This window comes from Amycolatopsis sp. NPDC003865 (genome assembly GCF_053605345.1).
Genome location: NZ_JBSGJA010000004.1, coordinates 410529 through 465705 on the forward strand (window position 1 = coordinate 410529; position 55177 = coordinate 465705).

Annotated in this window: 60 protein-coding genes (2 of these 60 only partly in view); 30 read left to right on the plus strand and 30 right to left on the minus strand. The window is 71.4% G+C overall.

All coding sequences use genetic code 11. The features are described 5' to 3' along the window. On the plus strand, positions 1-220 hold the final stretch of the coding sequence (locus ACWEVP_RS13500) for a winged helix-turn-helix transcriptional regulator (RefSeq protein WP_452062826.1). The gene continues 413 nt to the left of window position 1, outside the view; 220 of the gene's 633 nt are visible here — the last part of the coding sequence; the start codon falls outside the window, past its left edge; the stop codon is at positions 218-220. On the opposite strand, the gene ACWEVP_RS13505 is transcribed toward ACWEVP_RS13500, so the two are convergent. Beyond that, entirely contained in the window at positions 210-1061 is an 852-nt protein-coding gene (locus ACWEVP_RS13505) for an SDR family oxidoreductase (RefSeq protein WP_452062827.1), read from the minus strand. The two genes, ACWEVP_RS13500 and ACWEVP_RS13505, sit on opposite strands and share 11 nt — an antisense overlap. Positions 1062-1139: 78 nt before the next feature. On the opposite strand from ACWEVP_RS13505, the gene ACWEVP_RS13510 reads away from it, so the two are divergent. After that, positions 1140-1934, plus strand: a complete 795-nt coding sequence (locus tag ACWEVP_RS13510) for a helix-turn-helix transcriptional regulator (RefSeq protein WP_452062828.1) — start codon at positions 1140-1142, stop codon at positions 1932-1934. Here the strand turns inward: ACWEVP_RS13510 and ACWEVP_RS13515 are convergent. Continuing rightward, the gene (locus tag ACWEVP_RS13515; RefSeq protein WP_452062829.1) at positions 1924-3075 is read right to left on the minus strand and encodes an MFS transporter; all 1152 of its coding nucleotides are present in this window, start codon (positions 3073-3075) and stop codon (positions 1924-1926) included. The two genes, ACWEVP_RS13510 and ACWEVP_RS13515, sit on opposite strands and share 11 nt — an antisense overlap. 111 nt (positions 3076-3186) lie before the next feature. On the opposite strand from ACWEVP_RS13515, the gene ACWEVP_RS13520 reads away from it, so the two are divergent. The 6 genes from ACWEVP_RS13520 to ACWEVP_RS13545 are packed head-to-tail and all read left to right on the plus strand — an operon-like array spanning position 3187 to position 7871. Further along, positions 3187-3582: a YciI family protein gene (locus ACWEVP_RS13520; RefSeq protein WP_452062830.1), complete on the plus strand. Its 396-nt coding sequence runs from the start codon at positions 3187-3189 to the stop codon at positions 3580-3582. Beyond that, entirely contained in the window at positions 3582-4790 is a 1209-nt protein-coding gene (locus ACWEVP_RS13525) for an RNA polymerase sigma factor (RefSeq protein ID WP_452062831.1), read from the plus strand. The genes ACWEVP_RS13520 and ACWEVP_RS13525 overlap by 1 nt, the downstream gene beginning before the upstream one ends. A gap of 39 nt (positions 4791-4829) precedes the next feature. Further along, the gene (locus ACWEVP_RS13530) at positions 4830-5258 is read left to right on the plus strand and encodes a MarR family winged helix-turn-helix transcriptional regulator (protein WP_452062832.1); all 429 of its coding nucleotides are present in this window, start codon (positions 4830-4832) and stop codon (positions 5256-5258) included. 41 nt (positions 5259-5299) lie between these two features. Continuing rightward, positions 5300-5875 (plus strand): PadR family transcriptional regulator, encoded by a 576-nt coding sequence (locus ACWEVP_RS13535; RefSeq protein WP_452062833.1) that lies wholly within the window; start codon positions 5300-5302, stop codon positions 5873-5875. Positions 5876-5886: 11 nt separating this feature from the next. Further along, on the plus strand, positions 5887-7326 hold the full coding sequence (locus ACWEVP_RS13540; protein WP_452062834.1) for an FAD-dependent monooxygenase: 1440 nt from the start codon (positions 5887-5889) through the stop codon (positions 7324-7326). A gap of 50 nt (positions 7327-7376) precedes the next feature. Then, positions 7377-7871, plus strand: a complete 495-nt coding sequence (locus ACWEVP_RS13545; protein ID WP_452062835.1) for a hypothetical protein — start codon at positions 7377-7379, stop codon at positions 7869-7871. A gap of 6 nt (positions 7872-7877) precedes the next feature. Here ACWEVP_RS13545 and ACWEVP_RS13550 read toward each other — a convergent pair whose 3' ends face one another. Next, the gene (locus ACWEVP_RS13550) at positions 7878-8396 is read right to left on the minus strand and encodes a GNAT family N-acetyltransferase (RefSeq protein ID WP_452062836.1); all 519 of its coding nucleotides are present in this window, start codon (positions 8394-8396) and stop codon (positions 7878-7880) included. 10 nt (positions 8397-8406) lie between these two features. Next, positions 8407-9348: an SDR family NAD(P)-dependent oxidoreductase gene (locus tag ACWEVP_RS13555; RefSeq protein WP_452062837.1), complete on the minus strand. Its 942-nt coding sequence runs from the start codon at positions 9346-9348 to the stop codon at positions 8407-8409. A 164-nt stretch (positions 9349-9512) separates the two neighbouring features. On the opposite strand from ACWEVP_RS13555, the gene ACWEVP_RS13560 reads away from it, so the two are divergent. Continuing rightward, on the plus strand, positions 9513-10478 hold the full coding sequence (locus ACWEVP_RS13560; protein ID WP_452062838.1) for a chitinase: 966 nt from the start codon (positions 9513-9515) through the stop codon (positions 10476-10478). Between the two features lie 69 nt (positions 10479-10547). On the opposite strand, the gene ACWEVP_RS13565 is transcribed toward ACWEVP_RS13560, so the two are convergent. Further along, the gene (locus ACWEVP_RS13565; protein WP_452062839.1) at positions 10548-10823 is read right to left on the minus strand and encodes an AMED_5909 family protein; all 276 of its coding nucleotides are present in this window, start codon (positions 10821-10823) and stop codon (positions 10548-10550) included. Positions 10824-11167: 344 nt separating this feature from the next. Between ACWEVP_RS13565 and ACWEVP_RS13570 the strand changes: the two genes are divergently transcribed. After that, positions 11168-12004, plus strand: a complete 837-nt coding sequence (locus tag ACWEVP_RS13570; RefSeq protein ID WP_452062840.1) for a GntR family transcriptional regulator — start codon at positions 11168-11170, stop codon at positions 12002-12004. A gap of 10 nt (positions 12005-12014) precedes the next feature. Then, positions 12015-12677 carry a YdcF family protein gene (locus ACWEVP_RS13575; protein WP_452062841.1) on the plus strand — a complete coding sequence of 221 codons (663 nt, stop codon included), beginning with the start codon at positions 12015-12017 and terminating at the stop codon, positions 12675-12677. A 1-nt stretch (position 12678) separates the two neighbouring features. On the opposite strand, the gene ACWEVP_RS13580 is transcribed toward ACWEVP_RS13575, so the two are convergent. The 7 genes from ACWEVP_RS13580 to ACWEVP_RS13610 all read right to left on the minus strand — a co-directional run bounded on the left by ACWEVP_RS13580 (position 12679) and on the right by ACWEVP_RS13610 (position 18603). Then, entirely contained in the window at positions 12679-13524 is an 846-nt protein-coding gene (locus ACWEVP_RS13580) for a LysR family transcriptional regulator (protein WP_452062945.1), read from the minus strand. A gap of 1 nt (position 13525) precedes the next feature. Continuing rightward, on the minus strand, positions 13526-13906 hold the full coding sequence (locus ACWEVP_RS13585) for a DUF427 domain-containing protein (protein WP_452062842.1): 381 nt from the start codon (positions 13904-13906) through the stop codon (positions 13526-13528). A gap of 62 nt (positions 13907-13968) precedes the next feature. Beyond that, a complete protein-coding gene (locus ACWEVP_RS13590) occupies positions 13969-14733 on the minus strand; it encodes an HAD family acid phosphatase (protein WP_452062843.1) in 765 nt (254 codons plus the stop codon). A gap of 81 nt (positions 14734-14814) precedes the next feature. Beyond that, a complete protein-coding gene (locus ACWEVP_RS13595) occupies positions 14815-15975 on the minus strand; it encodes a THUMP-like domain-containing protein (protein WP_452062844.1) in 1161 nt (386 codons plus the stop codon). 1 nt (position 15976) lies between these two features. After that, positions 15977-16942: a methyltransferase domain-containing protein gene (locus ACWEVP_RS13600; protein ID WP_436389047.1), complete on the minus strand. Its 966-nt coding sequence runs from the start codon at positions 16940-16942 to the stop codon at positions 15977-15979. A 4-nt stretch (positions 16943-16946) separates the two neighbouring features. After that, on the minus strand, positions 16947-17726 hold the full coding sequence (locus ACWEVP_RS13605; RefSeq protein ID WP_452062845.1) for an enoyl-CoA hydratase/isomerase family protein: 780 nt from the start codon (positions 17724-17726) through the stop codon (positions 16947-16949). A gap of 55 nt (positions 17727-17781) precedes the next feature. Beyond that, positions 17782-18603 carry an ABC transporter ATP-binding protein gene (locus tag ACWEVP_RS13610; RefSeq protein WP_452062846.1) on the minus strand — a complete coding sequence of 274 codons (822 nt, stop codon included), beginning with the start codon at positions 18601-18603 and terminating at the stop codon, positions 17782-17784. A 311-nt stretch (positions 18604-18914) separates the two neighbouring features. On the opposite strand from ACWEVP_RS13610, the gene ACWEVP_RS13615 reads away from it, so the two are divergent. Continuing rightward, a complete protein-coding gene (locus ACWEVP_RS13615) occupies positions 18915-19460 on the plus strand; it encodes a cysteine dioxygenase (protein ID WP_452062847.1) in 546 nt (181 codons plus the stop codon). Further along, a complete protein-coding gene (locus tag ACWEVP_RS13620; RefSeq protein ID WP_452062848.1) occupies positions 19457-19852 on the plus strand; it encodes a rhodanese-like domain-containing protein in 396 nt (131 codons plus the stop codon). Before ACWEVP_RS13615 ends, ACWEVP_RS13620 begins: the two co-directional genes overlap by 4 nt. Here ACWEVP_RS13620 and ACWEVP_RS13625 read toward each other — a convergent pair. Continuing rightward, the gene (locus tag ACWEVP_RS13625) at positions 19849-20835 is read right to left on the minus strand and encodes an LLM class F420-dependent oxidoreductase (protein WP_452062849.1); all 987 of its coding nucleotides are present in this window, start codon (positions 20833-20835) and stop codon (positions 19849-19851) included. The two genes, ACWEVP_RS13620 and ACWEVP_RS13625, sit on opposite strands and share 4 nt — an antisense overlap. 175 nt (positions 20836-21010) lie before the next feature. On the opposite strand from ACWEVP_RS13625, the gene ACWEVP_RS13630 reads away from it, so the two are divergent. Further along, complete coding sequence (locus ACWEVP_RS13630; RefSeq protein ID WP_452062850.1) at positions 21011-21205, plus strand: hypothetical protein; 195 nt, start codon at positions 21011-21013, stop codon at positions 21203-21205. Between the two features lie 10 nt (positions 21206-21215). On the opposite strand, the gene glgP is transcribed toward ACWEVP_RS13630, so the two are convergent. Next, entirely contained in the window at positions 21216-23744 is a 2529-nt protein-coding gene (glgP, locus tag ACWEVP_RS13635; RefSeq protein ID WP_452062851.1) for an alpha-glucan family phosphorylase, read from the minus strand. A gap of 128 nt (positions 23745-23872) precedes the next feature. On the opposite strand from glgP, the gene ACWEVP_RS13640 reads away from it, so the two are divergent. Next, positions 23873-25306, plus strand: coding sequence for a neutral zinc metallopeptidase (locus ACWEVP_RS13640; protein ID WP_452062852.1), 1434 nt, complete (start codon positions 23873-23875; stop codon positions 25304-25306). 50 nt (positions 25307-25356) lie between these two features. Here the strand turns inward: ACWEVP_RS13640 and ACWEVP_RS13645 are convergent, their stop codons facing one another. Further along, the gene (locus ACWEVP_RS13645) at positions 25357-26331 is read right to left on the minus strand and encodes a tetratricopeptide repeat protein (RefSeq protein ID WP_452062853.1); all 975 of its coding nucleotides are present in this window, start codon (positions 26329-26331) and stop codon (positions 25357-25359) included. Between the two features lie 95 nt (positions 26332-26426). Between ACWEVP_RS13645 and ACWEVP_RS13650 the strand changes: the two genes are divergently transcribed. Next, on the plus strand, positions 26427-26834 hold the full coding sequence (locus tag ACWEVP_RS13650; protein WP_452062854.1) for a hypothetical protein: 408 nt from the start codon (positions 26427-26429) through the stop codon (positions 26832-26834). Here the strand turns inward: ACWEVP_RS13650 and ACWEVP_RS13655 are convergent, their stop codons facing one another. Then, complete coding sequence (locus ACWEVP_RS13655) at positions 26835-27137, minus strand: thiamine-binding protein (RefSeq protein WP_452062855.1); 303 nt, start codon at positions 27135-27137, stop codon at positions 26835-26837. Between the two features lie 78 nt (positions 27138-27215). On the opposite strand from ACWEVP_RS13655, the gene ACWEVP_RS13660 reads away from it, so the two are divergent. Beyond that, positions 27216-27716: a MarR family winged helix-turn-helix transcriptional regulator gene (locus tag ACWEVP_RS13660; protein ID WP_452062856.1), complete on the plus strand. Its 501-nt coding sequence runs from the start codon at positions 27216-27218 to the stop codon at positions 27714-27716. 45 nt (positions 27717-27761) lie between these two features. Here the strand turns inward: ACWEVP_RS13660 and ACWEVP_RS13665 are convergent, their stop codons facing one another. The 12 genes from ACWEVP_RS13665 to ACWEVP_RS13720 all read right to left on the minus strand — a co-directional run bounded on the left by ACWEVP_RS13665 (position 27762) and on the right by ACWEVP_RS13720 (position 40662). Next, positions 27762-28127, minus strand: a complete 366-nt coding sequence (locus ACWEVP_RS13665; RefSeq protein WP_103350428.1) for a DUF3817 domain-containing protein — start codon at positions 28125-28127, stop codon at positions 27762-27764. A 215-nt stretch (positions 28128-28342) separates the two neighbouring features. Then, entirely contained in the window at positions 28343-30730 is a 2388-nt protein-coding gene (locus ACWEVP_RS13670) for a GH92 family glycosyl hydrolase (RefSeq protein ID WP_452062857.1), read from the minus strand. 103 nt (positions 30731-30833) lie between these two features. Next, entirely contained in the window at positions 30834-31265 is a 432-nt protein-coding gene (locus ACWEVP_RS13675) for a hypothetical protein (protein ID WP_452062858.1), read from the minus strand. Beyond that, the gene (locus ACWEVP_RS13680) at positions 31262-32374 is read right to left on the minus strand and encodes a hypothetical protein (RefSeq protein ID WP_452062859.1); all 1113 of its coding nucleotides are present in this window, start codon (positions 32372-32374) and stop codon (positions 31262-31264) included. Before ACWEVP_RS13680 ends, ACWEVP_RS13675 begins: the two co-directional genes overlap by 4 nt. A gap of 9 nt (positions 32375-32383) precedes the next feature. Beyond that, on the minus strand, positions 32384-33328 hold the full coding sequence (locus ACWEVP_RS13685; protein WP_452062860.1) for a hypothetical protein: 945 nt from the start codon (positions 33326-33328) through the stop codon (positions 32384-32386). 22 nt (positions 33329-33350) lie between these two features. Then, positions 33351-34220, minus strand: a complete 870-nt coding sequence (locus ACWEVP_RS13690) for a phage distal tail protein (protein WP_452062861.1) — start codon at positions 34218-34220, stop codon at positions 33351-33353. Beyond that, entirely contained in the window at positions 34202-35542 is a 1341-nt protein-coding gene (locus tag ACWEVP_RS13695; protein ID WP_452062862.1) for a phage tail protein, read from the minus strand. The genes ACWEVP_RS13690 and ACWEVP_RS13695 overlap by 19 nt, the downstream gene beginning before the upstream one ends. Next, entirely contained in the window at positions 35542-35865 is a 324-nt protein-coding gene (locus ACWEVP_RS13700; RefSeq protein ID WP_452062863.1) for a hypothetical protein, read from the minus strand. Before ACWEVP_RS13700 ends, ACWEVP_RS13695 begins: the two co-directional genes overlap by 1 nt. 47 nt (positions 35866-35912) lie before the next feature. Further along, positions 35913-36221 carry a hypothetical protein gene (locus tag ACWEVP_RS13705; RefSeq protein ID WP_155544985.1) on the minus strand — a complete coding sequence of 103 codons (309 nt, stop codon included), beginning with the start codon at positions 36219-36221 and terminating at the stop codon, positions 35913-35915. A 22-nt stretch (positions 36222-36243) separates the two neighbouring features. After that, on the minus strand, positions 36244-36822 hold the full coding sequence (locus ACWEVP_RS13710; protein ID WP_452062864.1) for a phage tail tube protein: 579 nt from the start codon (positions 36820-36822) through the stop codon (positions 36244-36246). 32 nt (positions 36823-36854) lie between these two features. After that, positions 36855-37274, minus strand: a complete 420-nt coding sequence (locus ACWEVP_RS13715) for a hypothetical protein (protein WP_452062865.1) — start codon at positions 37272-37274, stop codon at positions 36855-36857. 163 nt (positions 37275-37437) lie between these two features. Continuing rightward, entirely contained in the window at positions 37438-40662 is a 3225-nt protein-coding gene (locus ACWEVP_RS13720; protein ID WP_452062946.1) for a GH92 family glycosyl hydrolase, read from the minus strand. A 314-nt stretch (positions 40663-40976) separates the two neighbouring features. Here ACWEVP_RS13720 and ACWEVP_RS13725 point away from each other — a divergent pair, with 314 nt between their 5' ends. The 12 genes from ACWEVP_RS13725 (at position 40977) to ACWEVP_RS13780 (ending at position 52670) form a co-directional block, all read left to right on the plus strand. Then, complete coding sequence (locus ACWEVP_RS13725; RefSeq protein ID WP_452062866.1) at positions 40977-41960, plus strand: LacI family DNA-binding transcriptional regulator; 984 nt, start codon at positions 40977-40979, stop codon at positions 41958-41960. Continuing rightward, positions 41957-42994, plus strand: coding sequence for a class I mannose-6-phosphate isomerase (locus ACWEVP_RS13730; RefSeq protein WP_452062867.1), 1038 nt, complete (start codon positions 41957-41959; stop codon positions 42992-42994). The genes ACWEVP_RS13725 and ACWEVP_RS13730 overlap by 4 nt, the downstream gene beginning before the upstream one ends. Further along, positions 42991-43755, plus strand: a complete 765-nt coding sequence (locus ACWEVP_RS13735) for an ATP-binding cassette domain-containing protein (RefSeq protein ID WP_452062868.1) — start codon at positions 42991-42993, stop codon at positions 43753-43755. Before ACWEVP_RS13730 ends, ACWEVP_RS13735 begins: the two co-directional genes overlap by 4 nt. After that, a complete protein-coding gene (locus tag ACWEVP_RS13740) occupies positions 43752-44795 on the plus strand; it encodes an ABC transporter permease (RefSeq protein ID WP_452062869.1) in 1044 nt (347 codons plus the stop codon). Before ACWEVP_RS13735 ends, ACWEVP_RS13740 begins: the two co-directional genes overlap by 4 nt. Positions 44796-44823: 28 nt before the next feature. Beyond that, the gene (locus ACWEVP_RS13745) at positions 44824-45822 is read left to right on the plus strand and encodes an ABC transporter substrate-binding protein (protein WP_452062870.1); all 999 of its coding nucleotides are present in this window, start codon (positions 44824-44826) and stop codon (positions 45820-45822) included. 200 nt (positions 45823-46022) lie between these two features. Then, entirely contained in the window at positions 46023-46718 is a 696-nt protein-coding gene (locus ACWEVP_RS13750; RefSeq protein ID WP_452062871.1) for a hypothetical protein, read from the plus strand. Positions 46719-46769: 51 nt separating this feature from the next. Next, a complete protein-coding gene (locus ACWEVP_RS13755; protein ID WP_452062947.1) occupies positions 46770-47816 on the plus strand; it encodes a sensor histidine kinase in 1047 nt (348 codons plus the stop codon). Continuing rightward, on the plus strand, positions 47813-48565 hold the full coding sequence (locus ACWEVP_RS13760; protein ID WP_452062872.1) for a LytR/AlgR family response regulator transcription factor: 753 nt from the start codon (positions 47813-47815) through the stop codon (positions 48563-48565). Before ACWEVP_RS13755 ends, ACWEVP_RS13760 begins: the two co-directional genes overlap by 4 nt. Beyond that, on the plus strand, positions 48562-48909 hold the full coding sequence (locus ACWEVP_RS13765; protein WP_452062873.1) for a hypothetical protein: 348 nt from the start codon (positions 48562-48564) through the stop codon (positions 48907-48909). Before ACWEVP_RS13760 ends, ACWEVP_RS13765 begins: the two co-directional genes overlap by 4 nt. After that, a complete protein-coding gene (locus tag ACWEVP_RS13770; RefSeq protein WP_452062874.1) occupies positions 48909-50633 on the plus strand; it encodes a sodium/solute symporter in 1725 nt (574 codons plus the stop codon). Before ACWEVP_RS13765 ends, ACWEVP_RS13770 begins: the two co-directional genes overlap by 1 nt. 70 nt (positions 50634-50703) lie before the next feature. After that, on the plus strand, positions 50704-51063 hold the full coding sequence (locus ACWEVP_RS13775) for a DUF485 domain-containing protein (RefSeq protein WP_452062875.1): 360 nt from the start codon (positions 50704-50706) through the stop codon (positions 51061-51063). After that, positions 51060-52670: a solute symporter family protein gene (locus ACWEVP_RS13780; protein WP_452062876.1), complete on the plus strand. Its 1611-nt coding sequence runs from the start codon at positions 51060-51062 to the stop codon at positions 52668-52670. Before ACWEVP_RS13775 ends, ACWEVP_RS13780 begins: the two co-directional genes overlap by 4 nt. A 63-nt stretch (positions 52671-52733) precedes the next feature. On the opposite strand, the gene ACWEVP_RS13785 is transcribed toward ACWEVP_RS13780, so the two are convergent. Both ACWEVP_RS13785 and ACWEVP_RS13790 read right to left on the minus strand, forming a co-directional pair. Further along, positions 52734-53471: an isocitrate lyase/PEP mutase family protein gene (locus ACWEVP_RS13785; protein WP_452062877.1), complete on the minus strand. Its 738-nt coding sequence runs from the start codon at positions 53469-53471 to the stop codon at positions 52734-52736. Beyond that, on the minus strand, positions 53468-53929 hold the full coding sequence (locus ACWEVP_RS13790) for a carboxymuconolactone decarboxylase family protein (protein WP_452062878.1): 462 nt from the start codon (positions 53927-53929) through the stop codon (positions 53468-53470). The genes ACWEVP_RS13785 and ACWEVP_RS13790 overlap by 4 nt, the downstream gene beginning before the upstream one ends. Positions 53930-53975: 46 nt before the next feature. Between ACWEVP_RS13790 and pdxR the strand changes: the two genes are divergently transcribed. Beyond that, positions 53976-55177 carry the 5' portion of a MocR-like pyridoxine biosynthesis transcription factor PdxR gene (pdxR, locus tag ACWEVP_RS13795; RefSeq protein WP_452062879.1) on the plus strand. 169 nt of this gene lie beyond the right edge of the window, so only the first 1202 of its 1371 coding nucleotides appear in the window; its start codon is at positions 53976-53978; its stop codon lies off the right edge, out of view.

The following is a 55177-nucleotide window of genomic DNA, read 5'->3' on the forward strand; positions in this document are numbered from 1 at the left end:
CAGTCGCGTGTGGACGGTCCGCACCGAACCGGGCCTGCTGACGGTCGAGCCGGGCGAGCCCGCCGCGCCGGACGCGACGATCCGGACCGACCCGCCGACGTTGAACGCGCTGCTCGAAGTCCCCTCCGACCTGGACGCGGCGATCGCCGACGGCCGGGTGACGATCGACGGCGACCACAAAGCGGTCCGGCGGCTGCTGCGCGAAACGCTCAGCGCGTGAACGCGGCGGCGTGGTCGGCGGCCCACTCGGCGAAGCTCCGCGCCGGCCTGCCGGTGACCTCCCGGACCGTCTCCGTCGTCGTCTGCGGCCGGTCCACCAGCGCGGCCAGCCGCCGGATCCGGGCCTCGACCACCTCGGCCGAGCCGACCCGGCCGAGCCCGCGGGCCTCGAACGTCGCGGAAAGCTCCCGGCGGTAGTCGTCGAGGTCCTGGACTTCGACGCGGACCGGCTCTCCGGTCACCCGGCCGAGCACGGCTGCCTGCTGCCGCACGGTGAGCGATTCGGGCCCGGTCAGCGAGTACACCGCCCCGAGGTGCCCGGCCGACGTCAGCGCGCGAGCGGCGACCGCGGCGATGTCGGCTTCGTGGACCAACGCCGAATGCGACTCCGGGAACGGGTCGCGCACGACGCCGGCGCGGACGGAGTCCGCCCACAGCAGCCGGTTGGCCGCGAACCCGCCGGGGCGCAGGAACGTCCACGGCAGCCCCGAATCCCGCACGGCCTGCTCGGCTTCGCCGTGGGCGCGGGTGATGGCGTCCGCCGAGCCGGGGTCCGCGCCCAGCGCGGACAGCAGCACGACCTGCGTCAGGCCCGTCGCCCGGGAGAGGAACCCGCCGAGGCCGGCCGTGCCCGCGTAGAGGAACGCCTTCGTGACGCCGGCCAGCGCCACGTCCCAGCCCGCCGGCCGTGCGAGGTCGGCCGCGACCACCTCGACCCCGGCGGGCAGCCCCGCCCGGCCCGGGTCGCGGCCGGCCGCGCGGACGTCGTGTCCGGCTTCGAGCAGTTTTCCCACCAGCGCACGCGCGACGTTCCCGCGGGCGCCGGTCACCAGAATCGTCATGGCGCAAGGCTCGTCCCGCGCGCCCGGACCGGGGTAGGCACTGGCGGTACCACCCCGCGCCGGGGTGATGATGGAGTCGTGGACAGGGTGGAGCTGAGCGGGTTCCTGCGCAGTCGCCGCGCCCGGCTGCAACCGGCCGACGTCGGCCTGGCGCCCGGCCCGCGGCGGCAGACGCCGGGGTTGCGACGCACGGAGGTCGCACTGCTGGCCGGTATTTCCGTCGACTACTACGTGCGGCTCGAACAGGGCCGCGGGCCCCGGCCGTCCGAGCAGGTCCTCGCCGCGCTCGGGCGCGCGCTGCGGCTGACCGGCGACGAGCACGCGTACCTGCTGCGGCTGGCGCGTCCCGCTCCCGCGTCCGCGCCGCGGCCGGTGCCCGGGAACGTGCTGCGGCTGCTCGACCGCCTCGGCGACGTGCCGGCGATGGTGATCGACGCAGGCTACGACCTGGTGGCGTGGAACCGGATGCTGGTCGCGCTGATCGGCGACCCGGCCACGTGGCCGCCGCGGCGGCGCAACCGGCTGCGCCGGCTGTTCGACACCGGCGACGCGATCACCGGCAACCGCCTCGAACTGGCCCGGCTGTGCGTCGCGGACCTGCGGGCGAGCGGGCGCTACCCGGCCGATCCCGCTGTCCGCGCGCTCGTCGACGACCTTCTGGCCGAGAGCCCGGAGTTCGCCTCGCTGTGGGCGGCACGGGAAGTCGTCGTGCAGCGGACGCTGACCAAGCGGACCGTGCACCCGGTGGCCGGCCCGCTGGAACTCGACTGCGAGATCCTCGCGGTGCCCGGCCACGAGCACCGGCTCCTCGTCTACACCGCGGCGCCCGGCACTCCGTCCGCCGACGGGCTGAAGCGGCTGCTCAGCGCGTGAGCGCCGCCTCGCGCACCCGCAGCGACGGCGCCAGGACCAGGATCCCGGACGTCACCACGACCGCCGACGACAACGCCCAGTGCAGCCCGATCCGGGTCGCCAGCGCGCCCACCAGCACCGGCTCCACCAGGAACCCCAGGTAGCCGCACGCGGCGACCGCCGCCACCGCGCGGCCCGGCGCGTCCGCCTGTTTGCGGCTCGCCACGCTCCACGCGATCGGCACGATCCCGGCCACGCCGAGCCCGACCACCGCGAAGCCGAACACCCCCGCCACCGGCCACGGCGCCGCCAGGACCACGGCGAACCCCAGCACCGCGACCGTGGTCGCGCTCCGGACGAACCGCACCGCGCCCACGCGGCCCACGATCCGGTCGGCGACCAGGCGGACCGCGATCATCGTCCCGGAGAACGCGAAGTAGCCCAGGGAGGCGAGCGCGGGCGTGGCGCCCGTGACGTCCGCCAGGTACACCGCGCTCCAGCTGTTGACCGCGCCTTCGGCGACGAACCCGCAGAACGCGATCACGCCCAGCGGCACCAGCGCCCGGCTCGGCCACGCGAACGCCGTGTCGCCTTGGCCGCGGTCGGCCCCGGTCAGAAAGAGCGCTCGGCCCCACAGCGCGAGGGCGAGCAGCGCCGCGCCGGCCACCGGGAAGTGCACCGAGACCGGGACGTGCAGGGCCTCCATCAGCGCGTCGACGCCGGAGCCCGCGAGGCCGCCGATGTTCCAGAACGCGTGGAAGCCCGCGAAGATCGGCCGCCCGTAGCCCTCCTCGACGCGGGCCGCGTGCGCGTTCATCGCGACGTCGAGCAGGCTGTTGCCCACGCCGAGCACGACCAGCGCGGCCACGAACACCGGCGCCGACCAGGCGAACGCCACCAGCGGCAGCCCGCCGCACAGCACGGTCGCGCCGAGCGCGACCGCCGCGCGACTGCCGATCCGGGTGAGCAGCGCTCCCGCACCGAGCAACGCGACCACCGCGCCGAAGGCGAGGCCGAACAGGCCCGCGGCCAGCTGTCCCGTGGTCAGCCCGAGCTGCTCCTGCACCGCCGGCACCCGCGCCAGCCAGGTGGCGAACGCCGCCCCGCACACGGCGAAGACGACCGAAACTCCCCGGCGCGCGCGTTTCAGTTCCCCCGTCACGTCCCGCGATTATCCTGATCTCCCGAAAAACCGGCGAACCATGTAGAGACCGCGGGCCGGGCTCCGTCCTTTCCCGTGAACGCGCCGCCGGGGCGCGGGAAGGAGCCGATCATGGCGAAGTACATGCTGCTGATGAGCTACACCGCGGGCGAGGGCTGCGACCTGCCGATGGGCGAATGGCCGCCGGAGGACATCCGGGCGCACATCGACTTCCAGCACGCGCTCGACGCCGAGCTGCGCGACAAGGGCGAGCTCGTCGACGCCCAGGGCCTGGCCGGTCCCGACCTGGCGAAGACGGTCGTCGCGGACGGCCGGACCAGCCCCGTGGTCACCGACGGGCCTTACCCGGAGGGCAAGGAGCTGCTGGCCGGCTACTGGATCGTCGACGTCGAGAGCGAAGAGCGCGCGCTGGAGATCGCGGCGAAGGCGTCGGCCGCACCCGGGCCGGGCGGGGTGCCGATCCGGCAGCCGATCGAGGTCCGCCAGGTGATGAGCGCGCCCGCCTGATGGCCGCCGACGTGGTCGAGGACCTGCTGCGGACGCTCGCGCCGCAGGTCCTCGGCGTCGTCGCGCGGCGCTTCCGCGATTTCGACGCCGCGGAGGACGCCGTGCAGGAGGCGCTGCTCGCGGCCGCGCGGCACTGGCCGTCCGACGGCCTGCCGGACAACCCGCGCGGGTGGCTGCTCCAGGTGGCCGTGAACCGGCTGACCGACCAGCTGCGCAGCGACCAGGCCCGGCGCCGCCGGGAGGACGCGGCGGCGCTGGAACCCCCGCCGGCCGATGTCCCGGATCGCGACGACACCCTCGTCCTGCTGTTCCTGTGCTGCCACCCGGCGCTGACACCGGCATCGGCGATCGCGTTGACGCTGCGCGCGGTCGGCGGCCTGACCACGGCCGAGATCGCCGGGGCGTTCCTGGTCCCGGAAGCGACGATGGCCCAGCGGATCAGCCGGGCGAAGGCGCGGATCAAGGCGTCGGACGTCCCGTTCCGGCTGCCCGCCGCCGACGAGCGCGAAGCCCGGCTGCGGTCCGTGCTGCACGTGCTCTACCTGGTGTTCAACGAGGGCTACACGAGCAGCGCGGGCGGGCGCCTGCACCGGACCGAGCTGTCCGGCGAGGCGATCCGGCTGACGCGGCTGCTGCACGCGATGCTGCCGGACGACGGCGAGGTCACCGGGCTGCTGGCGCTGATGCTGCTCACGGACGCGCGGCGCCCGGCGCGGACCGGGCCGTCCGGCGAGCTGGTGCCGCTGGCCGAGCAGGACCGGACGAAGTGGGACCGGGGGCAGATCCGGGAAGGCGTCGCGCTGGCCACGGCGGCGCTCGCGCTCGGCGACGCCGGCGAGTATCGGCTGCAGGCCGCGATCGCCGCCGCGCACGACATCGCGCCGCGCGTCGAGGACACCGACTGGGACCGGATCCTGCGGACCTACCGGCTGCTGGAGCGGTTGACGGACAACCCGGTGGTGACGCTCAACCGCGCGATCGCGACGGCGATGGTGCACGGCCCCGCGGCCGGGCTCGCGCTGCTGGAGACGCTGGAGCTGACCGGGCACCGGCTCGACGCCGTCCGTGCCCACCTGCTGGAGCTGGCCGGCGACGTCGGCGCCGCCGTCCGGCACTACGACGCCGCGGCGGCGCGGACGACGAACACCCCGGAACAGCGTTACCTGCTGACGCGGGCCGCGCGGCTGCGGGAGAACGCCCGGAGCTGACCGCGCTCCGATGTCAGGTTCCTGCGTAAGGTTCCTGTCATGAGCCAACTCCCGTCCGCCGGCCGGCCCGGCTACCTGATCAAGCGGGCCCAGCAGGCGCTCCACCAGGCCTGCACCGACCGGCTGCGGCCGATCGAGTTGTCGATGTCGCAGTACGCCGTGCTGCGCGCGCTCGAGGAGCACCCCGGCGCGTCGTCGGCCGAACTGGCCCGGATCACGTTCGTCACGCGGCAGTCGCTGCGGGACGTCCTGGGCGGGCTGCGCTCGGCCGGCCTGGTCACCGTCGCGGAGCAGGCGAGCAGCGGCCGGGCGCGACCGGTCGCCTTGACCGCGGCCGGGCGCGCGAAGCTGCACGCCGCCGACGAACTGATCACGCGGGTCGAAGAGGACATGCTCGGCGACCTCTCGGGCGATCAGCGGCGTTACCTGGCCGATCTGCTGAACACGTGCGTCGCCAACCTGACTTGACGAGCGCCGTATAGTCGGTTCCGAGTAATAGGGAGCGACTAGTGCCACCACGCAAGATCCGCAACACCCTCGCGCTGGCCCTGCTGGGCCTGCTGCTGGAACGCCCGATGCACCCGTACGAGATGGCGTCGACGCTGCGCGAGCGCTACAAGGACAGCAGCTTCAAGATCAACCCCGGCTCGCTCTACGACACCGTGGAGTCGCTGGCGAAGCACCGCTGGATCGAGCCGGTCGAGACGGTCCGGGAGGGCAACCGGCCGGAGCGGACCGTCTACGCGCACACCGAACTCGGCCGCCAGGAGTTCATCGCCTGGCTGGACGAACTGGTCCGCGAGCCGGTCGCCGAGTACCCGAAGTTCGTCGCGGCGGTGAGTTACCTCGGGGCGCTGGGCCCGGACCGCGCGGCCGACGCACTCGAAGAACGCGCCCGGCACCTCGCCGAACGCATCGAGGGCGCGAACACCGCCCTCGACGAGACCGTCGGCCAGGGCGCGCCACGGCTGTTCATGATCGAAGTCGAGTTCGTCCGGCACGCGTGGCAGGCGGAGCTCGACTGGGCCCGCGCCACCGCCGCGGAGATCCGCGCCGGCTCGCTGTCCTGGCCCGACCACTTCTGAGGGGAACACGAATGCCCGAGACCGACGTCCTCGTCGCCGGGGCCGGCCCCGCCGGCCTGCTGCTCGCCGCGGAGCTCGCGCTGGCGGGCGTCCGCACCACGATCGTCGAACGCCTGCCCGCGCGGCCGCCGTACTGCCGCGGCTTCAACCTCAACTCGCGGTCGCTGGACCTGCTGGCCCGCCGCGGGCTGGCCGAGGGCCTGGTCGCCGAAGGGCACCAGGTGCCGCACGCGCCGGTCACCGGCCTGCCCGGGCCGCTGCTGCTCGCCGGCGCGGCCACCGACCACCCGTTCTCGCTGGGGATCCCGCAGACCCGCGTCGAGGAGGTGCTGGAGGGCCGGGCCGCCGACCTCGGCGTCGAAATCCTGCGGGGGCACGAGCTGCGGTCGTTCACGCAGTCGCCGGAAAGCGTTTCCAGCGTCGTCCACAATGGACGATTCGGCCGCACGATCACCGCGCGCTACCTGGTGGGGTGCGACGGCGGGCGCAGCACGGTCCGCAAGCAGGCCGGAATCGGCTTCCCGGGCGTCGACGCGCGCTGGTATGCACTGCTCGGCGACGTCGAATGCGAGCTGCCGTACGGGGTTTCGGCGGGCCCGGACGGCCGGACGCTGTTCGTCATCCCGCGGCCGGGGTACGTGCGGGTCGTGGTCCGGGAGGACGACCCGCCCGCCGACAAGTACGAACCCGTGACGCTGGAACGGCTCCAGAACCAGGTGGACGCGGTGCTGGGGCGGCACGTCGAGCTGCGGTCGCCGCGCTGGCTGACCCGCTTCGGCGACGCGGCGCGCTTGGCGTCGAAGTACCGCGAAGGCCGGGTGCTGCTGGCGGGCGACGCGGCGCACATCCACCCGCCGGCCGGGGCGATCGGGGTGAACGTGGCCCTCGACGACGCGTTCAACCTCGGCTGGAAGCTGGCGGCGACGGTACTGGGCACGGCGCCGGAGGGGTTGCTGGACACCTACCACGCCGAGCGGCACGCGGCGGGCGAACGGATCCTGGCGAACACGCGGGCACAGGTGGCGGTCGAAGAAGCGGGGGCCGAACCGTGGGCGGACCTGCTGCGGCGGGTGGCCGCGCACCCGGCGGGGAACCGGGCGCTGGCGGAGATCATCACGGGGCTGGACGCGCGGTACGAGCCGGGCGGGCATCCGTGGCTGGGGCGGTTGGCGCCGGACGTGCCGCTCGTGGTGGACGGCCGGGCGACGCACTTGGCCGCGTTGCTGCATCCGGGACGGTTCGTGCTGGTGGACCTGGCCGGGGCGTTCGCGGCCTGGTCGGCCGCGGTCGAGGTCGTCACCGCGGCAGCTCCGTCCACTTCGGACGTCGGCGCCGTGCTGCTGCGGCCGGACGGTCACGTGGCCTGGGCGACTTCCGGCTCGGACGAGGAGGGGCTGGCCGAGGCGGTGCACCGCTGGATCGGCGACGTCCCGGTTCCGGCGCCGGCCTGATCACGGCGCCGAGCGCGTATCCTCGGGCCGGGGAACCTGGGGAGCGGCGTATGCGGGGACGCTATTGGCTACCGGTGGTGTACGCGCTGGTGGCGGGCGGGCTGTGGCTCGCCACCGGCTACTGGCCGTGGCTGCTCTGGGCGGTCCCGATCGCCCTCTTCCTCACGACCGCGCTGATGCTGTCGGGCTACAGCAGCGAATTCACGGTCCGCAGGCGGTGGCGCGAAATGCGGAAGCTCGCCGACCGGATCGGCGCCCGCGACGGCGAACCGGTGCGGGAAAGCCGGCGCCGCTGGGCTGTCATCGGGCACCAGGCCTCGATGAACTTCCAGACCATCCGCCCCGGCACCGAAACCGAGGTCCGCCGGGCGCTGGTGGGCAAAGCCACCGCCGCCGGGTACGCGCGGACCAACTCCGGTTACTTCAGGACAGCACGAGGCAAGGTCCTGCTCGGGATTTCGGTCCGGCGAGAGACGGCCTACCCGATCGTCATCCCCGAGGGGCACGTCCACGTCGAGATCTCGATGATCGAGTCGATGGGGTGAGAGCGGTCAGCGCGGGCGGTCCAGGACCGCCCGCTGCTCGACCCGGCCGTCCAGCGTGAACCGGCTGTGCGGCACGAACCCCAGCTTCTCCACCACCCGCGCCGAAGCCTTGTTCGCCGGTTCGTACACCGCCAGCAGCCGGTCGGTGAACCCCGACGAAAACACGTGGTCCCGCACCGCCGCCGTCGCTTCCGTCGCGTAACCCCGGCCCCAGCCCGACGGTGCGATCCACCAGCCCATCTCCACCGCCGGCGAACCCAAGCCCGACTCCGTGGCGCCGCGGCGGACCAGCGACACCACCCCGTCGAACGAGCCCGGCGCCGCCGAAACCGCGAACCAGCCGAAACCGTGGGACGCCCAGTGCGCCAGCGTCGCCTGGTGCTTGGCGAGCGTGTACTCGCGGGTCCACGGCTCCCCCGTGCCCACGTACCGAACCGTCTCCGGAAGCCGGGCCAGCGCGAACAAGCCGTCGAAGTACTCCTCGGCCCACTGGTGCAGCGTGAGCCGTTCCGTGGTGATCAACACCAGCGACAGTCTAGGCGTGCGCGGTCTTCCCGCCATCGATCACCAGCTGCGCCCCGGTCAGGTAAGGGAAGTCGCCCGAGGCCAGCGCCAGAGCGAAGACCGCGATCTCGTCCGCCGTCGCCATCCGCTTCAGCCCCGGCACGTTCGTCTTCGCCCAGTTCGCGGCCATCGCGTCCCACACCGCGTCCGGCACGTTCATCGCGCCGCCCGCGCGGCGCACCAGTTCCGTGTTCGTCGTTCCGGGAACCAGCGCGTTGACCCGGATGCCCCCGTCGGCGTAGTCGAGCGCCGCGGTCTGGACCAGCCCGACCAGGCCGCGTTTGGACGCCGTGTACGCGCCGCGGCCGGCGTCGGTGGCCAGCGCGTTGGACGACGCCGTGACGACCACCGTCCCGCCACCCGCCGCCAGCAGGTGCGGGACCTCGTACTTCAGCGCCAGGAAGTTGCCGCGCAGGTTCGTGCCGACGACGTCGTCCCACTCGGCCGCGGTGTACTCGTGCAGCGGCTTCTGGATCGTGACGCCCGCGTTGTTGAAGCACACGTGGAGCCCGCCGTACTTCGCCGCGACCGTGTCGACAAAGCGCTTCACGTCGTCTTCGGACCGGACGTCGGCGCGCACGTACGTCGCTTCGCCACCCGCTTCCCGGATCCGGCGCTCGACCTCGGCGCCGAGGTTTTCGCGACGCCCGCAGAAGCCGACTTTCCCGCCTTCGGCCGCGAACCGCACCGCGGCCGCGCGGCCGATCCCCGACGTCGCCCCGGTGACCAGCACGACCTTCCCGGCGAAGCGCCGCGCCGCCGACGGGCCGATCAGCGGCGTCGGCGCCCCGCCCTGCACGAACGCGACCCCACCGGCGACGCCGGCGACCGCGCCCACCCCGGCGGCGATCCCGCCGGTGGCCAGGAGCCGGCGACGGCTGTAGCGGCGGGGTTCCTCGTTGTTCTCGCTCATGCCCCCAGCGTGGCGGGAACGCGCGCCGCGGCCATCTGTCGAACCGACCGGTGTTCACCACCGGTCACCGCCCGTTCGGCCGATGGTCCACACCAAGGTTAATGGTCTATACCAATCAGGTCAGGAAATCCCGCCGCCGCGCTCGTCGTCGTGGAGGTTCCACCATGCGTCTCCGTTCCCTCTTGGCCGCCGTGGGCGGCCTCGCCCTGCTCGCGACCGGCACGTCCGTGCCCGCCGAGGCCGCCGCCGGCTCGCCGATCCCCGTCGGGCCCTACGTCGACATGGGCGCGTGGCCCACCCCCAGCCTGTCCGGGATGTCCGCCGCCAGCGGCGTCAAGGGGTTCACGCTCGCCTTCGTCAACTCCTACGGCTGCAAGGCCAGCTGGTTCGGCGCGTACGACCCGCGCACCGCGTGGCAGAAGGACGAGATCACCAAGATCCGGAACGGCGGCGGCGACGTCAAGATCTCCTTCGGCGGCGCGTCGGGCATCGAGCTGGCACAGGCGTGCAGCACGTCCGCGCAGGTTGCGGCCGAGTACGACGCCGTCGTGAAGGCGTACGGCCTGAAGTACGCCGACTTCGACATCGAGGGCGCGGCGATCGCGGACCCGACGACGATCGCCCGCCGGTCGCAGGCCTTGAAGACGCTGCAGAACAACAACCCGGGCCTGAAGATCTCGCTGACGCTGCCGGTGCTGCCGACCGGCCTGACCACCGACGGCCTCAACGTCGTCAAGTCGGCCAAGGACGCGGGCGTGAACCTCGACCTCGTGAACATCATGGCGATGGACTACTACCAGGGCGCGGGCGACCAGGGCGCGAAAGCGATTTCCGCGGCCAAGGCGACACAGGCGCAGCTGAAGTCGCTGTACGGGCTGAGCGACGCGGCGGCGTGGAAGAAGGTCGGCGTGACCCCGATGATCGGCGTCAACGACTCGCAGAACGAGATCTTCTACCAGAAGGACGCGAAGGCACTGGTGGCGTTCGCGAAGACGGTCCACCTGGGCATGCTGTCGTTCTGGGAGGCGGGCCGCGACGCGAACGCGTGCACCGGCGCGCTGTACAAGTGCACCAACGTGCCGCAGTCGCCGTACGAGTTCGCGAAGATCTTCGCCGGGTACACCGGCTGAGTCACCAGCGGGCGGCGTCCGTGAGCAGTGCGTCCCGCACCGCCGCGGGCCCCGCCCGGCCGGGCTCCGTCAAGCTCGAGGCGGCACCCCTTCTCGTCCGTAGTCGGATTTCCACTCCGGTTCCGCCGTCAGTCGCTCGACCTCGCGAAGCTCCCGGCCGAACCAGTACAGCGCCTCGTGGTGGTGGCCCCGGTCGAGATCGGCGACCGCCCGGTACATCCGCGCGTTCGCTCGCCGGAACTCCACCCACACGCTCACCGCCGCCGCCCGAGACGGCATCCGCGCACAGGAATCTTCGTGGGCCTCCCTCAACGTCCGCGGCCATTGGTCGTCAGCAGCGCTCATCGCGCCCTCCCGGATCAGGCGCTCGACCTGCCAGCACCTCCGCCAGTTCTCCGACTCCGTCACGAAGCCGGAGGAGGAACGCCACACAGGCCGGCCACTCCTCCGGCCCTCCAGGCACCCCCAACGACACCGGAGGACCCGTTCCGGCCACCACCAGCACCGGCGGGTTCTCTCGTTCCGGCCCGGTTTCCTCTACAGATACCGAATCCTTGGCACCGACCGTCCAGGTCACTCCCGTGACCGGGGACCACTTGGCTGTCGCCACCACCGCTCCCCTCCCGATCGCAATAGAGATAGTTCTATTCAGACATTTTGCGGGAGAGCAGTCAATAGAAGTACCTCTAATGCGTCACCTGGACCCTACGGCGTCACTAGAGATAGCGTTATTGGCGTCGGCAAGCGAGGAGGATTGTGTGGGCACCGGCTACCGTGAACTGGCAGGCATCCTGCGGGAGGCCATCCAGCGCGGTGACTATGCGCCGGACACGACCTTGCCCAAGCAGCACGAGCTGGCAGCCGAGTTCGGCGTCAACGTCAACACCGTCCGGAAGGCGATCGGCGTCCTCGACGCCGAGGGGCTGGTCACCCCGATCCGCAGGCGCGGCACCGTCGTCCGCGCCCGGCCACCGCTGAAGCGGCTGGGCACGGATCGCTACGCCAAAAGCAAGTGGAAGCACGGCGATGTCGTCGCCTTCGCCGCTGATCGTGAGGTTTCCGGTCGAGACTGGAAACCGGCCGACCAGACTCAGACGGTCACGAAAGTCGAAGCCGACCCGGAAGTCGCGGAAGCGCTCAGCGTGGCGGTGGGCTCGCCGGTGTACGAGCGTGCCCGGCTGGTGACCGACGCCGGTCAGCCGACTCACACTCTGACCAGCTACTACCGGCCGGCCGACGTCGAAGGCACTCGCCTCGTCGATCCGGCGCCCGGCCCGGCCGGTCGCGGCGGCGGGTTCCTGATCCTCACCCTCCAGGGGCTCGAACCCGACACCATGACCGAGACCGTCCACGCGCGCATGCCCACTCCGGACGAAGTCGTCCGGCTGCGGCTCCCGGCCGGAGAGCCGGTGATGGTCCTGCAGCGACGCACTTTCACGAGCGATGGACGAGTCGTCGAGTTCGCCCGCGGCGTGCACGCCGCCAGCCGGTTCTCGTGGACGTACACCTTCAAGATTCCCGACTGACGGAGTGTCGATGCCCGAGCGCACCGCGTCCCTGCCCGACTCGCTCCGCGCGGATGTCGAAACGCTTTGGGACTACCACGACATGCACCACGAACCGCGGCCTGCGGACGTGGGTATCGGTCTCGGGAGTCACGACCTCGGCGTCGCCACCTGCGCCGCCCAGCTCTTCGAAAGCGGCATGGTCCCCCTCATCGTGTTCACCGGGGCCAACGCCCCGACAACGATCGACCGGTTCCCTCGCGGCGAAGCCGCGCACTACCGCGAACACGCGATCGCAGCGGGTGTGCCGCCGGAGGCGATCCTCGTGGAACCCCGCGCCCGGAACACCGGCGAGAACATCACCTTCACGCGCCGGGTACTCGCCGAGCACGACATCGAGGCCGGCTCGATCGTGCTGATCTCCAGGCCATACCAACAGCGGCGCGCCTACGCGACCTGCCGGAAGCTCTGGCCGGAGGTCACCGTCACCTGCGCCTCGCTCGCCCTGCCGCTCGACGAGTACGTCGCGGCGATCGGGGACGCCGACCGCGTCATCACCATGCTCGTAGGCGACACCCAGCGGATCGACGTCTACGCCGAAAAGGGATTCGCGATCAGGCAGGAAATGCCGGACCGCGTACGCGACGCCTACGACCGGCTGGTTTCCGCGGGGTACACGGCACGGCTCGTCTGAGTCACCAGCGGGCGGCGTCCGTGAGCAGTGCGTCCCGCACCGCCGCGGGCCCCGCCCGGCCGGGCTCCGTCCGCGTCACCACGAACAGCGTGTTGATCGGGGGCTCCTCCGGCTCCAGCAGCGCGACCAGCGACCCCGAAGCCAGCTCGGCCGCGCACAGGTACCGCGGGAGCACGCTCACCCCGAAGCCGGCCAGCACGCTCGCCAGCACGCCCCGCAGGTCCGGGACGACCACCGCCGGCCCGGACGGTGGCCGGACGCCCAGCACCGAGCGCCAGTAGCGGCGGATGATCGGCAGGTCCTCCGCGTACGCCACCAGCGGTGCCGACCGGGGGTCGCCCGTGAAGCCGCGGGGGCCGACCAGGACGAACTCCTCGTCCGTCAGCGGGGTCGCCGTCAGACCGCGGCCGCGCGGGCGGATCGTCGAGACGACCAGGTCGAACCGGCGCTGTGCCAGGCCCGCCAGCAGGTCGTCGGCCAGGCCGAACGTCACCCGCAGCCGCAAGCCCGCCGACACCAGGCCCGCCAACGCGGGCAGCACCCGCATCGTCGTCAGCTCGGCCGGCCCCGCCAGGTGCACCGGCGCGGCGAACGGGTCGGCTTCACCGACCGTCAACGCGGAAAGCGCGTCCACGTGCGGGGCGATGCGGGCCGCCAGCTCGTCGGCCGCCGAGGTCGGGGTCACGCCCCGCGCCCGGCGGACGAACAGCTGCTGGCCGAGCTCGTCCTCGAGGGCTCTGACCTGCGCGGTCACCGTCGGCTGGGACAGACCCAGTGACGGTGCCGCGCCGGTCAGCGATCCTGCCCGGTGGACGGCCAGGAACGTCCGCAGCAGATCGAGGTCCAGCTCAGTCCTCGACCAGCTCGATCGAGTCCACGACGTTCGGGTAGAACGCGACGTGGTCCTTGATCGGCGCGACCGCGTCGTACGGCTTCTCGTACGTCCAGACCGCGTTCTCGCCCTTCACCTCACCGGCGTTCAGCGAGTAGTAGCTCGCCTCGCCCTTGTAGGGGCAGTACGTCTCGTGGTCGGTGCGCTCCAGCACGGCCGCGTCGACGTCGGCCAGCGGGATGTACTGGACCGCCGGGTACGTGGACTCCTGCAGGGTGAACGCGTTGCGGCTGTCCGCGATGACGCGCCCGCCCGCCTTGACCACCACGCGCGCCTTGGTCGGCTCGACGGTGATCGGGTGGTCCGGGCCCGGGACCAGCACCTTCTTCTCCGGCATGTCAGCTCCTCGAGAGAATCGTGTACCATGAGCAGCACCCCGGGCCCGGCCGTTATTCCGGCTCAGGGCAAGTAGTACATCGGGTTCGGCAGCTTGATCGGGCGCAGCGCGTAGCCGCCCTCGAGGTCGCTGAACTGGTCGCCGACGTTGAGCACGATCTTCGCGCCGGTCGCCTCGATGTGCGCCCGCGTGCCCGACTTGTACTGGACGGTGTTGCAGGTCAACCCGCACGGCAGGTAGTCGGGCGCGATGGTCTTCGGCTTGAAGAACGCCCCCGCCGGCGCCGGGTAGCCCTCGTTGGCCAGGTTCTTGAGCGACTGCGGCCCCTGGAACTCGTTGCGGCCGGTCAGGAAGTACAGCTTGACGCCGCGCTGCACGGCCCAGTTGGCCAGCTCCAGCACCGGCTTGTTGGCGACGAACGTGCCGTTGTCGATCGCCTGCTGCTGCTTGACCGGGTCGAAGCCGAAGTCGTTGTCGGCCTCCCAGCCGAAGGTGATCTCGGAGGTGTCGTCGACGTCCAGCACGATCGCCGGGTTCTTCACCTTGCCGAGCTGCTGCTGCAGGTAGCGCTTCGCGTCCGAGACGACCCGGTTGCTGTCCTTCGCGAACTGGCTGGTCTCGGAGTAGTGGTGCTTGCCCGCGGCGTCGAGGTAGTCGCCGTAGTAGGCCTTGACGTCGTTCTTGACCTGGCCGATGTTGGCCGGCTCCTTCGAGCGGGCGGCGGTCGCGTCGTCCGATCCGGCGAGCGCGGTCGCCCCCGAGGCGACGGTGGCGCCGATGGCCGCGGCGGCGGCGAGCTTGACGAGACTTGACCATTTTCCGGACACGGCGAACCCTCCAGTGGAACTTGACGACCTGGGGAACCTACGTCACGTTCACCGGGAGTTCCACCCCTCGAAAGTTTCCGTTCACCTCTCGGCGCGGCAGAGGAACGCCACCGGCGAGCGCCCGATCCGCGTCAGCACCACCGAAGCTTCCGCGCCACCACGGGGTTTCAGCCGCCGCCGCAGCGCGTCCGGGTCGACGTCCAGGCCGCGCACCAGGATTTCCAGCCGTCCGACGTCGTGTCGCTTGAGGACGGCTTTGAGCGCCTTCTCGGTGTACGGCCCGTGTTCCAGGACGCGGAAGGCCCGCACGCCCGGCGGCGGAGTGTCACCGGTCAGGTACGCGATGCGTTCGTCCAGCTGCCACAACCCGTGCCGCGCCGCGTAGTGGCGGACCAGCCCGGCCCGGACGACGGCGCCGTCCGGGTCGACGATCCACTCCCCCGGCTCCCGCATGGGCAGTTCGTCCGGTTCGGCGTCGGTGACCGTCCACTGTGTCCCGTCCGAGCGCAACACCGTCGCCCGGCGCGTGACGCCGGTGCCCAACCCGCGCCAGAGGCACGATTCGCGGACCTGGCCGTCCAAGGACACCAGTTCGACCTCGTCCGCCCACGGCGTGAGCGCGAAATCGAGGCCGGGCGCGCACTTCACGGACAGCGCGCGTCCCGGGTAGGCGTCGACCAGCCCGTCCAGGGGCGGGGCGAAGTCCGCGGGTTTCCACGCGCGGCGTCCGGCCGAGTCGCGGCGAGCCGGGTCGGCGACGACGACACCGGAGCGGCTCACCGGAGCCAGCGCGTCCGCCCGGGCCAGCCCGAAAGCGACACCCGCGACGGATCCGTTGTGCCGGGCCATCTCCAGCCGCACGGCGTCCAGATCGGACCCGAGCGCCCGCCGCGCCACCCGGGCGATCTCGACGAGGTCGGCGCCGACCGAGCACGTGACGTCGTGGACGTCGAGCCCCGCCAGCCGAGCCGCCCGGTGCCGCGCCACGATCGAAGCGCTCGCCTGCTGCAGCGCGTCGGAGGTGAACAGCCAGTCCACACCGGACAGTTTGCCGACCGCTTTCCGTCGCAGCAGCACAGTTTCCAGCACGGCGGCCGCGTGCTCCTCGCCGACCAGGCGGCGCACTTGGGCGACCGATGCGATCCGATCGGTCAGCGGCAACGACGAAACCTCGGCGACCGCCGCCGCACCCGCGTCGGAACGCAGGTAGGCGACGTCGCCGAGGCTGAAGGAATAACCCAACTCAGGACGGCCGCTTGGTCCCGGTGATCATCACGTTGTAGAACAGCTCGCGCGGCAGGATCTTGGACAGCACCTTCTTGTCCACAGCGGACAGCCGCAGCCACAGGCGGTAGGCGAACATCCGCCAGCGCACGGTCAGCTTCTCCTGCGGCACGGCGGCTTCGAACGTCCGGATCGGCCAGCCCGCGAGCGCGGCGGCGAACTCCTCGGTGACCGCGTGGACGTCCTGGGCGCCCGCACCGCGGGCCCACGACTCCAGCTCCGACGGGTCGAAGGTGTGGATGTCGACCACGGCCTCCAGCGCGGCGGCGCGGGACGACTCGTCCAGTTCGGACTGCGGACGGCGCCAGCCGCTCAGCGCGGGCAGCTTCGTCACGCGCGTGGTCAGGAACCAGGTGAACTGGCCGAGCTTGCGGGCGTAGAAGTCGCCGACCTTGGTCGGCTCGCCGGCGAAGACGAACCGGCCGCCCGGCTTGAGCACGCGCAGCACCTCGCGGAACGCCGCCTGGACGTCCGGGATGTGGTGCAGCACCGCGTGCCCGACCACGAGGTCGAACGTGTTGTCGTCGTACGGGATGCGCTCGGCGTCGGCGACGCGGCCGTCGACGTCGAGGCCGAGCTTCTCGGCGTTGCGCAGCGCGACCTGGACCATGCCGGGCGAGAGGTCGGTGACCGAGCCCTTCTTGGCGACGCCGCCCTGCATGAGGTTCAGCAGGAAGAAGCCGGTGCCGCTGCCCAGTTCCATCGCGTGCTGGTAGGGCTGGCCGTCCTCGCCCGCGACGGCGTTGAACACGTCGGTGGCGTAGGAGATGCAGCGCTCGTCGTACGAGATCGACCACTTCTCGTCGTAGGTGCCGGCTTCCCAGTCGTGGTACAGCACGTTCGCCAGCTTCGGGTCGGCGTAGGCCGCCTGGACCTCTTCGGCGGTGGCGTGCGGGTTCGGGGCCGGGTCGTTCACGTCGGTCAAGGCGTCATTTCCCTTCGAAAGTGGCCTTGCCGGGCCCGTTTTCGATGAACGACTTCATGCCGTTCTGCTGGTCTTCGGTCGCCCACAGCGCGGCGAACAGGTGCGATTCGAGCTTGAGCGCGTTCGGCAGGTCCATGTCGAGACCGCCGTCGATGGCCGCCTTCGCGGCCCGCAGCGCCACGGCGGGGCCGTTCGCGAACTGGGCGGCCCACTTGTGCGCGGCCGCGTAGACGTCGTCCGGGGCCACGACCTGGTCGACGATCCCGAGCTGCAGCGCCTCTTCGGCCTTGACGAACCGTCCGGTGTAGACGATGTCCTTGGTCTTGCTCGGCCCGATCAGCCGGGCCAGGCGCTGGGTGCCGCCCGCGCCGGGGATGACGCCGAGCTGGATCTCCGGCTGGCCGACCTTGACGTTGTCACCGGCGACGCGCCAGTCCGCGGTCAGCGCCAGCTCCAGGCCGCCGCCGAGGGCGTACCCGGTGACGGCCGCGACGACCGGCTTCGGGATGTTCGCGATCGCCGCGAGGGTGCCGGTGAGGTTCGCGCCGAACTTGGCGATCTCCGGGTAGGTGCGGGTGGCCATCTCCTTGATGTCCGCGCCGCCCGCGAAGGTCTTCTCGCCGCCGTAGAGGATCACCGCGCGGACGTCGTCGCGCTCGGTCGCTTCCTTCGCCAGCTCCGCGAGCTCGGCCGTGACCTGGGCGTTCAGGGCGTTGACCGGCGGGCGGTCGAGCCGGATCGTGCCGACCCCGTCCTTGACCTCGAGGGTTACGAACTCTCCCACGTCACTCCTCCTCGTTGAACAGGTGCCAGCAGGCTACCCGCCGGTAAGCCACACCTTAGCGACGGCGGGCGAAGAAGCGATCGCCGGAGCGCTCCAGCACCAGGTCCTGGTCGAAGGTCTTCGAGAGGTTTTCGCTGGTGATGACGTCGTCGACCAGGCCGGAGACCACCGCGTGGCCGTCACGCAGGAGCAGCGCGTGGGTGAACCCCGGCGGGATCTCCTCGACGTGGTGGGTGACCAGGACCAGGGCCGGCGCGTCGGGGTCCATCGCCAGGTCGGACAGCCGGGCGACGAGGTCCTCGCGGCCGCCGAGGTCGAGGCCGGCGGCGGGCTCGTCGAGCAGCAGCATCTCCGGGTCGGTCATCAGCGACCGGGCGATCAGCGCGCGCTTGCGCTCGCCCTCGGACAGCGTGCCGAAGGTGCGCTCGGCCAGGTGCCCGATGCCCATCGCGTCGAGCAGCTCGGTCGCGCGGGCGGTGTCGAGGGTGTCGTATTCCTCACGCCAGCGGCCGAGGACCGCGTAGCCGGCGCTGACCACGACGTCCTTGACGAGCTCGTCGCCCGGGACGCGCTGGGCGATCGCGGCGGAGGTGAAGCCGATGCGCGGGCGCAGGTCGAAGATGTTGACCCGGCCGATCCGCTCGCCGAGGAGGTCGACCTCGCCGGTGGTCGGGTGCAGCTCGGCCGCGGCGAGGCGCAGCAGCGTGGTCTTGCCCGCGCCGTTCGGGCCGAGCACCACCCAGCGCTCGTCCAGTTCCACGGTCCAGTCGAGGCCGGCGAGGAGGTCGTTGGTTCCCCGGCGGACGCCGACACCGGCCATCCGGACCACGAGGTCGTCAAGTTCGCTGGGCTGGATCGGCTCGCTCACGAGGCCCATTCTGTCTGCCGTCGCGCGCGCGTGCGCACCCGCCCGGGTGAGACGGCGAACCGGCTGGTCGGAGCGCGTCCACGAAGTGGAACTCCGCACCCGATGAGTGCCGGGCGCCACTCCGTTGTGGCAGGATCACCGCATGTCCGCCGACGCGCCCGTGACCCCGGTGACCCGGGGCTCGTTCTGGCGCCGTCGCGCGATCGACCTGCTCCTCGTCGCCTCCGCCGGGTGTACGCGGGCGCGGCTTCGCTGATCTTCTCCTGCGGTGCCGCGCTGCCTCGCGTCCTGATCACCTTCGCGTCCGAGGAGCACCCGCGTTGACCACTTCCCTGACCCGTCCCGCCGTCGAGATCCACCCGCAGCTGACCGACCCGCTGCTGCCCCAGCTGCTGCACCCGTCGCGGCTGCTGTGGACGCCGCGCGAGCTGGCGGACCTGACGGCCACCGTCACCACCGAGCTGACTTCGAGCGTCAAGGACATCCTGCGCTTCGACGAGGACCGCCGCTGGTGGGCGCGGCTGGCCCTGACCGACGGCGTCGAGCTGTGGCTGCTGTCGTGGCTGCCCGGCCAGCACACCAAGCCGCACGACCACGGAGGCGCGTCCGGCTCGTTCACCGTCCTGCAGGGCGAGCTCGGCGAGGAGTACCGCTACCCCGGCGGCCCGGTCCGGCGGCGCACGCACGTCGCCGGCGAGGGGATCGGCTTCGGCGCGGGGCGGGCCCACCAGGTCACCGGCATCGGTGACGCGCCCGCGGCGAGCGTCCACGCGTATTCGCCGCCGCTGGTGCCGACGCGGGAGTACAAGACCCTCGCCGAGGTGCCGGCCGAGATCCCGCCGCTGCCGGTTATCGTCGGACGATGAGCGCCATCGATTCCTTCCTGGAGCAGGCCCGCTCGGGCCTGGACCGGGTCGCCCCGGCCCGGGCCCGCGAACTGCAGGAGGCGGGTGCGCTGCTCGTCGACATCCGGCCGCTGGCGAACCGGCAGGCCGAGGGCGAGATCCCGGGCGCGGTGGTCGTCGAGCGGATCCACCTGGAGTGGCGGCTGGCGCCGGACAGCGACTGGAAGCTGCCGGGCGTGACGGCGGACTCGACGGTCGTCGTGCTGTGCAACGAGGGGTATTCGTCGAGCCTGGCGGCCGCCGACCTGCAGCGGCTGGGGCTGCCGAAGGCGACCGACCTCGAGGGTGGCTTCCGCGCGTGGGCCGCCGCCGGCCTCCCGGTGGAGACCGGCGGCAGCCCCGCGGTGCCTTAAGCCAGCGCTGGCGCGACCTGGCTGGTGAACAGGTCGATGCCGGAGCGGTCGTACGCGGCTTCCGGGAAGTTGAAGATCGCGTAGGACATGCCGAGCTCACCCAGCGCGGCGAGCTTTTCGGTGACCTGCTCGGGCGTGCCGGTGGTCGGGCTGTTCACGAAGACGCCGTGCCACCGCTGCGCGGCGTCCGCCGGCGCGTACTTGTCGAGGTGGGACTTCAGCCAGGCCAGCTTGTCCTGGACGTCCTTCTCCGTCTCCCCGATGACCACGTTGTGGTTGACCGAGCGGACGATCGCGTCGAAGTCGGTGCCGACGTCCTTGCAGTGCTGCGCGAGGATCTCCGACTTGCGGGTGAACGTCTCGGGGTCGCCGGCGAAGTTCGTGTACTTCGCGTACTTCGCGGCGATCTTGAGCGTCTTCTTCTCACCGCCACCGGCGATCCACAACGGGATGCCGCCGTCCTGCGGCGGCAGCGGGCGCAGGATCGCGCCGTCCGTCCGGTAGTGCTTGCCGTCCAGTGTGGACGTCCCGGTCGTCCAGAGGTCACGCATGATCCGCACGCCCTCGTCGAGCTGCCCGAGCCGCTCGCCGGCCCCCGGGAAGCCGTAGCCGTAGGCCCGCCATTCGTGCTCGTACCACCCGGCGCCGATGCCCATCTCGACGCGGCCGCCGGAGATCGTGTCGGCGGTCGCGGCCACCTTCGCGAGGTAGGCCGGGTTGCGGTACCCCATGCAGGTGCACATCTGCCCGAGCCGCACGGTCTCCGTCGCGGCGGCGAACGCCGAGATCAGCGACCAGGCCTCGTGCGTGGCCTCTTCGGTCGGGACGGGCACGGTGTGGAAGTGGTCGTAGACCCAGATCGATTCGAAGGGCCCGGCCTCCGCGTGCTTCGCGAGGCCGAGCATGGTCTTCCAGTGGTCCGCGGGGTCGATGCCGGCCAGGTCGAGCCGCCAGCCCTGCGGGACGAACATTCCGAAGCGCATGCCTTCAACCTAACGCGGCTCCCCGCCGCGCGCGGCGCTATTTCCGCTGGAGCAACTCCAGGTCAGGGTCCATCGGACGGGGCCTTCCGGCCCCCGCGGTCACGACGTTGGGCCATAGCGGCCACGCCCGGGCGGGCGCCACCGTCGGACTCCACGAGGAATCGAGGTGGGCACCATGACCGAGCCACACGGAGTTCCGAGGCAGTACCGGCGCCACGACCACGCCTGGGTGCTGGGTGCCTGGGTGTTGCCCCTGGCCGTCGCCGCCGCGCTGACCGCGCTGAGCGGCGGCCTGCTCGCCATCACGCTGCCGGTGGCGGTGGTCGTCGGCATCGTGGCGACCGCGCTGCACCTGCGCGCCCGGGCGTGACGGCCCGGGGTCAGGCCAGGACGACGCGCGCCAGTTCGGCCGGGGCCGCCAGCAGGCCGTGCTTCGGCAGCACCCGGACCGTGTACCCGATCGACCCCGGCCGCGGCAGCTTCAGCCGGGCCGCGAACGCGCCGATGCCGTCCGCCGTCATCGGGACCGTCACCGCGTCGCGCAGCTCGTCGTCGTCGCCGACCCGGCCCACCACCGCCTGGATGTCCACTTCGGACGGATCGAGGCCCGCCAGGTCGATGCGCGCCCGGATCGTCACCTCGGTGCCGACCACCAGCGGCTCGGCCGCCTCGATCAGCAGCTCCGAGTCGAAGATGCGCACCCGCGGCCAGGAGACCTCCAGCTTGGTGCGGTAGTCCGCCAGCGACAGCGCGCCGCGGTAGCCGTCACCCGTCGCCGCCGCGACCATGCGGGACGCCGGCAGGTAGCCGTTGTCCACGTACTCGCGGACCATCCGGGACGCCTGGACCCGCGGCCCGAGCGTCTCCAGCGTGTGCCACACCATCGACAGCCAGCCGGTCGGGACGCCGTCGGCCGACCGGTCGTAGAACAGCGGCGCGATCTGCTGGCCGAGCAGCTCGTACAGCGCCGCCGCCTCCAGGTCGTCGCGGCGCAGCGGGTCGGTGACCCCGTCGGCGGTCGGGATCGCCCAGCCGTTGCTGCCGTCGTAGCACTCGTCCCACCAGCCGTCGCGGATGGAGAGGTTGAGGCCGCCGTTGAGCGCCGACTTCATGCCCGACGTCCCGCACGCTTCCAGGGGCCGCACCGGGTTGTTCAGCCAGACGTCGCAACCGCGGTAGAGGTAGCGGGCCATCGACATGTCGTAGTCGGGCAGGAAGACGATCCGGTGCCGGACGTCCGCGCCGTCGACGAACCGGACGATCTGCTGGATCAGCTGCTTGCCGTTCTCGTCGGCCGGGTGCGACTTGCCGGCGACGACCACCTGGATCGGCCGGTCCTCGTGCAGCAGCAGCGTGCGCAGCCGCTCGGGGTCGCGCAGCATCAGCGTCAGCCGCTTGTACGTCGGGACGCGGCGGGCGAACCCGACGGTGAGCACGTCCGGGTCGAACACCGAGTCCACCCAGCCCAGCTCCAGCGGGGACGCGCCGCGCTGCAGCCACGCCGCGCGCACCCGGCGCCGCACCTCGTGCACCAGCTTCTCGCGCAGCTCGCGCCGCAGGCCCCACAGCTGGGCGTCGGACACGCCGTCGCGCAGCGGCCCTTCGCCGACGTCGAGGCCCCACTCGCGGCCGAGCAGCGTGCTCAGCTCGCGCGCCACCCACGTCGGGCCGTGGACGCCGTTCGTCACCGACGAGATCGGCACCTCGTCGTGGTCGAACCCGGGCCACAGCCGGGAGAACATCTTGCGCGTGACGCGCCCGTGCAGCTGCGAGACGCCGTTCGCGCGCTGCGCCAGCCGCAGGCCCATGTGCGCCATGTTGAACAGCCCGGGGTTGTCCTCGGCGCCGAGCGCGAGCACGCGGCGCGGGTCGATGTCCGGGACGAGCCTGCCGTCGGCGAAGTAGCGCTGCACCAGGTCCACCGGGAACCGGTCGATGCCCGCGCTGACCGGCGTGTGCGTGGTGAACAGCGTCCCGGCGCGGACGGCGGGCATGGCCTCGTCGAACGCGAGCCCGTCGGCCTGCACGATCTCGCGGGCGCGCTCCAGCCCCAGGAAACCCGCGTGTCCCTCGTTCGTGTGAAACACCATGGGCTGCGGGTGGCCGGTCAGCTCGCAGTACTTGCGGACCGCGCGGAACCCGCCGATGCCGGCCAGGATCTCCTGCCGCAGCCGGTGGTCGGCGTCGCCGCCGTAGAGCCGGTCGGTGACGCCGCGCAGGTCGTCGTCGTTGGCCTCGGTGTCGGTGTCGAGCAGCAGCAGCGGCACCCGGCCGACGCGGGCCTGCCAGATCTGCGCGCACAGCTCGCGCCCGCCCGGCATCGCGACGCCGATCAGCACCGGGCGCCCGCCCGCGGTCAGCAGCTCCAGGGGGAACGCGTTCGGGTCGATCACTGGGTAGTGCTCGACCTGCCAGCCGTCGAGCGACAGCGACTGCCGGAAGTAGCCGTTGCGGTAGAGCAGCCCGACGCCGACCATCGGCACGCCCAGGTCGGACGCGGCCTTGAGGTGGTCGCCGGCCAGCACGCCGAGGCCGCCGGAGTAGTTCGGGAGGGCTTCGGTGACGCCGAACTCCATCGAGAAGTAGGCGACCGCGGGCGGCAGCTCCGGGTCGTCGCGCTGCTGGTACCAGCGCGGCTCCGAGAGGTACCGGTCGAGGTCCTCGGCCGCGGTTCTGGCGCGTTCGAGGAAGTCGTCGTCGACGGCGAGCTCGTCGAGCCGGGCCGGCGGCAGCGCGGTGAGCATCCGCAGCGGGTCGCGCACGGCGTTGAACAGCTCGGCGTCCATCGAGGCGAACAGGTCGCGCGTCGGCGGGTGCCAGGTCCAGCGCAGGTTGGTGGCGAGCGCGCCCAGGCCGGACAGGGACTCCGGGAGGCTGGCGCGGACGGTGAACCGGCGGACTGCACGCATGGGAAGCGACGATATCGGGCTGCGGGCCGCGATGCGCAGGAGGAGTTCGGGGATAACGTGCACGCTCCGCGTATGCCCTGGGTATGGTCCTGCCCGTCGGGTACCGGGGCACGAGAGCGAGTGAACGAATGATCCCAGGGGGAGGACGGCGCGCGCTGGTGGCGTTGCTGGCCGTCGCGGCGGTGGCTGTGAGCGGGTGCAACGACAAGGGCGGCGCGAGCGGCGACCCGAGCAAGGACACCGGTGCGGGATCCGTCGCCGGGCTGCCGGTGACGCACTTCGAGAGCGGCCTCAAGCCGGACGCGCCCACGCCGAGCATCGACGTCAAGAACGCCGACGGCGGTGAGGACGACAAGCTCGCCACCGCCGCGATCGACGACGTCCAGACGTACTGGAACGAGCACCTGCCCGCCGACTTCGGCCAGCAGTTCGAGCCGGTGAAGTCGCTGCTGTCCTACGACTCGCAGACCGACACCGAGAAGACCGGCTGCGGCAGCGTCAAGAAGCTCGTGAACGCGTTCTACTGCTCGGTCGACGACTCGGTGGCGTGGGACCGCGGGGTGCTGCTGCCGATGCTGCGCCAGCGGTTCGGGCCGATGTCCGTGGTCGTCGTGCTGGCGCACGAGTTCGGCCACGCCGTGCAGTACCGGCTCGGCGACAAGGCCAACATGACCAAGAGCACCCCGACCGTGGTGAAGGAGCAGCAGGCCGACTGCTTCGCCGGCGGGTACTTCCGGTGGGTCGCCGAGAACAAGAGCAAGTACTACCAGGTGTCGACGTCCGAGGGCCTGAACCAGGTGATGGCGGCGATGTTCCTGATCCGCGACCAGGCGGGCACCAGCGGCGCCGACCGCGGCGCGCACGGTACGGCGTTCGACCGCACCTTCGCGTTCCAGACCGGGTTCGAGAAGGGCCCGAAGGAGTGCGCGGCGATGAACACCGAGAACGTCAAGGCCCGGCTCACCGAGCGCCCGTTCGACAAGGGCGACACCGGCAAGGGCGACGCGAAGTTCACCGAACAGGCCGTCGAGCTGCTGAAGAAGAGCCTCGACGAGGCCTTCAAGGGCGCCGGCGTAGCCGCGCCGGAGATCAACGACGGCGGCAGCTGCCAGACCACGCCGCCGGCGTCGTACTGCCCGGCCGACAACACGGTCGCCATCGACCTGGCGAAGCTCTCGCAGCTGGCCCAGCCGATCGACCGCGAGGCCGAGATGAAGGGCGAGGACCCGGGCGGCATGGGTGACTTCGCGGCGTTCTCGGAGGTCGCGTCGCGGTACGCCCTGGGCATCCAGAAGGGCGTCGGCGCGTCGATCGACAACGCGAACGCGGGCCTGCGGACGGCGTGCCTGGTCGGCGCGTGGGCGGCGTTCACGAACCGGCCGGGCGACCTGCGGCTGTCGGCGGGCGACCTCGACGAAGCCATCGCGGACCTGCTGCAGCCGGAGAGCCTGATCTCGGCGGACGTCAACGGCAAGCGCCCGGACAGCGGTTTCGACCGCGTCGAGTCCCTGCGCCGCGGGTACCTCGAAGGCTCGTCGGTCTGCTCGAAGCAGTACGCCTGAGCCCGTGAAAAAGGCCCCCACCCGCGGGTGGGGGCCTTTTTTCGTGCGCTTTAGAAGAGGGCGCTCGCCAGGTCGCGGCGGGCCTTCATGACGCGGTCGTCGGCCGGGTCGAACAGTTCGAACAGCGCCACCAGGTGCTCGCGGACCTTGTTGCGGTCCTCGCCCGCCGTGCGGCGGACCGCGTCGATCAGGCGCTTGAAGCCCGCCTCGACGTCGTTCGACGCGATTTCCAGGTCGGCCGCGTCGAGCTGGGCCGCCAGGTCGGACGGGTCGGCGTCGGCCTTCGCGCGGGCGTCGGGGTCCGCGTTTTCCGCGCGGGCGGTGAACTTGACCTGGGCCAGGGCGTTCTTCGCCAGCTCGTTGGCCGGCTCGACGTCGAGGATGCGCTCGTACGCGGCCTGCGCGGCAGCGAAGTCGCCGCGCTCGAAGGCTTCCTCCGCCTCGGTGAAGCGCGGGTCCTCGGGCTCCTCGACCGGGCCGCCGCCGTTGGCCTCGGCCTCGGCGATCGCCGGCAGCTTGTCGCGCAGGGCGTCGAGCAGCGCGTTGATCCACTTGCGGATCTCGGGCTCGGGCAGGGCGCCGGAGAACGCGTCGACGGGCTGGCCGCCGGCGATCGCGACGATCGTCGGGATGGACTGCGCGCCGAACAGCTGCGCGATGCGCGGGTTCGCGTCGACGTCGACCTTCGCGACGACCCACGCGCCACCGGACTCGCCGGCCATCCGCTCCAGCACCGGGGACAGCTGCTTGCACGGGCCGCACCACTCGGCCCACAGGTCGACGACCACCAGCTGGCGCAGGGACCGCTCCACGACCTCGGCCTGGAAGGTGGCTTCGGTGACATCGATCACGGCCCCGCCCGGCGCGGGCTTCGGCGGGCCGTCCGCACCGGGCGGGCCGGCCGCCGGGGCCGGCTGCCTCTGCGCCGATTCGGCGCGGGCCTTGAGCGCGGACAGGTCGACCGCGCCGGAGAGGGCGGCGGACAGGGCCGCTGACTTCGCTGCAGATCCGCGTGGCTGTGTCACGCCCTCCATCCTGGCACGCGCGCCGGAGGAGTTTCACCGGGTGCCCCGGCCGGTCCGCTTGGCAGGACGGCGTCCGCTGGGGCAGGCTCGGCCGGGTGCACATCCGGCGTGACGTGAAGGTGGGCCTGTCGATCGCGGCCGCCGTCGTCTGGATCGGCGCGGTGACGCTGCTCATCGTCCACGAGCCGGACCCCGGCGCGGCCTCGCCCGCCGAGCTGCGCGACAAGCTAGCCGCCGCGCTCGGCACGCACGACCCGGACGCGTTCGGCGACCTGCTCGACTACCCCGGTTCGGGCGGCGACGACTTCGCGAAGGACTACGTCGCGGTACTGGCCGACCACGGCGTCCACGACGTCCACGTGGAGCTCGGGCCGGACGCGGCAGCCCCGGCCCGCGCGACGATCACCGGTGCGCTCGGCGACGGCAAGCCGTTCAGCTACCCGCTGACGGTGACGAGCGAAGACGGCCGCTGGACGGTCGCCTTCACCCCGCCACTGCCGTAGTCACGCCTCGCGCAGGTGGGCTTCGACGCGGTCCACCTTGGCCTCGAGCTGGTCGGTGAAGCCGGGGCGGATGTCCGCTTTCAGGACCAGGCCGACCCGCGCCGAGCCCTCCCCCGCGGCCTCGACCGCGCGCTTCACGACGTCCATCACCTCGTCCCACTCGCCTTCGATGTTCGTGAACATCGCGTTGGTCGAGTTGGGCAGGCCCGATTCCCGGACCACCTTGACGGCGCGGGCGACGGCCTCGCTGACTCCGCCGTCGGGCTCTCCGCCGGACGGGCTCACGCTGAACGCGACGATCATGCTCGGAAGTCCCTTCTTCGGTGTTCTTTCCGCCGGTCGTGCGACACCCGCCGGTACCCGCTGGTAACTTCGCGTGTCATGAACCGTCCGCTGCCGTTCGACCCGATCGCCCGCGCGGCACAGCTCTGGGAGGCCCGGATCGGGCCCGCCGGCACCATGGCCGCGGTCACCGGCGTGATGCGCGTCCAGCAGATCATCCAGTCCGCGGTGGACGGCGCGCTCAAGCCGCACGGCCTGACCTTCGCCCGGTACGAAGCACTGGTGCTGCTCACCTTCGCCCGCAGCGCCAGCCTGCCGATGCGGGTGATGGGCGAGCGGCTCCAGCTGCACCCCACCAGTGTCACCAACATAGTCGACCGGCTGGAGCGCGACGGGCTCGTCAAGCGCGTCCCGCACCCGACGGACCGGCGCACGACGCTCGTCGAGATCACCGACGAAGGCCGCAAGCGCCGGGAGAGCGCCACCGCGGCCGTGACGGAGATCGACTTCGGGCTCTCCGGGCTCACCGAACGGCAGACCGAGCAGCTGACGGACCTGCTGACGAAGGTCCGCCGCGCCGCCGGGGACTTCACCGAATAGCGGAAAGGCCCGCACCTCGGTGCGGGCCTTTCTCACATGCCGGGATCAGGCGGCGACGGGTTCCTTCACCTGGAACAGGCCGACACCACCGTGGGACAGCCGCTGCGGCCCGTCGAGCTTGCCGTTGCGCAGCGCCCACTTCTCGAACAGCCACGTGAACAGCGGCGGGATGCTCGCGAGCAGCGCGAGGACCAGCGTCTTCGGGCGCCAGCCGAGCGGCTTCGCCACGGACAGGGAGACGACCACGTAGAGGACGAAGATCACGCCGTGCACCATGCCGATGACGGGCACGCCGCCCTCGCCGGAGGAGTGGACGACGTACTTGAGGAACATCCCGACCAGCAGCGCGGCCCAGGACAGGGCTTCGGCTACTGCGGCCACGCGGAACACGAGAGCGGCCTTGCTGGACACTGCTTCCTCCTGTGGGGTCTCACCACGTTGGTTCACACATAACAAAACGCCCGGCACACCGTCCAAGGCGGACTTGCCTTGGACGTCAACGGCGCTGTCGGACGTGGTGGTACCAGTGTGAGGCGTGACGGCCCTCACGGGAACACCGGGGCCCGTGACGATGCTCACGACCGTGGTCCGATGTGGTCTGGACCACGGTCGTGAGCGTCCTTTGTCTACTCCGCGCAGGGCGAAACCGGCGCCGATGCGGGTGACGTCCCCCACGTCGCCGCGGCGGCGTCGGCGGTCAGGCGGAAGTCGAGCGTCGCGCCGCGCTTCAGCTGGTCCACGTTGACGTACACGCGGTCACTGGCGCGCGACTCGACCTTCAGGCCCGAGACGTACTGGAGCTTCGAGCCGTCCGCACCGGGCGCCTTGATCGTGATGTCGCGCCCGTTCTCCAGGTGCAGCACGGACTTCTCGAACCGCGGCGCGTTCAGCACGAAGTTCCCAGTCCCTGGGACGGCGGGGTAGAGCCCGAGCGCGCTGAAGACGTACCAGGCGGACATGGTGCCGAGGTCGTCGTTCCCGGTGACGCCGTTGGGCGCGTTGGTGAACAGCGTGTGCGCCGCCCGCACGACCGTCGATGTCTTCGCCGGCTGCCCGGTGAGCGCGTACATCCACGGCGAGTGCAGGTCCGGCTCGTTGTTCGGGTTGTAGCGGAACTGGTCGTAGTAGTCGTACGGGCCGACGACCCAGTTCTCGCGGACCGCCGACGCCGGGTTCTTCACCAGCTCGTCGTAGGCGAAGAAGTCGTCGAGGCGCTTCCCGGTGGCCGCCGGGCCGCCCATCCGCTGGACCAGGCCGGGCACGTCCTGCTGGACGAGCCACTGGTACTGCCACGCCGTGCCCTCGTGGAAGCCGTCCTGGCTCTGCGGGCTGTACGGCTTGTCGGCGGGGCTGAACCAGGCACCGCCGAGGACCTTCGGCCGGAAGAACCCGGTGAAGCCGCGGTCGGACTGCGTTTCGTCCCAGAGCGTCCGGTAGGTCCGGCCCTTCTGCTTCAGCGCGGCGGCGTCGGCCTTCTGGCCGAGCGCGGCGGCCATGACCGACAGCGAACAGTCACCGAGCGCGTACTCCAAGGTGGCCGACGCGCCGTGGTTGGGGTCGGTGTCCTGGCCCTTCTTGGGGAAGTCCGGGTCGTACTGGACGAACCCGCCGGCCTGGTAGCTGGCGTTGCCCGAGCGGCCCTGGAACGGCGAGGACGCCGGCGGGATCTGCGTCGAGTTCTGCAGCAGCGCCTGGTAGGCGTGCATCTCCTCGCCCGACAGCGCCCCGAACCGCCACAGGTCCACCAGGAACGGCGTGACCGGGTCGCCGGTCATCGTGTTCGTCTCCTGGCTCGCGTACGCCCACCGCGGCAGCCAGCCGCCCTGGTCGTGGATGGCGAGGATGCTCTTGGCGATGTCCTTCGCGCGGTCCGGCCGCAGCAGCGCCAGGAGCTGGTTCTGGGAGCGGTAGGTGTCCCACAGCGAAAAGAAGTCGTAGTAGGTCCAGCCGACCGCGCGGTGGATCTTCTTGTCGAAGCCGTAGTAGCGGCCGTCGGCGTCGTTCGCCGTCAGCGGCTGCAGCAACGCGTGGTAGAGCGAGGTGTAGAACACCGTGCGGTCGTCGGTCGTGCCGCCCTTGATGTCCACAGTGGACAGCTCGTGGCGCCAGGTGCGCTGGACCGCGTCCTTGGCCGCGTCGAACGAGCGGATCCTTTCCGAGGCCAGGTTGATCCGCGCGCCCTGCGCGTCCACCTGGGAGATGGCCGTGGTGGCGGTGACCTGGCTCTGGCCGCCGAAACTCAGCCACGCGCCGCGCAGGCCCGCGCCGCCCTTCGACTCCCGGCCGCCCGGGGTGCCGCCGTCCGGCGACCACGTGCCGGAGGACGTGAACGGCTTGTCGAACTTCGTCGTGAAGTACGTCGTGTAGGGCTTGCCGCCGCAGAACGCCTGCGACTCCACGGTTCCTTCGACGGTCCGGTCGTCGACGATCCGGACGCTGCTGCCGGTGACCGGTTCCTTGTCGTTGGCCTGCCCGACGTTGACGAAGACGTTGGCGTTGTCGGGTTTCGCAAACGTGTACCGCTCGACACCGGCGCGGGTGGCCGCGGTCGTCTCGACGTCGACGCCGCCGTAGCCGGTCAGGTGGACCTTGTAGTAGCCGGGCTTGCCGACTTCGCCGTCGTGGGTGAACGGCGAGGCGTAGAGCTTCTGGTCGAAAGTGGACGCATTCGTCGTGTCGAACGCTTTACCGGGGCCGATTTCGCCGGTGGTCGGCAGCGTCGAGACGAGGCCGCCCTGCTCCCAGCAGCCCGCGCCGGACAGGAAGAAGTGCCCGAAGCCGCGGATGGCGGTGTCGGTGTAGCGGTAGCCGGCGTAGTGCGAGGTGATGGGGCTGACCTGCGTCATCCCGAACGGCGCCGAGGCGCCCGGGAAGGTGTTGCCCTCGTCCTGCGTGCCGATGAACGTGGTGACGGCGTCGAGGGCGTCGCCCCCAGACGCTTCGGCCACGGCGGGACTCACCCCCGTCGTCACCACGGCGAGCGCCAGCGCGCCCGCCAGGACCTTGCTCTTCACTGAGCTTCCTCCTGCCAACGATGTCATCCCCTCCGACACCTTCGGCAACGCCCGGCGAACCGGTCAAGAGGGTGGTGAATACCTGTCTCGTTCCGGACAGCGGTCAGCCCGCGAGCGCGAAAGCCGTCACCCGCACCGTCCCCGTGGCCCCGGTCCGCCGCGCTTCGACCACCAGCTCGGCACTCGGAGCGACAGCGGCTTCGTGGCGGCCGACGTCGCCGGTGACCGCGAAGGTTTCGGCCACTTCGCCGTCCACGACCACCCGCACCTCGCCTTCGCTGTCGGCCACGGCTTCCAAGACGACCACGAACGCGCCGGGCCGGGTGAGCAGCCGGACGAGCGGGGTCCAGCCCGGCACGGCCGTGCCGGGCCAGTCCTGCGGGCGCGCCGGCTGGAAGGCCAGGGCCGGGGCCGGCGCGGCCGCCGTCGCCGCGAACGCCGCGGCGGCGTGGCGGGTGCCTTCGAGCACGCGCAGCCGCCGCTGGATCTCCCGCAGCAGCGTGACGAGGGTGTCCGGCTGGTTGACGCGGCTCACGACGGCTCCAAGAAGGGTTCGACGGTCAACACGACCTGCTCCTGCCCGCCGTCGTCGCCGGGCGTGACCGACAGCCCGAGCAGCCGGACGGTGACGTCGAGCTGGTCCCCGGCGAAGAACGGGTCGTCGACGACGATCCGCGCGTCGTCGCCGACCGAGTACGTCCCGACGACCGGGTCGAGATCGGCGCGCACGGTCAGCTCGGGCAGCACGACCGGCCGCCGCCGGGCGGCCAGCTCCCCGGCGACGTGCGCGGCGAGCATGGCGGCGTCGGTGGTGTCCACCGGCGCGGCCGCGGCTTCCAGCAACGGCCAGCCGCCCGCCGTCGCGCCCGGGTCCGACCGCACCACCGGGACGCCCCCGCCGCCGGCGTTCCCCATCCCGAGCACCCGGGTCGCCATGCTCGCGGCGTCGCTCGGCCAGACGAAGTCGACCAGGTTCGCGCCGTACTCCCAGACGTACGCGCGGTCCCCGCCGGGCAGGCCCAGGCGCGGATACCCCAGCCGCAGCAGGCGTTCCGGCTGGCCGCTCTCGTCGTAGCGGACGTCGAAGGCGAAGTCGAACCCGGTGTCGGTGTTCGCGAGGTCCCGCAGGACCTCCGCGACCGACTTCAGGTCGGCCGACGCGTAGCTCACCGTGCGCAGGACGCCGGAGGTCGCCGAGCCGGTGACGGCCACCCCGAGGTCGCCGCCGTCCGCCGACTGCGCGAGGTCCAGCAGTCCCCGCACGATCGCGAGCTGGTCGGTGGCGGTGAACGAGACCGGCCGGCTCAGGTCCGTGGGATCGAGGACCAGCCGGTGGTCGAAGTAGGACGCGAAGTCGGCGGCGGTCAGCTCCAGCACCCCGCCGGCCGCGCTGTAGCGGCTGGTCCAGACGATGCCGCCCCACACCAGGTCGCCGTCCCGGTCGACGTAGACCGCGGTGCGGCCCGGCTCGGCGAGCAGCCGCGGCTCGCGGATCCGGATCTCCGGGTCGTCGACCCGCAGCTGCCCGCGCAGCGTGCCGGTGTCGTTGAGCTTCTTGTCGAACTGCACGCCGGACAGCGGGAGTTCGTCGAGAACCGCGCCGGTGCGCAGGTCCGCGATCAGGTAGGTGTACGACGTGCCCACGTGCGGCGCCTAGTAGGTGGAGAACGTGAGGCCGTCGAGGGAGAACCAGCCGGCGTTGCCGGTCGTCGCCATCACCTCACCGGTCGGCAGGATGTCCACCCGGCCGTGCGCGTCAGGGTTGGTGGAGACGCCGAGCAGCCAGTGCGCGACCGGCCGGTAACCGACCGGCAGGGTGAACACCGGCTTGTCGAAGACGCCGCTCTTGACCAGGCCCCGCAGCCGCACCCAGCCGTCGTCCATCAGGGTGTAGGCGGCCGTGGTGTACCCGCTGCCGTAGTTGACCCAGCTGTTCTGCAGGGTCGGCGCGTGCCAGGTGTCCCCGCGCGGCGGCCGGTAGGGGGCCCACGCGCCGCCGCGCTTGCACAGCAGCACCCCGGTGTCGAGGCGGTAGACGAACTGGCTGCTGTGGGTGGTCGCGACGGGCGGGAGATCGGTTTCGCCCCGGACTGGCAGGATCCCGCTGAGGGCGGAGGTGAACTGGCGGCGGTCGACGATCGTGGGCGCGGTGCCCGCCGGGGGCACCTGGACCTCGGCCAGCACGAGCACCGGGGACCCGTTCGGCGTCGGGCGGACCGGGCTGGCCGCGTTCTCCCCCGCGTAGACGTTCACCGCGAACGCCCCGCCGACGATCTCCGCGACCACCAGGTCCAGCCGGGACAGCGACGCGTGCGCCGCGCCGAAGGGCAGTTCCTTCACCGCGTCCAGCGTGACGATGTAGGGACCGTCGCCCGGCCGGGCCCGGTCGGTGAGCACGGCCTGGAACGGGTTGACCCGCAGCTTGTTCGACGCGATCGTGACCGACCCGGGCTGGCCCGGCGCGTCCCGGATCCCGGGGCGCGCCCGCAGCGGGTCGAGCGCGTCGCCGGTCGCCTCCGCCTGCACCAGTGCCCCGGTGATCAACCGCGCTTCGGCCGAGTCGACGCCGTCGACCCACCCCGCGTGCCGTTCCGCCATCGCAAGCTCCCCTTCTCGCTCTTCAGATCCACGCGTCGCGCCAGCGGACGGTCAGCGTGCCCGCTTCGGCGTCGTCGAAAGCCTCGAACCCGACCGCCGTGCTGCCCGGCGGGAGCCCGAACCAGCTCGACCGCGGTTGCAGCACCGAACGGCGCGAGGCCGTGCCGAGGAACACCGTCCGCGCGGCCGTGTCGACGGTCAGCACGTCGCCTTCGGCGAGGCTCAGCGAAAACGCGAGCCGCTCGCCGGTCGAGTCGTTGCGGATCACCGGCTGCGTGCACGGGCCGGCGATCGTCCACACCGGACGCGTCGGCGCCGCGCCCGCGTTCACCAGCGCCAGCGTGCCGCCCTCCGCCTGCCCGAACACCAGCGGGAAGCGAAGCGGGAAAGTGATGCCCTGCCCCGGTTTCGGCAGCCCGCAGGACAGCTCGTGGACTTCTTCGCCGTAGCGCAGCGGGTCGGGCGCGGTGAACTGCAGGGACCAGTCGAAGCTCACCGGTGTCGTGTCGGAGACCTTCGTGCCGGCCGAGAGCCGGACCAGCGCGCGGCGCGTCACCGTGCGTTCCCGCACGACGAACTCCGCCGGCGCCGAACCGTCGACGAGCACTGCGGCGATCCGGTCCTTCGCCCGTTCGCGGCTTTCCTCGTCGGGCGCGACAGCAGTGCCCTCGAGTGTGATCACCCGCGCCGAGCGGAACGACGGCGCGTCGAAGGCGCCGTCCCGCTGCGGCCGGTCGGCCAGTTCGAGCCGCACGCCGGGACCGGCAGACCAGCCGTCCTCTTTGGTGACCCACCACTCGACGCCGTCGGAGTCCACCGTGTTGCCGGCCCAGCCGTCCAGTTCGTACACCGGCAGCGCGAGCGACACGGCACTCAGCGTTTCGCCGCCCATGCCACCTCCCGGGCCGCGACGCGGCCGATCTCGTATTCGGACTGGCCCGCCCGCGGGTGCACGTTGACCGTCACCGAGCCACCCGGCGCGGAGCGGGCCACCGGGCCCACGGCGGAGGCCGCGACCGCCTTGGTCAGGTTCGCCACCGCCGGCCGGATGGTGGCCGAGCCCGGCAGCGGCACCAGCCGGGTCATCGCCCCGGACACCTGGTCGCCGCTCGCCTCGATGCCGACGGTCAGCCCGGCCCCGATGTTGCGGCCGATGTCGGCCATCACCTGCGACGGCGAGAAGATCTTGAGCACGCTCTTGATCGGGCCGGGAATCTTGTCGACGATGAAGTTCTTGATCGCCGAGACGATGGTGCCCGCCATGTCGCGGATCCCGCCGATGAACCCTTCGATCAGCGACTTCCCGGCGCCGTAGAGCGTCTTCCCGATGTTGCCGAGCGCGGAGACGACCCGGCCGGGCAGCCCGCGCACGAACGAAACGACCCCGGAGATGGCGTTGCTCACCGCGGACTTGGCCTGGTCGAAGGCGTTCCGCACAATGCCGACCACCTGGCCGACGCCGCGGATCGTCGCGACGACCGTGTGGATCGCGCCGGTGACCACCGCCTTGACCGCGTTGAACACCGCCGTGACGACCGTGCGCACGATGGTGAAGTAAGTGGTGACGTAGGTGCGGATCACGGTGACCGCGACCTGGATGACCTTCGAGATGTAGGGCCACACCACCGCGATAACGCCGCGGATCGTGTTCACCGCGCTCACGACCGCGTTCTTGACCGCGGCGAACACGGCATTCACGATGGTGCGGAACCTCGTACTTCGCTTGTAGGCCAGGATGAACGCGGCGACCAGTACCGCGATGGCGATCCCGACCGGTCCCATCGCGAACCGCACCGCCACGCCGAGGAGGCGGCTGGCCACCGCCCACGCCTTGCTCGCCACCGTGGCGATCCGGTCGGCCGCCGCCTTCGCCTTGGTCACCACCGTCGAAGCCGCCACCGACGAGGTGAACTTCTTGACGGCTTCGGCGGCGCTCTCCACACCCGCTCGCACCGGGCCGAACGCACTCGACGCACCCGCCCGGATCTTGGCGATGTTGTCCTTGATGTCTCTGAGGCTCTTCAGTTGCAGGCCGCTCAGATCGACCTTGATCGCCTGCGCATCGGCCTTCATCACCTGCGTGTCGGCTTTCACGGCCTGCGCGCTCGCCTTCACGTTCTTGGCGAACTCAGCGATGATCTTGCCTGCTTCTTCAGCCATCGCCTTGAAGTCGAGCACGACGGGGAACTGGACCGGACCGACCGGATTCGTCATCACTCACCCCCTGGGGTGCCGAAGAACGCGGCGATCTCGTCGGTGCTCGCCGCCGGGTCGGGTTCGGGCTCCAGACCCGGGCGCGGGACCGGGCGCGGCCGGTCCGGCTGGTCGGCGCCCTCGGCGGAATTGGCCGCGACGAACAGCCAGTTGCCCACCGCGAGCTCGTCGACCGCACCCGCGAGCAGGTGCTCGGTCAGGCCCCACTCGGCCGCCTCGCCGTGCAGGGCGCGCACCAGCGCCGACTCGCGGGGCAGGTGCCGAATGAGCACCCGCAGCCGCCTCGGCGTCAGCTTGCCGCGGTAGTAGTCGAGCAGGTCCACCCGGTAGAACCGGAGCAGGTCGGCTTCGACGGCCTCGCCGTGCTCGCTCAGGAGCGCGTCGAGGCCGAGGATTCCCCCAGCGCCATACCAGTGTCTCGGCCGTAGGCTTCCAGCAGGGCCTGGACGTCCTGCACGCTCAGCGCGTGCCGGCCGAGCTTCTCGAACTGCTCGGCGCCGAGCAGCACCTCGAGCAGACCGTCCAAATCAGACGGATCGAGACCGGACAACCGCGCCACCGCTTCCCGGGGCAGCTCGGTCGGCAGGCTGAAAGTGTCGCCGTCCAGCTCGAACTCCCAGCGCTCCCCCAAGGCTTCCAGGCGCTGCGCGCGGACCGCGTTGACGTTGTACTTGGCCATTCGTGCGTTCCCCCTCGCCCGTTCAGGCGGACTTTTCTTCGGCGGCGGCGGTGCCCGCGGCAGGGTTGATCGACCACTGCGCGAGCGGCTCGGAAGTGCTGTTGATCGGCGTCATCGCGGTGAACGTGACGCCGAGCTTGATCGCCGACGTCCGCGTGATCGCGGTTTCGTCGGTCTCGGTGACGACCCCGCGCGGGATGTAGAAGCGGTGCTTCACGTTCGGGCCGTCGCTGAACTCGATGCCGAGCGCGCGTTCGTCGACCCGTGGCGCGGCGGCGATATTGTAGACGCCGTTCGTCCCCGCGGGCGCGCTGAAGAAGAACTGCAAGGTGTCGCTGTTGATCTGCAGCAGCGAGAACTTCGCGGAGAAGTCGCGGTCGCTGAAGACGTACCGGATCGCGGCCACCGACTGCCACGTGTCCACCGGGTCGAGCTTGTCCTTCTTGACGAACTTGACGCCGTCGGCGGTGGTGTAGCCGAGGTCGACCCACGGCGAGGCCCACGGCTTGGTGAAGTCGGCCGGTGCGGCGGTGTGCGCCGGCGCCACGTAGATGGCCCCGGTTCCCGCCACCCGGATTTCGCTGGCGTTCAGTCCTGGCATGAGCAGCCCTCCCACTGCACCGCCGGCCCGGGTCAGGCCGGTCTGGATACGACTAGCGCGACGAACCGGTACCGCATGACGTACCGGTTCGCGTCGGAATGCCTTCGATCGAGCACGAAGCACGGCCCCTGGAGCTCGGTCACGTCAGTGAACACGGTGCCGCTGGAAGCGCTCAGGAGCGGCAGGACACCCCGCACGGCCAGCGCGACCGCGTGCGCGGCGGTCTTCTCCGGACCGTACGAGTCCAGCCGCACCTCGGCGTTGTCGAGCCGGTCGTCGTCGAGGTAGACGCCGCCGAGTCGGGTGAGCACCACGGCGCGCTGCGTCCCGTCGAAGCCCGGCGGCACCGACGTTCCCACCGGCACACCGGACAGTTCCGGCCGCGCGCGCACGAACTCCGCGACGGACTGCTCGACATCCGGGAACACCAACGGTTCCTGGGCGATCGGCACGATTTCCCCACCTCCCCACTCCCCTTGGGGTGTGACCAACCTAACGCAGGGCCGATCGCTCGCAAGCGGCCGAACGGGCGATGACACTGGCCGGTTCCGGCCATTCCCCGGGCACGGGAACGGCCCCCTCCCCGCGCGGGGAGGGGGCCGTCGCTTTCCCGGGCTACGCGCCGATGCCGATGGCGAACACGTGGAGCGCGCCGCCGCTGACGTTGTCCGGCAACGTCACGCTCGCCACCGTCTTGCCCGCGTCGAGGGTGATCGGGTTGGTGCCGAACACCATCGTGCGGATCTGCTGCGGGTCGCTGCCCGCGGCGTTGCGGTACGGCGTCGACAGCACGATCCGGTTGCCGAACGCCGGCTGCGCGCCGCCGCCACCGAGGGTCCAGTCGGAGAACCCGATGGTCGCGGTCGACTTCGTGCCGTCGGTGTAGGTGATGGTCAGCGTGCCGGACGCGTTGCCGTTCGACGCCGAGCCGAGCAGCGCGAGCCGCCCCGAACCGGAGACGTTGACCGTCTGACCGGACGCGATCACGTTGTCCGGGTCGCCCGCCGGGAACGACGGCCAAGTGAAATTCAGCCCGTCACTGGTCACCGTGCTGCCCGGCGTCGCACCGGCCGCCGCGAGGGCGTCGGCCGAGTAGCTCCAGCCGCCGCCGTCGAAGTTGGCCGCGCCCGAGTTCGAATCCGGGGAGATGCCGGCGTTGTTCACCGTGGCCAGCCAGCTGTTCGGCTGGGCCACCAGTACCGTCAGGACGGCCTGCGAGGACGCGACTCCCGGCGCGGAGAACGTCACCGGGATGCGCCGGGCGCCGTCGGCCAGGCCGGCCGGGACGCTGACCGTGAGCTCGGCCTGGGCCTTGCCCGCGGCGGGCACCGCGATGCTGCCGGTCGCCGGGGTCAGCGTGATCCCGTCGACGCTGCCCGCGCTGTAGGTCCAGGTCCGGGCGACGCCGGAGAGGTCCTGGACACCCACGGACGCCTTGGACGTCGACCCCGCGGGTGTCACCGCGCGCGCCGGGTCCACAAAGGACAGGCTGGGCTTCTCCTGCTCGCGGAACGACGGCGGCGCGTCGGCCGTCGCACTGCCCCACGAGGTCGCCGTGGCCGAGCGCGTGTAGTCGAGCGTGCCACCGCTGGAGATCAGCGCTTCCGGCAGCCACGCCTTGGCGGCGGTGCCGCCGTTGACCTTCAGGCTGCCCACGTAGTCGCCGGTGCCCGGCGCGTTGATGGTGATCTTCTTGCCCGCGCCGGTGGTGAGCACGGCGTGCTCGAAGCGCGGGGTGACCAGCAGCGTCTCGGCGCGGCCCGGGATCTCCGGGTAGACGCCGAGCGCGGACCACACGTACCAGGCCGACATCTGGCCGAGGTCGTCGTTGCCGATCAGGCCTTCGGGACGCGGGTTGTACAGCTCGTCCATCGAGCGGTGCACGATCCCCTGGGTCTTGGCCGGCGCGCCCGCGTACGAATACACGTACGGCGCGTTGGAGTTCGGCTCGTTGCCCATGAAGGCGTACGGCTCCTGCGTGCCCGCGTTCAGCTGCGTGAAGAAGGTGTCCAACCGGGACTGCGTCGCGGTGTTGCCGCCGAACGCCGTCACGACGCCGCCGAGGTCGTAGGGCACCATCCACTCGTACTGCGCGCCGTTGCCCTCGACCCAGCCCTGCGAGCTGGCGGGGTCGTAGGTGCCGGAGAACGAGCCGTCCGCGTTGCGCGGCTGGAGGTGCCCGGTTCCCGGGTTGTAGAGGTTCTGCCAGTTCTGCGCGCGCTTCATGAACGTCGTGTACGTCGCGCTGTCGCCGAGCCGCTTGGCGAACTGGGCGATGGAGAAGTCGGCGCTGGTGTACTCGAGGGTGTCCGCGCCGGCGCCGGGCACGTAACCCAGCTTCTGGTAGTCGTCGAGGCCCGGCCGCTCGGTGTAGCCCTGGGTCGGCTGGGTGGCGCCCTTGATCATGAGCAGCAACGCCTTCTGGGCGTCGAAGTCACGGGCGCCGAAGGCGTACGCGCTGGAGACGATGATGTGGTACGGGTCGCCGTTCATCACGCCGGTGTAGTCGTTGGCCACCGTCCAGCGGTCCCACGAGCCACCCTGCTCGGCGTAGGCCATCATCGACCGGACGATGTCGGACGTCTCGTGCGGCGCGATCGTCGCCAGCAGCGGGATCTCCGACCGGTAGATGTCCCAGCCGGAGAAGTTCGTGTACATCGCGTGGCCCTTGTCGGCCGTGTGGATCCGGCCGTCGAAGCCGATGTACTGGCCGTTGACGTCGGAGAACACGTTCGGCTGGATCAGCGAGTGGTACAGCGAAGTGTAGAACGTCGTCAGGTCGGCGTCGGAGCCGCCGGTGACGGCGATCTTGCCCAGCTGGGCGTTCCACGCCTTGCGCGCGCCCGCCGCGATCGTGTCGAAGGACTTGCCGGTGTTCTCGGCCTTCAGGTTGGCCTTCGCGCCGTCGACGGACACAAAGGACAGTCCGACCTGGACGTTCACCTGGGCGCCGTTGAGGTTGGCGAAGGTGACGTACCCGCCGCTGCCCGGGCCGGACACGGTGGTGTTCTGCTGCTTGGCCGTGGTGGTGCGCGCGATGGACGCGTTCACGCCGTTGGGCTGCGCGACCTTCGCCTTGGCTCCACCGGTTTCCGCGGCCTTGTTCGGGGTCACGGCGCCGTTCTTCCAGGTGCCGATCGACGCGAACGGCGTGTCGAACTTCGCCGAGAAATAGACGCGGTAGCTGTTCTGGGCCCCGCAGAAGCGGCCGCTGGTGGCCCAGCCGCTGATGGTGTCCTTGCCGATGGTGATCGACGCGTCGTCGGTGCCGTTGACCGAGCCGGACGTGTTGACCAGCAGCGTCGAGGACGCGCCGGCCGGGTAGGTCAGCCGCGCGGAGCCGGTGCGCTGGGTCGCGCTCAGCTCGACCTTCGCTCCACTGTCGAGGGTGACGTCGTAGGCGCCCGCGGTCGCGTGTTCGTTGGCGTGCGAGAACTTCGACGTGTAGTGCGCGGGGTCGGTCGCCGGGGAAGTCGTCACTTCACCGACATAAGGGATGAACGGGATGTCCTCGTAGGTCGAACAGCCCGCGCCCGAGAGGTGCGTCAGGCTGAACCCGGTCAGGGCGTTGTCGTCGTAGAAGTACCCGCCCGGCTGGGACTTCACCGTGTCCGGGCTCCACTGGACCATGCCGAACGGCGCCACCGCGCCCGGGAACGTGTTGCCGGCACCGCCCCCGGTGCCGTGGTCGGCGCCGCCGGGACGCGTGCCGACGAAGGGGTTGACCCACTTCGCGAAATCCGTCGTCGTGGCCGCCGCCGCGGGGACAGCGGGAGCCACCGCTGCCGTCACCGCCAGTGTCAAAAAGGTCAAACCGGCTCTTAAGCGCAATCGCGCCATGGCCATCGCCTCTCACCTCGTCAGCGCGACCAGAAACGGTGTGATGACAACCTTGTCGCGCAGTCGGTCGAACCGGGCCACCTTGGGCAGCGGCTCACCGGATCGTCAAGGGGTCTCGTCAAGACCTGTCCACTTCGGGACAGCATGATCAGCCGTCTGTCCTACGACGTCGGTAGCCGAATCGGCACAATTCGCACGGGAAGCGTTGACAAGCCACCGGGACGTGGCGTTCAATCCCGGGCATTATGACAACGTTGTCTCCTCCCGGCCGGGACCCCGGCGGTGCCCCGCGCACCGCGAGCAGGCGAGCCACCATGAGCGACGTGGCGCGGTTGGCGGGCGTGAGCATCAAGACCGTCTCGCGCGTGGTCAACGACGAACCGGCGGTGCACCCCGACACCGCCGAGCGGGTCATGGCGGCCATCGAGCAGCTGGGGTTCCGGCGCAACCTGGGCGCGCGCAACCTGCGCCGCGGGTCGACGACCGGCACCATCGGGCTGATCGTCGAGGACGTCGGCAACCCCTTCTACTCCGAGCTGAACCGCGCGGTCGAGCGCATCGCGACGTCGTTCGGGCGCCAGGTGCTCACCGGCTCGTCCGAGGAGAACTCCGACCGCGAGCGCGAGCTCGTGCTGGAGTTCTGCGCGCGGCGGGTGGACGGCATCCTCGTCGTCCCGGCCGGCCTCCAGCACGGCTACCTGGTGCCGGAGATGCGCGCGGGCACGCCGGTGGTGTTCATCGACCGCCCGGCCGGCGACATCGTGGCCGACACGGTGCTGGTCGACAACCTCGGCGGCACCATCGAAGCCGTCACCCACCTGGCGAAGCACGGCCACCGGCGGATCGCGTTCCTCGGCGACAGCCCGGACATCTTCACCGCGGCCGAGCGCCTGCGCGGGTTCCGCGAGGGCTGCGTCCGCAACGGCATCTCCTACGACGAGTCCCTGGTCGCCATGCGGACACCGACGCAGGAGGGCGTCGGCGACGCCGTGAAGCGGCTGCTGCACGGCCCGGACGCGGCCACCGCCGTGATCGCGGGCAACAACCGGGTCGCCGTGCACCTGCTGCGCGCGCTGGCCCACGCCGAGTACCGCCCGGCGATGATCGGCTTCGACGACTTCGAGCTGGCGGACCTGCTCGACCCGCCGGTCACCGTGATCGCGCACGACGTGAGCGCGCTCGGCCACGCCGCGGCGGAGCTGCTCTTCGCGCGCGTCCAAGGAGATCAGTCCCCGCCCAGAAAGGTAGTCCTGCCCGTGCATCTCGTCGCCCGCGGTTCCGGTGAGGTCGCCCCGTGACCCTCGAACCCATCCGGCTCCCGGCCAACCAGCCGCCGCAGTTCTACCGCGGGGGCGACGCCATCGCGAAGCTGCGCGGGGCCTCGTCGGACAAGAAGTTCGGCCCGGAGGACTGGGTCGCCTCGGCGACCACCATGTTCGGCCAGGACACCAACGGCCTGACGCCGCTCCCGGACGGCGCCTGGCTGCGTGACGCCGTCGTGGCGAACCCGAACGGCTGGCTCGGCGCGAAGCACGTCGAGGCGCTCGGGACGTCGACCGGGCTGCTGGTCAAGCTGCTCGACGCGGGCCAGCGGCTGCCCGTGCACTTCCACCCGGACGACGCGTTCGCGAAGCGGCACTTCGACTCGCACTTCGGCAAGACCGAGGCGTGGATCGTGGTCGGCACCTACGGCGACGACCCGCGCGTCTACCCGGGCTTCAAGGAGACGCTGTCGAAGGACACGGTTTCCGAGTGGACGCGGGAGCAGGACGTGCCGTCGATGCTGGGCGCGTTGAACAGCGTCCCGGTGACGCCCGGCGACACCGTCTACATCCCGGCCGGCCTGCCGCACGCGATCGGCGAAGGCGTCTTCGTCGTCGAGCTGCAGCAGCCGACGGACTTCTCGCTGACGATCGAGTGGCGGGACTTCCTCGCGTCCCCGGAGAAGGGCCACCTCGGCATCGGCTTCGACACCGCGATCGAAGCACTCGACACGTCCGGCTGGGACGCCGAGCGGCTCGAGACCATCATCAAGCGCACCGCCGGGGACCGGGCGTCCACTGTGGATCTGCTGGCCGGCGGATCGGAGCGGTTCTTCCGAGCCGAACAGCTGCGCACCGACAAGCTGACAACGTTGTCACTCGACCCGTCGTTCGCGGTGCTCGTCGTCCTCGACGGCGAAAGCACCCTGCGCACCGAGCACGGCGGTTCGTACGCGCTGGCGAAGGGTGACACCTACGTGGTGCCGTTCGACGCCGGCCAGACCGAGCTGTCCGGCTCGGCGACGGTGATCCGCTGCCGTCCGCCCGCGCCGGAAGAGAGGCACGGATGAGCGAAATCCTGCTCGACGCGATCGACCTGACGAAGCACTACGGATCCGTCGAAGCCCTGCGCGGCGCGTCGTTCCAGGCGCGCGCGGGCGAGGTGACGGCCCTGATCGGCGACAATGGCGCCGGCAAGTCCACCCTGGTCAAGTGCCTCTCCGGCGCCGAGCAGCCGACGTCGGGGAAGATCCTGCTCGACGGGAAGGAAGTGCACTTCGACTCGCCGACCACGGCCCGGCGGATGGGCATCGAGACCGTCTACCAGGACCTCGCCGTCGCACCGGAGCTGGACCCGGCGGCCAACCTCTTCCTCGGCCGCGAGATCCACCGCAAGGGCATCCTCGGCAAGCTCGGGATGCTCGACAAGGCCGAGATGCGGCGGCAGGCGATCGAGGAGTTCCAGCGCCTCGGCGTGACGCTGCAGAGCACCGACGTCCCGATCGGCTCGCTGTCCGGCGGGCAGCGCCAGAGCGTCGCGGTCGCGCGGTCGGTCGTCTGGGCGTCGAAGGTCGTGTTCATGGACGAGCCGACCGCGGCGCTGGGCGTCGTGCAGCGCGAGCGCGTCCTCGACGTCATCAAGAAGGTGCGCGACAAGGGCATCGCCGTCGTGCTGATCAGCCACAACATGCCCGAGGTGCTGTCGGTCGCCGACCGCGTCGAGGTGCTGCGGCTCGGCAAGCGCGTCGCCCGGTTCACCGGGGCGGACACGAAGCTCGAAGACCTCGTCGCCGCGATGACCGGCGCCCTCGTGCAGGAGGAGGCGGCGTGAGCGCACCCGTGAAGGACATCCAGGAGGCCCCCGACGCGGGCTTCGGCAAGCGGCCGCTGGGCAAGCGGCTGGTCGGTGCCAACACGTTCTGGATCGCGCTGGTCCTGGTCGCGCTGATCGTCGTGTTCAGCGCGATCGCCCCCGGCGAGTTCGCGACGCTGTTCACCTTCCAGACCCTGCTCATCGAGACCGCGGTGCTGCTGGTGCTGTCGGTCGGGATGACGTTCGTGATCATCACCTCCGGCATCGACCTGTCCGTCGGGTCGGTGCTGATCTTCGCCGGCATGGTCGCCGGCAAGGTGATGGAGGCGATGTCCGGCGGCAACGCGTCGAACGCCGGCTGGGGCGTCATCACCGTCGGCCTGATCGCGGCGGTCGTCGCCGGGACCGTGTGGGGTCTGATCAACGGCTTCCTCATCGCGGTGGCGGGGATCCCGCCGCTGATCGTCACCCTCGGCACCATGGGCGCGGCACTCGGCTCGGCCTACCTGCTCAACAACGGCTCGGACGTGCGCAGCATCCCCCTGGTCCTCAACCAGACCCTCGGCTACGGCACCTCGTTCGGCGTGGTGCCGAACCTGGTCATCGTCGCCGTGGTGATCACCCTCATCGGCGCGTGGCTGCTGCACACCACGAAGTTCGGCCGCTACACCTACGCGGTCGGCTCCAACGCCGAAGGCGCGCGACGCGCGGGCATCGGCGTCACCGCGCACCTGCTGAAGGTGTACACGCTGACGGGTTTCCTGGCCGGGATCGCCGGGTTCCTTTCGCTGGCGTACTACGCGTCGACCACGATCTCGGCGCACACCACCGACAACCTCAACGCGATCGCCGCGGTCGTGATGGGCGGGACGAGCCTCTTCGGCGGCGTCGGCACGGTGCTGGGCACGGTGATCGGCGTGTTCATCCCGGCGGTGCTGAAGAAGGGCTTCAACATCACCCACGTCCAGGACTTCTGGCAGATGATCGCCGTCGGCGCGGTGCTCATCGCCGCCGTCTGGTTCGACCAGCGGCGCCGCCGTCGCCGCAACTCCCGCTGAGTTCCCCCACAAGTACAAAGAGGTGCTTATGAAGCTGACCAAGACCCTCACCGCCATGGGTGCCGTGGTCTCCGCGGCGGCCCTGCTCACCGCCTGCGGGTCCGGCACGGTCGGGCAGACCGGGTCCGGCGACAGCCAGGCCAATTCGGCGGGCTCGAAGAAGCTCGCGCTGATCCCGGGCGTGCAGGCCGAGCCGTTCTACATCTCGCTCCAATGCGGTGCCGAAGCCGAGGCGAAGAAGCTCGGCTACGAGCTCACCACGCAGGCGCCGCAGAAGTTCGACGCGGCGATGCAGACCCAGCTCGTCAACGCCCTCGGCTCCAACCCACCGGCGGCGCTGCTCATCGCCCCGACCGACGACACGGCGATGCTCGCGCCGATCCAGCAGGTCAAGGCGCGCGGCGCGAAGATCGTCGAGGTCGACACCTCGCTGAAGGACACGAGTGTCGCGGCGTCGTCCGTCTCCTCCGACAACGCCTCGGGCGGCAAGCTCGCCGCCCAGACGATGGCGAAGCTGGCCGCCGGCAAGAGCGGCTCGGTGCTGGTGCTCGACACGATCGCGGGCACGTCCACGACCGCCGCGCGGGCCAAGGGCTTCGAGGACGAGCTGAAGAACACGCCGAACCTGAAGTCGATCGGGGTCCAGTTCACCCAGAACGAGCCGGAGCAGGCCGCGGCCAAGGTGACGGCGGCCCTGTCGTCGACGCCGGACCTCATCGGCGTCTTCGCGACCAACCTCAACACCGGTGAAGGCGCGGCGACCGGCCTGCGCAACGCGGGCAAGGTCGGCGCGGTCAACCTGATCGGCTTCGACGCCAGCCCGTCGGAGGTCGAGGGCCTGAAGAACGGCCAGTACCAGGCGCTCATCGCCCAGGACCCGGCCTCGATCGGCACCCAGGGCGTCCAGCAGGCCGTCGCGGCCATCGAGGGCAAGCCGGTGACGCGGAACCTCACCGCGGAGCTGCACTCGATCACCAAGGCGGACATGGACGCCAACTCGCAGTACTTCTACAAGCAGTCCTGCTGAGGTGTCCGTCAGATCCCTGCGGGTGGTGTGCGCACCGCCCGCAGGGGTTCTGACCAGGTGTTTCACCGCCGGTGATCGGTCACCGCCGGTCACCGCGGCGGGGGCACCGCTCAGCGCACGACCCGTTCCCCCGCCCAGGTGTCCCCCGTCACACTCATCTGCACATGCATTGGCACATGCATGATCGCAGGGAGGGTGCGATGAACTACGAGCGGCCGGCCATGCACCGGACGATCTTCGCCGTGGACGTCGAGGGCTACGGCGATCAGAGCAGGACCACACCGGACCGCCTGGCGATGCGCGAAGGGCTCTACCGCGCGCTCGGCCGGGCGTTCGACGACGCGGGCGTCCCCTGGGCGGCCTGCCGGAACGACGACTGCGGCGACGGCGTCTTCGTCCTCGCCCCGCCGCAGATCCCGAAGGGGCTCTTCGTGGAGTTCCTGCCCAACGCGCTCGCCGTGGCGCTGCACCGGCACAACCTGACCCACCACGCCGGCGCCCGGATCCGGCTCCGGATGGCGCTGCACGCGGGCGAAGTCGCCTACGACGCCCACGGGGTCACCGCACCGGCGATCAACCACGCGTTCCGGCTCCTGGACGCGGCGGCGCTGAAGAAGGCGCTCAAGGCGTCGCCCGGCGTGCTGGGGCTGATCACGTCGGCCTGGTTCTTCGACGAGGTCGTCCGGCACAGCGACGGCGTCGACCCGACGACGTTCCGGCCGGTGCCGGTCGCGGTGAAGGAGACCCGGACGACCGGCTGGATCGCGCTGCCCGACCGGCCGTACCCGGCGAACACGAGCCTGCTCGGCGACGTCACGGCGCTCGACGACTACCGGACCTGGCGCCGCGTCCGCCGCCACGCCCAGGTGCTGGCCGACCGGGACGGCCCCGCGTAGCCGTAGGATCTACTGCCCTGGACACCGTCGCCGAGGGGAGGCCCGTTGACCGTGCACCTGCGGGCGACGTCCCGCGCCGACCCGCTGCCGGTGCTCGCCGCCGCCCGCCGGATCACCGACGACTTGCGCGACGGCCTCTCGGGCACCCGCGCACGCCGCGCCGCGCACGGTCTGCGGCGCCTGTTCGGCTTCCCCGGGCTCGGGCTGACCGACCTTTCCGGCTCGCTGCTGTGGTCGGGGCGGCCCGGGCCCGACGCGGTCGTCGCGTCGGTGCTCGACGGCGTGCTCCACTCCGAGGAACCCGGCTCCGCGCCGGATGTCCTGGCGCTGCCGCTGCACGTCCGCGACGAGCTGGCGGGGGCGCTGCTGGTCGTCGGCGACGTCCGGGACGCGGTCGCGGCCCAGGCCGCGGACCTCGTCGTGCGGGCCCTCGAGCGCGGGCGGCTCGAGGCGTCGGCGGACCAGGCGGCGCAGGCCGAACTGCGGGCGCTGCGGGCCGAAATGTCCCCGCACTTCGTCTACAACGCGCTGACGGTCATCGCGTCGCTCGTGCGCTCGGACCCCGACCGCGCTCGCGACCTCATGCTCGACTTCGCCGACTACACGCGCTACAGCCTCGCTCGCCACGGCGAGTACACGGTGGTCGCCGAGGAGTTCCGCGCGATCGAGACGTACCTGGCGCTGCAGCGGGCGGTGCTGGGCGAACGGCTGCGCGTCCAGGTGCGGGTCGCGCCGGAGATCCTCGCGGTCGCGGTGCCGTACCTGGTGCTGGAGCCGTTGGTGGAGAACGCGATCCGGCACGGCATCGAGCCGCGCTCGGGCACCGGCCTGGTCCAGGTGCACGGCCAGGCGGAAGGGAACGACTGCGTGATCTTCGTCGAGGACGACGGGGTCGGCATGGACCCGAAGCGCGCGGCGGACATCCTGGCCGGGCGCACCGGCGAGGACGACCCGGCCGGGCTCGGGCTGGCCAATGTGGACAGACGGCTGCGGGACGTCTACGGCGCCTGGTACGGCCTGACGGTCGAAACCGAGGTCGGCGCGGGGACCCGGGTGATCGTGCGGGTGCCGCGGTTCCAGCCGGGGGTGCTGCCGTGACTCTGCGCGTCCTCGCCGTCGACGACCTGGCACCCGCGCTCGACGAGTTGTGCACGATGCTGCGCGAAGCGCCCGAAGTCGGCGAAGTCGTCGGCGCGGCCGACGCGCTGAAGGCGTTGAAGCTGCTTCAGGCCGACCGCTTCGACGCGGTGTTCCTCGACATCTCGATGCCGGGCCTCGACGGGCTCGAACTGGCGTCGCTGCTGGCGAAGCTGAGTGAGCCGCCGGTGATCGTCTTCGTCACCGCGCACGACGGCCACGCGGTGACGGCGTACGGCATCGGCGCGGTCGACTACCTGCTCAAGCCGGTCCGCGCGGAACGGCTGTCGGCGGCGCTGGCGAAGGTGCTGCGGATGGCGACCCCGGCGTCCCGGCCGACCCCGGACGCGATGGCCGCGCTGCCGGTGGAGTCGGGCGGCCGGACGCGGTACGTCCGCCGCGACGACGTCCTGTTCGTGGAGGCCCACGGCGACTACGTCCGGCTGCACACGCGCGGCGGCGTCCACCTGGTGCGGATGCCGATCTCGCGGCTGGAGGAGTACTGGGAGGGCACGGGGTTCAGCCGGGTCCACCGCGGGTTCCTGCTGTCGGTGGGGGCGGTGCTGGAGCTGCGCAGCGACAGCGCGGGCGGGCTGCTGGCGCACACGGAGGCGGGTGACGTCCCGGTCAGCCGCCGGCACGCGCGGGACCTGCGCGACCGCCTGCTGGAGGCGGCCCAGCGCGGCCAGCTCGGGCCGGGCGCGCGATGAGCAGGATCCGCCGGGTCGCCGTCACGAGCCCGCAGACCCGCCTCGCCCACGCCCGCCGCCGGTCGCGGCACCGCTGGCGCCAGCCCCGGCTCCCCGCGAGCGACACCCAGCGGGCCACGGCGTTGTACCGCGCGCAACGCCGCCGCGGCATCCCCGCGCTCGTGCTGATGTTCGCGTTGCTGCTCGGACTGCCGGGCCTGTTCGCGCTCTTCCCGGGCCTGGACACCGTGCGCCTGCTGGGAATCCCGCTGTCCTGGCTGATGATCGCGGTCCTCCCCTACCCGGCGATGGCCGTCCTGGCCCGCTGGCAGCTGCGCCGCGCCGAACGCCTCGAGGACGACTAGTGGGCGTCGCGCTCGCTGTCGCGCCCGTCGTGCTCGTGACGCTGCTCATCGGCGTCCGCGGGGTCGCCGCCATGCGCACGACGTCGGACTTCCTCGTCGCGTCCCGGCGGATCTCGCCGCTGGTGAACTCCGCGGCCGTCTCGGGCGAGTACCTGTCCGCGGCCTCCTTCCTCGGCGTCGCCGGGCTGGTCGTCAAGGACGGCATCGGCGCTCTCTGGTACCCGGTCGGCTTCACCGCCGGTTACATCGCGATGCTCGTCCTGGTCGCCGCGCCGATGCGCCGGTCGGGCGCGCTGACCGTCCCCGACTTCGCCGAAGCGCGCCTCAACTCCCCCGCCCTGCGCCGCCTGGCCGCGGTGGTCGTCCTGGTGATCGGCACGATCTACGTCGTCCCGCAGTTCCGCACCGCCGGCCTGGTGCTCACCGCGGTCGGCGGCACGCCGTACTGGGTCGGCGTGGTGCTGGCCGGCGCCGCGGTCAGCGTCACCCTGGCGCTCGGCGGGATGCGCGCGGCGACGTACGTGCAGGCGTTCCAGTTCGTGCTGAAGCTGCTGCTGTTCCTCATCCCCGCGATCTGGCTGGTCCTGCAGGCCGGCGCGGTCAACCGGGCCGACGCCCTGCACCCCGTCGAGTTCACGCACTTCACCCGGGAGACGCCGGTGCGGTTCGAAGTCGACGTCACCATGGAGATCCGCGAGCCGACCGCCGTGCGCGTCAACGGCGTCCCGCGGACCCTGCCCCCAGGCGAGTTCACCGCGCACAGCCAGGACGACGTCGTGTTCGGTCCGGGTGCGGCGGTTCCGGCGGTTCGCGGCGGCGCCCCGCTCGGCGGGCACGACTGGCAACGGCCGCTGCTCGACCTCGGCGACGAGGGCTACCCGCTGCTCGGCACCTGGGCCGTGCTCATCGCGACCATGCTCGGCACGATGGGGCTGCCGCACGTGCTCATGCGCTTCCACACCAGCCCGGACGGCCGGGCCGCGCGCCGCACCGCCGCGATCACCGTCGCGCTGCTCGGTGTCTTCTACCTCTTCCCCGGTGTCTACGGCGTCCTCGGCCGCGTCCTCGTGCCCGGCCTCTACCTGTCCGGCGCGACGGACACCGTGGTCGTCGCGCTGCCGTACCAAGTGGACAGTGGCTGGGCGGGTGGCCTGTTCACGGCGTTGCTGACGGCGGGCGCGTTCGCCGCGTTCCTGGCGACGTCGCTCGGGCTGCTGCTGGTGATGTCCGGCGCGATCGCGCACGACCTCGTGCCCGGCGGGCTGCGCCGGCTGCGGATCGCGGTGTTCGGCGTCGCCGCGGTCATGGTGCTGCTGGCGCTGCGCTCGGCCGAGCTCGACGCCGGAGTGCTCGTCACGTGGGGCTTCACCGTCGCCGCGTCGACGTTCTGCCCGCTGCTCGTGCTCGGCATCTGGTGGCCGCGGCTGACGGCGGCCGGCGGGATCGCCGGGGTGCTGACCGGGCTCGTCGCGTCGTCCGGGTCGATCCTGTTCGCCCTCGCCGGCCCGGACCTGCACGGCTGGGTGGCGATCTTGGTGCAGCAACCGGCACCCTGGTCGGTACCGCTGGCATTCGGCGTAATGGCGTTGGTCTCCTTGCGCGGCAGGCCACCCGCCTGGTCGGCGGCGGCGATGCTCCGCCTGCACCTGGACGAGCCCCGCTCGTCCGGATCGCGCGACCGTTCGTCAACCGTTCGTCGTCTGGCCCGGCTGTTGAACCGCTGAATCTTCACACGAGACTCACAGCTCCCTACGGTGTCGCAGGTCACTTTCCGCAGCGTCGCAGGGAGCAGCGATGAGCACTACGGACACCGGCGGGCCCCCGGAAACGTCTGAGACCGTCTGGGAACACGCGCACGACAGCACCGAGTTCCGTGAGCTGCGCAGCCGCCTGCGCCGGTTCGTCTTCCCGATGACCGCGCTGTTCCTGGTCTGGTACCTGCTGTACGTGCTGCTCGCGGACTACGCGCACGGCTTCATGAGCACGAAGGTCTTCGGCAACATCAACGTCGGCCTGATCTTCGGCCTGCTGCAGTTCGTCTCGACGTTCGTCATCACCGGCCTCTACGTCCGGTACGCCAACCGGAAGCTGGACCCGGTCGCGGAGAAGATCCGTGAGGACATCGAAAACGGCACTGCGAAGGAGCACGAATGAACGCGACCCTCGCCGCGGGCGTGGAAGGCAGCAACTCCGCCCTCAACATCAGCATCTTCGCCGTCTTCGTGATCATCACGCTGGTGATCGTGTTCCGGGCCAGCCGTAACACGAAAACGGCGTCGGACTACTACGCCGCCGGCCGCGCGTTCACCGGACCGCAGAACGGCATCGCGATCTCGGGTGACTACCTGTCGGCCGCGTCGTTCCTCGGCATCGCGGGCGCGATCGCGATCAACGGCTACGACGGCTTCCTCTACTCCATCGGCTTCCTGGTGGCGTGGCTGGTCGCGCTGCTGCTGGTCGCGGAACTGCTGCGCAACACCGGCAAGTTCACCATGGGCGACGTCCTGGCGTTCCGGATGAAGCAGCGCCCCGTGCGGGCGGCGGCCGCGACTTCGACGCTCGCCGTGTCGTTCTTCTACCTGCTCGCCCAGATGGCCGGCGCCGGTGGTCTCGTCGCGCTGCTGCTCGGCGTCGAAGGCGGTGGCGCGCAGGCACTGGTGATCGCCGTGGTCGGCATCATCATGATCGCCTACGTCCTGATCGGCGGCATGAAGGGCACCACCTGGGTGCAGATCATCAAGGCCGCGCTGCTGATCGTCGGCGCGCTCGCGATCACCCTGTGGGTGCTCGGCAAGTACGGCTTCAACTTCTCCAGCCTGCTGCAGGCCGCCGTGGACAAGGCGGGCAAGGCCGGGCAGACGCTGCTCGGCCCGGGCAAGCAGTACGGCGCCACCGGAACGTCCAAACTGGACTTCCTCTCCCTCGGCATCGCGCTGGTGCTGGGCACCGCCGGTCTCCCGCACGTCCTGATGCGCTTCTACACCGTGCCGACCGCGCGCGACGCACGTCGCTCGGTGGTCTGGGCGATCGTGCTGATCGGCGTGTTCTACCTGTTCACGCTGGTGCTGGGCTACGGCGCCGGCGCGCTGGTCGGGCCGGACACGATCAAGAAGGCGCCGGGCGGGGTCAACTCCGCGGCTCCGCTGCTGGCGTTGGAGCTGGGCGGGCCGGTGCTGCTGGGCCTGATCTCCGCGGTCGCGTTCGCGACGATCCTCGCGGTGGTCGCCGGCCTGACGATCACGGCGTCGGCGTCCTTCGCCCACGACGTCTACGCGAACGTCGTCAAGCGCGGCAAGACGTCGCCGGACTCCGAGGTCAAGGTCGCCCGGATCACCGCGGTGGTCATCGGCGCCCTCGCCATCGGCGGCGGCATCCTGGCCAACGGGCAGAACGTCGCCTTCCTGGTGGCGCTGGCGTTCGCGGTCGCGGCCTCGGCCAACCTGCCGACGATCCTCTACTCGCTGTTCTGGAAGCGGTTCAACACCCAGGGCGCGCTGTGGTCGATCTACGGCGGTCTGGCCATCACGATCGTGCTGATCGTGTTCTCGCCCGCGGTGTCCGGCAAGAGCACGTCGATGATCAAGTCCGTGGACTTCGCCTGGTTCCCGCTGAGCAACCCGGGCATCGTCTCGATCCCGGCCGCGTTCATCCTCGGCTGGCTCGGCACGATCCTGTCCAAGGAGCACGACGAGAAGAAGTACGCCGAGATGGAGGTTCGTTCCCTGACCGGCGCGGGCGCCGAGAAGGCCGTCGTCCACTAGTTCCAGTGACCCCGAAGGCCGCCGCGAGGGTGTTCCCGATCCCCTTGCGGCGGCCTTCGGCCATCAGTACGGCAGTTTTCCTTCGGCGATCCCCGCGAGCGTCACTTCGAGCTGCTTGCGGAGGTACTGCCACAGCCCGCCGCCCAGCGAAATCCGCGCCACCCCCAGTTCGGCGAGGCCACCGAGGCCCGGGCTGCCCGGCCACGCCGGCGCGTTGACGGCACCGCCGGCGCCCTGCACGAACTGGGCGATCAGCTCGGGCGTGCGCAGGTGGATCGGGTAGACGCAGTCCGCGCCCGCGTCCAGGTACGCCCTCGCCCTGGCGATCCCGTCGGCGAGGTGGTCCTTCGGGTCGACGCCGCGGAAGGAGTCGACCCGGGCGTTGATCACCAGGCCGTCACCCGCGGCGTCGCGCAGGGCGGCGATCCGCTCCGCCTGCTCGGCGACCGGCCGCGCCTCGCCGGTCGCGTGGTCGGTGTCTTCGAAGTTGCAGCCGACGGCGCCGGCGTCGGCCAGCCGTCCGGCCAGCTCGGCGCCGGACAGGCCGTAGCCCGACTCGGCGTCGACGGTCACCGGCACGCTCACGGCGTTCGCGATGCGTCTTGCCGCAGCGAACATCTCGTCCGCGGGCGCCTGCTCGCCGTCGGCGAACCCGAGCGCGGCGGCCACGGCGACCGAGCTGGTCGCGACGGCCGGGAACCCGGCGGCCTCGACGAGCTTGGCCGTGTCGGCGTCCCACGCGTTCGGCAGGACCAGCGGCTTGCCGGGGACGTGCAGCGCCTTGAGCGCGGCGGCGGTCACGAGTCGCGCTTCGGGAGCGGCGTGTGGCTGGTGATCGTCATGCGGTTCCAGCTGTTGATCGCGATGATCTCCCACGCGACCGCCTGGTACTGCTCCTCGGTGAACACTCGAGCCGCCTCTTCGTAGACGTCGTCGGGGACGGTCTGGGTCGCGGCCAGCTTGGTCATCGCCTCGGTGAGGGCGAGGGCGGCCTGCTCCTGCTCGGTGAAGAGGTCGGTCTCGCGCCAGCCGTCGAGCACGAACAGCCGACGCGGCGACTCGCCCAGCTCCAGGGCGTCGCGGGAGTGCATGTCGAGGCAGTAGGCGCAGCCGTTGATCTGGGACGCGCGGGTCTTCACCAGTTCGAGGAGCTTCGGGTCGAGGCCGGCGTTCGCCCCGGCCTTGTTGACCTGGGCCTGCAGGTTCGCCATCGCCTGGTAGAGCTCGGGCGCCTGCCCGAGTCCGATTCGCTTCGTCATGGTGTCCACGCTAGTCCGAACTGGTCCACGGGTATGGTCCAGTGACATGGCAGATTCGTGGTCCAGTTCGGGTCTCGACGTCCACTTGGGCTGGGACTCGTCGACCGGTCGCGGCGGCCTCGCCGACGCCATCCGGACGGCGATCCGGGACGGTCGCTGGCAGCCGGGCGCGGCGGTGCCGTCGACCCGCGCGCTGGCGTCCGACCTGGGCGTCGCCCGCGGCACGGTGACGCGGGTGTACGCCGACCTGGCCGCCGAGGGGTACCTGCGCACGGCGCAGGGCGCGCCGACCCGCGTGGCGACGGCGGGTTCGCTGCCCCAGTCCGCGCCGCGGCAGGCGCCCCGCGACCCCGCGCCGCGCTGGGACCTGCGGCCGGGGCGGCCGGACCTGACGGCGTTCCCGCGCCAGGCGTGGATCACCGCGACCCGGCGGGCGCTGCTGCGCACCCCGGCGTCGGCGTTCGGCTACGAGTCGGAGCTGGGCGCACCCGAGCTGCGGGACACGTTGGCCGGGTACCTCGGCCGGGCCCGCGGGGTGGTCGCCGACCCGGCGCGGATCGTGGTGTGCCACGGGTATTCGCACGCGATAGCGGTGCTGTCCCGGGCCTTGTTCTCCCTGGGTGTCGGCGAAATGGCGTTCGAGAACCCGTCGCTGGGCATGTACCGCTCGATCGCCGCGGCGCAGGGCCCGCGGGTGGTCGGGGTGCCGGTGGACGAGCACGGCCTCGACGTGTCCGCTTTGGACAGTCCGGCGGTGGTCGTGACGGCGGCGCACCAGTACCCGACGGGCGTGACGCTGGCCCCGCACCGCCGCGCGGCCCTGACCCGCTCCGACGCGATCGTGCTGGAGGACGACTACGACGGCGAGTTCCGCTTCGACCGCCAGCAGGTGGGGGCGCTGCAGGCGCTGGCCCCGGAGCGGGTGGTGTACGCGGGCACGGCGAGCAAGACGCTGGCGCCCGCCTTGCGCCTCGCGTGGCTGGTGCTGCCTCGGAAGCTGGTGGAGCCGGTCCGCGCGGCGATGGCCGACAGCGGGTCACGTCCGGCGATGCTGAACCAGCTGGCGCTGGCGGAGCTGATCGACTCGGGCGCGTACGACCAGCACGTCCGCCGCAGCCGGGCGGAGTACCGCTCGCGGCGGGTCCGGCTGCTGGCGGCGTTGCCGGAAACTGTCCGCCCCCAGGGCATCGCGGCGGGGTTGCACTTGTTGTTGATGCTGCCATCGGAGGGGCCCTCGGAGGCGACGGC

Coding starts and splice junctions, on each gene's coding strand:
- ACWEVP_RS13505 (WP_452062827.1), bottom strand. CDS start 1,061: ATGACGATTCTGGTGACCGGCGCCCGCGGGAACGTCGCGCGTGCGCTG.
- ACWEVP_RS13520 (WP_452062830.1), top strand. CDS start 3,187: ATGGCGAAGTACATGCTGCTGATGAGCTACACCGCGGGCGAGGGCTGC.
- ACWEVP_RS13525 (WP_452062831.1), top strand. CDS start 3,582: ATGGCCGCCGACGTGGTCGAGGACCTGCTGCGGACGCTCGCGCCGCAG.
- ACWEVP_RS13530 (WP_452062832.1), top strand. CDS start 4,830: ATGAGCCAACTCCCGTCCGCCGGCCGGCCCGGCTACCTGATCAAGCGG.
- ACWEVP_RS13540 (WP_452062834.1), top strand. CDS start 5,887: ATGCCCGAGACCGACGTCCTCGTCGCCGGGGCCGGCCCCGCCGGCCTG.
- ACWEVP_RS13545 (WP_452062835.1), top strand. CDS start 7,377: ATGCGGGGACGCTATTGGCTACCGGTGGTGTACGCGCTGGTGGCGGGC.
- ACWEVP_RS13555 (WP_452062837.1), bottom strand. CDS start 9,348: ATGAGCGAGAACAACGAGGAACCCCGCCGCTACAGCCGTCGCCGGCTC.
- ACWEVP_RS13560 (WP_452062838.1), top strand. CDS start 9,513: ATGCGTCTCCGTTCCCTCTTGGCCGCCGTGGGCGGCCTCGCCCTGCTC.
- ACWEVP_RS13565 (WP_452062839.1), bottom strand. CDS start 10,823: ATGAGCGCTGCTGACGACCAATGGCCGCGGACGTTGAGGGAGGCCCAC.
- ACWEVP_RS13570 (WP_452062840.1), top strand. CDS start 11,168: ATGCGTCACCTGGACCCTACGGCGTCACTAGAGATAGCGTTATTGGCG.
- ACWEVP_RS13575 (WP_452062841.1), top strand. CDS start 12,015: ATGCCCGAGCGCACCGCGTCCCTGCCCGACTCGCTCCGCGCGGATGTC.
- ACWEVP_RS13585 (WP_452062842.1), bottom strand. CDS start 13,906: ATGCCGGAGAAGAAGGTGCTGGTCCCGGGCCCGGACCACCCGATCACC.
- ACWEVP_RS13610 (WP_452062846.1), bottom strand. CDS start 18,603: ATGGGCCTCGTGAGCGAGCCGATCCAGCCCAGCGAACTTGACGACCTC.
- ACWEVP_RS13620 (WP_452062848.1), top strand. CDS start 19,457: ATGAGCGCCATCGATTCCTTCCTGGAGCAGGCCCGCTCGGGCCTGGAC.
- ACWEVP_RS13625 (WP_452062849.1), bottom strand. CDS start 20,835: ATGCGCTTCGGAATGTTCGTCCCGCAGGGCTGGCGGCTCGACCTGGCC.
- ACWEVP_RS13630 (WP_452062850.1), top strand. CDS start 21,011: ATGACCGAGCCACACGGAGTTCCGAGGCAGTACCGGCGCCACGACCAC.
- glgP (WP_452062851.1), bottom strand. CDS start 23,744: ATGCGTGCAGTCCGCCGGTTCACCGTCCGCGCCAGCCTCCCGGAGTCC.
- ACWEVP_RS13640 (WP_452062852.1), top strand. CDS start 23,873: ATGATCCCAGGGGGAGGACGGCGCGCGCTGGTGGCGTTGCTGGCCGTC.
- ACWEVP_RS13655 (WP_452062855.1), bottom strand. CDS start 27,137: ATGATCGTCGCGTTCAGCGTGAGCCCGTCCGGCGGAGAGCCCGACGGC.
- ACWEVP_RS13660 (WP_452062856.1), top strand. CDS start 27,216: ATGAACCGTCCGCTGCCGTTCGACCCGATCGCCCGCGCGGCACAGCTC.
- ACWEVP_RS13685 (WP_452062860.1), bottom strand. CDS start 33,328: ATGGCGGAACGGCACGCGGGGTGGGTCGACGGCGTCGACTCGGCCGAA.
- ACWEVP_RS13690 (WP_452062861.1), bottom strand. CDS start 34,220: ATGGGCGGCGAAACGCTGAGTGCCGTGTCGCTCGCGCTGCCGGTGTAC.
- ACWEVP_RS13695 (WP_452062862.1), bottom strand. CDS start 35,542: ATGACGAATCCGGTCGGTCCGGTCCAGTTCCCCGTCGTGCTCGACTTC.
- ACWEVP_RS13705 (WP_155544985.1), bottom strand. CDS start 36,221: ATGGCCAAGTACAACGTCAACGCGGTCCGCGCGCAGCGCCTGGAAGCC.
- ACWEVP_RS13710 (WP_452062864.1), bottom strand. CDS start 36,822: ATGCCAGGACTGAACGCCAGCGAAATCCGGGTGGCGGGAACCGGGGCC.
- ACWEVP_RS13720 (WP_452062946.1), bottom strand. CDS start 40,662: ATGGCGCGATTGCGCTTAAGAGCCGGTTTGACCTTTTTGACACTGGCG.
- ACWEVP_RS13725 (WP_452062866.1), top strand. CDS start 40,977: ATGAGCGACGTGGCGCGGTTGGCGGGCGTGAGCATCAAGACCGTCTCG.
- ACWEVP_RS13735 (WP_452062868.1), top strand. CDS start 42,991: ATGAGCGAAATCCTGCTCGACGCGATCGACCTGACGAAGCACTACGGA.
- ACWEVP_RS13745 (WP_452062870.1), top strand. CDS start 44,824: ATGAAGCTGACCAAGACCCTCACCGCCATGGGTGCCGTGGTCTCCGCG.
- ACWEVP_RS13750 (WP_452062871.1), top strand. CDS start 46,023: ATGAACTACGAGCGGCCGGCCATGCACCGGACGATCTTCGCCGTGGAC.
- ACWEVP_RS13765 (WP_452062873.1), top strand. CDS start 48,562: ATGAGCAGGATCCGCCGGGTCGCCGTCACGAGCCCGCAGACCCGCCTC.
- ACWEVP_RS13775 (WP_452062875.1), top strand. CDS start 50,704: ATGAGCACTACGGACACCGGCGGGCCCCCGGAAACGTCTGAGACCGTC.
- ACWEVP_RS13780 (WP_452062876.1), top strand. CDS start 51,060: ATGAACGCGACCCTCGCCGCGGGCGTGGAAGGCAGCAACTCCGCCCTC.
- ACWEVP_RS13790 (WP_452062878.1), bottom strand. CDS start 53,929: ATGACGAAGCGAATCGGACTCGGGCAGGCGCCCGAGCTCTACCAGGCG.